Annotated in this window: 45 protein-coding genes and 5 pseudogenes; 28 read left to right on the top strand and 22 right to left on the bottom strand. The window is 69.3% G+C overall.

Features of this window, described 5'->3' with window-relative positions; translation table 11 throughout:
- Positions 1 to 594 precede the first annotated feature (594 nt).
- The gene (locus ACFY9I_RS40260) at positions 595 to 1071 is read right to left on the bottom strand and encodes a MarR family transcriptional regulator (RefSeq protein WP_391011892.1); all 477 of its coding nucleotides are present in this window, start codon (positions 1069 to 1071) and stop codon (positions 595 to 597) included.
- A 156-nt stretch (positions 1072 to 1227) separates the two neighbouring features.
- Between ACFY9I_RS40260 and ACFY9I_RS40265 the strand changes: the two genes are divergently transcribed.
- Both ACFY9I_RS40265 and ACFY9I_RS40270 read left to right on the top strand, forming a co-directional pair.
- Entirely contained in the window at positions 1228 to 2334 is a 1107-nt protein-coding gene (locus ACFY9I_RS40265) for an extracellular solute-binding protein (RefSeq protein ID WP_391011894.1), read from the top strand.
- Between the two features lie 335 nt (positions 2335 to 2669).
- The gene (locus tag ACFY9I_RS40270; RefSeq protein WP_391011896.1) at positions 2670 to 2921 is read left to right on the top strand and encodes a hypothetical protein; all 252 of its coding nucleotides are present in this window, start codon (positions 2670 to 2672) and stop codon (positions 2919 to 2921) included.
- Between the two features lie 78 nt (positions 2922 to 2999).
- Here the strand turns inward: ACFY9I_RS40270 and ACFY9I_RS40275 are convergent, their stop codons facing one another.
- Positions 3000 to 4130 (bottom strand): amidohydrolase family protein, encoded by a 1131-nt coding sequence (locus ACFY9I_RS40275; RefSeq protein WP_391011899.1) that lies wholly within the window; start codon positions 4128 to 4130, stop codon positions 3000 to 3002.
- A 202-nt stretch (positions 4131 to 4332) separates the two neighbouring features.
- Between ACFY9I_RS40275 and ACFY9I_RS40280 the strand changes: the two genes are divergently transcribed.
- The gene (locus ACFY9I_RS40280; protein WP_391011902.1) at positions 4333 to 4809 is read left to right on the top strand and encodes a MarR family transcriptional regulator; all 477 of its coding nucleotides are present in this window, start codon (positions 4333 to 4335) and stop codon (positions 4807 to 4809) included.
- A 349-nt stretch (positions 4810 to 5158) separates the two neighbouring features.
- Here the strand turns inward: ACFY9I_RS40280 and ACFY9I_RS40285 are convergent, their stop codons facing one another.
- Positions 5159 to 5290 (bottom strand): hypothetical protein, encoded by a 132-nt coding sequence (locus ACFY9I_RS40285; protein ID WP_391011905.1) that lies wholly within the window; start codon positions 5288 to 5290, stop codon positions 5159 to 5161.
- A gap of 130 nt (positions 5291 to 5420) precedes the next feature.
- The gene (locus ACFY9I_RS40290; RefSeq protein ID WP_391011908.1) at positions 5421 to 6221 is read right to left on the bottom strand and encodes an SDR family NAD(P)-dependent oxidoreductase; all 801 of its coding nucleotides are present in this window, start codon (positions 6219 to 6221) and stop codon (positions 5421 to 5423) included.
- A gap of 72 nt (positions 6222 to 6293) precedes the next feature.
- On the opposite strand from ACFY9I_RS40290, the gene ACFY9I_RS40295 reads away from it, so the two are divergent.
- On the top strand, positions 6294 to 6806 hold the full coding sequence (locus ACFY9I_RS40295; protein WP_391011911.1) for a MarR family transcriptional regulator: 513 nt from the start codon (positions 6294 to 6296) through the stop codon (positions 6804 to 6806).
- 31 nt (positions 6807 to 6837) lie between these two features.
- Positions 6838 to 7167, top strand: coding sequence for a hypothetical protein (locus tag ACFY9I_RS40300; RefSeq protein WP_391011914.1), 330 nt, complete (start codon positions 6838 to 6840; stop codon positions 7165 to 7167).
- Positions 7168 to 7234: 67 nt separating this feature from the next.
- On the opposite strand, the gene ACFY9I_RS40305 is transcribed toward ACFY9I_RS40300, so the two are convergent.
- Entirely contained in the window at positions 7235 to 8575 is a 1341-nt protein-coding gene (locus tag ACFY9I_RS40305; RefSeq protein ID WP_391011917.1) for a carboxylesterase family protein, read from the bottom strand.
- A 104-nt stretch (positions 8576 to 8679) separates the two neighbouring features.
- Between ACFY9I_RS40305 and ACFY9I_RS40310 the strand changes: the two genes are divergently transcribed.
- Positions 8680 to 9300 carry a TetR/AcrR family transcriptional regulator C-terminal ligand-binding domain-containing protein gene (locus ACFY9I_RS40310; RefSeq protein WP_391011920.1) on the top strand — a complete coding sequence of 207 codons (621 nt, stop codon included), beginning with the start codon at positions 8680 to 8682 and terminating at the stop codon, positions 9298 to 9300.
- Positions 9301 to 9726: 426 nt separating this feature from the next.
- Here the strand turns inward: ACFY9I_RS40310 and ACFY9I_RS40315 are convergent, their stop codons facing one another.
- Complete coding sequence (locus tag ACFY9I_RS40315; RefSeq protein ID WP_391011922.1) at positions 9727 to 10374, bottom strand: response regulator; 648 nt, start codon at positions 10372 to 10374, stop codon at positions 9727 to 9729.
- Positions 10365 to 11618 carry a sensor domain-containing protein gene (locus tag ACFY9I_RS40320; RefSeq protein ID WP_391011925.1) on the bottom strand — a complete coding sequence of 418 codons (1254 nt, stop codon included), beginning with the start codon at positions 11616 to 11618 and terminating at the stop codon, positions 10365 to 10367. The genes ACFY9I_RS40315 and ACFY9I_RS40320 overlap by 10 nt, the downstream gene beginning before the upstream one ends.
- A 460-nt stretch (positions 11619 to 12078) precedes the next feature.
- Here ACFY9I_RS40320 and ACFY9I_RS40325 point away from each other — a divergent pair, with 460 nt between their 5' ends.
- The 3 genes from ACFY9I_RS40325 to ACFY9I_RS40335 all read left to right on the top strand — a co-directional run bounded on the left by ACFY9I_RS40325 (position 12079) and on the right by ACFY9I_RS40335 (position 14315).
- Positions 12079 to 13023: an ATP-binding cassette domain-containing protein gene (locus ACFY9I_RS40325; protein WP_391011928.1), complete on the top strand. Its 945-nt coding sequence runs from the start codon at positions 12079 to 12081 to the stop codon at positions 13021 to 13023.
- Positions 13016 to 13801 carry a hypothetical protein gene (locus ACFY9I_RS40330; protein WP_391011930.1) on the top strand — a complete coding sequence of 262 codons (786 nt, stop codon included), beginning with the start codon at positions 13016 to 13018 and terminating at the stop codon, positions 13799 to 13801. The genes ACFY9I_RS40325 and ACFY9I_RS40330 overlap by 8 nt, the downstream gene beginning before the upstream one ends.
- 154 nt (positions 13802 to 13955) lie before the next feature.
- Entirely contained in the window at positions 13956 to 14315 is a 360-nt protein-coding gene (locus ACFY9I_RS40335) for a hypothetical protein (protein WP_391011933.1), read from the top strand.
- 274 nt (positions 14316 to 14589) lie between these two features.
- Here the strand turns inward: ACFY9I_RS40335 and ACFY9I_RS40340 are convergent, their stop codons facing one another.
- Positions 14590 to 15090 carry a PaaI family thioesterase gene (locus tag ACFY9I_RS40340; protein WP_345571382.1) on the bottom strand — a complete coding sequence of 167 codons (501 nt, stop codon included), beginning with the start codon at positions 15088 to 15090 and terminating at the stop codon, positions 14590 to 14592.
- 91 nt (positions 15091 to 15181) lie between these two features.
- On the opposite strand from ACFY9I_RS40340, the gene ACFY9I_RS40345 reads away from it, so the two are divergent.
- Together ACFY9I_RS40345 and ACFY9I_RS40350 are read left to right on the top strand one after the other, a co-directional pair.
- Positions 15182 to 15649 (top strand): helix-turn-helix domain-containing protein, encoded by a 468-nt coding sequence (locus ACFY9I_RS40345; RefSeq protein ID WP_274249009.1) that lies wholly within the window; start codon positions 15182 to 15184, stop codon positions 15647 to 15649.
- A gap of 193 nt (positions 15650 to 15842) precedes the next feature.
- Complete coding sequence (locus tag ACFY9I_RS40350; RefSeq protein WP_391011937.1) at positions 15843 to 16415, top strand: TetR family transcriptional regulator; 573 nt, start codon at positions 15843 to 15845, stop codon at positions 16413 to 16415.
- Positions 16416 to 16531: 116 nt separating this feature from the next.
- Here the strand turns inward: ACFY9I_RS40350 and ACFY9I_RS40355 are convergent, their stop codons facing one another.
- Positions 16532 to 17416 carry an alpha/beta fold hydrolase gene (locus ACFY9I_RS40355; RefSeq protein WP_391011940.1) on the bottom strand — a complete coding sequence of 295 codons (885 nt, stop codon included), beginning with the start codon at positions 17414 to 17416 and terminating at the stop codon, positions 16532 to 16534.
- A gap of 698 nt (positions 17417 to 18114) precedes the next feature.
- Between ACFY9I_RS40355 and ACFY9I_RS40360 the strand changes: the two genes are divergently transcribed.
- Both ACFY9I_RS40360 and ACFY9I_RS40365 read left to right on the top strand, forming a co-directional pair.
- On the top strand, positions 18115 to 18717 hold the full coding sequence (locus ACFY9I_RS40360; RefSeq protein ID WP_391011943.1) for a TetR family transcriptional regulator: 603 nt from the start codon (positions 18115 to 18117) through the stop codon (positions 18715 to 18717).
- A 162-nt stretch (positions 18718 to 18879) separates the two neighbouring features.
- Entirely contained in the window at positions 18880 to 19884 is a 1005-nt protein-coding gene (locus ACFY9I_RS40365; RefSeq protein ID WP_391011946.1) for a zinc-binding dehydrogenase, read from the top strand.
- Positions 19885 to 20487: 603 nt separating this feature from the next.
- Here ACFY9I_RS40365 and ACFY9I_RS40370 read toward each other — a convergent pair.
- A complete protein-coding gene (locus tag ACFY9I_RS40370) occupies positions 20488 to 21132 on the bottom strand; it encodes a TetR family transcriptional regulator (protein ID WP_391011948.1) in 645 nt (214 codons plus the stop codon).
- Positions 21133 to 21443: 311 nt separating this feature from the next.
- Between ACFY9I_RS40370 and ACFY9I_RS40375 the strand changes: the two are divergent.
- The 3 genes and pseudogenes from ACFY9I_RS40375 to ACFY9I_RS40385 all read left to right on the top strand — a co-directional run bounded on the left by ACFY9I_RS40375 (position 21444) and on the right by ACFY9I_RS40385 (position 24238).
- A pseudogene (locus ACFY9I_RS40375) lies at positions 21444 to 22255 on the top strand (SDR family NAD(P)-dependent oxidoreductase).
- Between the two features lie 61 nt (positions 22256 to 22316).
- A complete protein-coding gene (locus tag ACFY9I_RS40380; RefSeq protein WP_391011951.1) occupies positions 22317 to 23582 on the top strand; it encodes an amidase family protein in 1266 nt (421 codons plus the stop codon).
- Positions 23579 to 24238: a helix-turn-helix domain-containing protein gene (locus ACFY9I_RS40385; RefSeq protein WP_391011954.1), complete on the top strand. Its 660-nt coding sequence runs from the start codon at positions 23579 to 23581 to the stop codon at positions 24236 to 24238. The genes ACFY9I_RS40380 and ACFY9I_RS40385 overlap by 4 nt, the downstream gene beginning before the upstream one ends.
- A gap of 49 nt (positions 24239 to 24287) precedes the next feature.
- Here the strand turns inward: ACFY9I_RS40385 and ACFY9I_RS40390 are convergent, their stop codons facing one another.
- Positions 24288 to 25037: a hypothetical protein gene (locus ACFY9I_RS40390; protein WP_391011957.1), complete on the bottom strand. Its 750-nt coding sequence runs from the start codon at positions 25035 to 25037 to the stop codon at positions 24288 to 24290.
- 102 nt (positions 25038 to 25139) lie between these two features.
- Positions 25140 to 26744 carry an IS1634 family transposase gene (locus tag ACFY9I_RS40395; RefSeq protein WP_391011959.1) on the bottom strand — a complete coding sequence of 535 codons (1605 nt, stop codon included), beginning with the start codon at positions 26742 to 26744 and terminating at the stop codon, positions 25140 to 25142.
- Between the two features lie 107 nt (positions 26745 to 26851).
- Here ACFY9I_RS40395 and ACFY9I_RS40400 point away from each other — a divergent pair.
- Positions 26852 to 27442: pseudogene (locus ACFY9I_RS40400) on the top strand (IS30 family transposase); the annotation flags it as partial.
- 134 nt (positions 27443 to 27576) lie between these two features.
- Here ACFY9I_RS40400 and ACFY9I_RS40405 read toward each other — a convergent pair.
- Positions 27577 to 28845 carry an alpha/beta hydrolase family protein gene (locus ACFY9I_RS40405; protein WP_391011961.1) on the bottom strand — a complete coding sequence of 423 codons (1269 nt, stop codon included), beginning with the start codon at positions 28843 to 28845 and terminating at the stop codon, positions 27577 to 27579.
- A 276-nt stretch (positions 28846 to 29121) separates the two neighbouring features.
- Here ACFY9I_RS40405 and ACFY9I_RS40410 point away from each other — a divergent pair, with 276 nt between their 5' ends.
- The 3 genes from ACFY9I_RS40410 to ACFY9I_RS40420 are packed head-to-tail and all read left to right on the top strand — an operon-like array spanning position 29122 to position 33925.
- On the top strand, positions 29122 to 29442 hold the full coding sequence (locus ACFY9I_RS40410) for a hypothetical protein (RefSeq protein ID WP_391011964.1): 321 nt from the start codon (positions 29122 to 29124) through the stop codon (positions 29440 to 29442).
- The gene (locus ACFY9I_RS40415; RefSeq protein ID WP_391011967.1) at positions 29435 to 32464 is read left to right on the top strand and encodes an aminotransferase; all 3030 of its coding nucleotides are present in this window, start codon (positions 29435 to 29437) and stop codon (positions 32462 to 32464) included. The genes ACFY9I_RS40410 and ACFY9I_RS40415 overlap by 8 nt, the downstream gene beginning before the upstream one ends.
- Before the next feature lie 15 nt (positions 32465 to 32479).
- Positions 32480 to 33925 (top strand): cytosine permease, encoded by a 1446-nt coding sequence (locus tag ACFY9I_RS40420; RefSeq protein ID WP_391011969.1) that lies wholly within the window; start codon positions 32480 to 32482, stop codon positions 33923 to 33925.
- A gap of 514 nt (positions 33926 to 34439) precedes the next feature.
- On the opposite strand, the gene ACFY9I_RS40425 is transcribed toward ACFY9I_RS40420, so the two are convergent.
- Positions 34440 to 35600, bottom strand: coding sequence for a DUF418 domain-containing protein (locus ACFY9I_RS40425; protein WP_391011972.1), 1161 nt, complete (start codon positions 35598 to 35600; stop codon positions 34440 to 34442).
- A 322-nt stretch (positions 35601 to 35922) separates the two neighbouring features.
- On the opposite strand from ACFY9I_RS40425, the gene ACFY9I_RS40430 reads away from it, so the two are divergent.
- The 5 genes and pseudogenes from ACFY9I_RS40430 (at position 35923) to ACFY9I_RS40450 (ending at position 39802) form a co-directional block, all read left to right on the top strand.
- A complete protein-coding gene (locus ACFY9I_RS40430) occupies positions 35923 to 36138 on the top strand; it encodes a hypothetical protein (RefSeq protein WP_391011975.1) in 216 nt (71 codons plus the stop codon).
- 76 nt (positions 36139 to 36214) lie between these two features.
- On the top strand, positions 36215 to 38002 hold the full coding sequence (locus ACFY9I_RS40435; RefSeq protein WP_391011977.1) for an ABC transporter transmembrane domain-containing protein: 1788 nt from the start codon (positions 36215 to 36217) through the stop codon (positions 38000 to 38002).
- A 102-nt stretch (positions 38003 to 38104) separates the two neighbouring features.
- Positions 38105 to 38632: a hypothetical protein gene (locus tag ACFY9I_RS40440; RefSeq protein WP_391011980.1), complete on the top strand. Its 528-nt coding sequence runs from the start codon at positions 38105 to 38107 to the stop codon at positions 38630 to 38632.
- Between the two features lie 402 nt (positions 38633 to 39034).
- Positions 39035 to 39128 (top strand): annotated as a pseudogene (locus tag ACFY9I_RS40445) (IS5/IS1182 family transposase); the annotation flags it as partial.
- Positions 39129 to 39295: 167 nt separating this feature from the next.
- Positions 39296 to 39802 (top strand): DUF6624 domain-containing protein, encoded by a 507-nt coding sequence (locus ACFY9I_RS40450; RefSeq protein WP_391011983.1) that lies wholly within the window; start codon positions 39296 to 39298, stop codon positions 39800 to 39802.
- Positions 39803 to 39956: 154 nt separating this feature from the next.
- Here the strand turns inward: ACFY9I_RS40450 and ACFY9I_RS40455 are convergent, their stop codons facing one another.
- Complete coding sequence (locus tag ACFY9I_RS40455) at positions 39957 to 41066, bottom strand: histidine kinase (RefSeq protein WP_391011986.1); 1110 nt, start codon at positions 41064 to 41066, stop codon at positions 39957 to 39959.
- On the bottom strand, positions 41063 to 41758 hold the full coding sequence (locus tag ACFY9I_RS40460) for a response regulator (protein ID WP_391011989.1): 696 nt from the start codon (positions 41756 to 41758) through the stop codon (positions 41063 to 41065). Before ACFY9I_RS40460 ends, ACFY9I_RS40455 begins: the two co-directional genes overlap by 4 nt.
- Positions 41759 to 41922: 164 nt before the next feature.
- Here ACFY9I_RS40460 and ACFY9I_RS40465 point away from each other — a divergent pair, with 164 nt between their 5' ends.
- Positions 41923 to 43134, top strand: coding sequence for a DUF418 domain-containing protein (locus ACFY9I_RS40465; protein WP_391011992.1), 1212 nt, complete (start codon positions 41923 to 41925; stop codon positions 43132 to 43134).
- A 374-nt stretch (positions 43135 to 43508) separates the two neighbouring features.
- On the top strand, positions 43509 to 43652 hold the full coding sequence (locus ACFY9I_RS40470; protein WP_391011994.1) for a hypothetical protein: 144 nt from the start codon (positions 43509 to 43511) through the stop codon (positions 43650 to 43652).
- 14 nt (positions 43653 to 43666) lie between these two features.
- Here ACFY9I_RS40470 and ACFY9I_RS40475 read toward each other — a convergent pair whose 3' ends face one another.
- Together ACFY9I_RS40475 and ACFY9I_RS40480 are read right to left on the bottom strand one after the other, a co-directional pair.
- Entirely contained in the window at positions 43667 to 44722 is a 1056-nt protein-coding gene (locus ACFY9I_RS40475) for a protein kinase family protein (protein WP_391011997.1), read from the bottom strand.
- A 209-nt stretch (positions 44723 to 44931) separates the two neighbouring features.
- Complete coding sequence (locus tag ACFY9I_RS40480; RefSeq protein ID WP_391011998.1) at positions 44932 to 45309, bottom strand: hypothetical protein; 378 nt, start codon at positions 45307 to 45309, stop codon at positions 44932 to 44934.
- A 181-nt stretch (positions 45310 to 45490) separates the two neighbouring features.
- Between ACFY9I_RS40480 and ACFY9I_RS40485 the strand changes: the two genes are divergently transcribed.
- The gene (locus ACFY9I_RS40485) at positions 45491 to 45970 is read left to right on the top strand and encodes a TIM-barrel domain-containing protein (protein ID WP_391012000.1); all 480 of its coding nucleotides are present in this window, start codon (positions 45491 to 45493) and stop codon (positions 45968 to 45970) included.
- Positions 45971 to 46202: 232 nt separating this feature from the next.
- On the opposite strand, the gene ACFY9I_RS40490 is transcribed toward ACFY9I_RS40485, so the two are convergent.
- The 4 genes and pseudogenes from ACFY9I_RS40490 to ACFY9I_RS40505 form a co-directional block, all read right to left on the bottom strand.
- The gene (locus tag ACFY9I_RS40490) at positions 46203 to 47480 is read right to left on the bottom strand and encodes a DUF418 domain-containing protein (protein ID WP_391012003.1); all 1278 of its coding nucleotides are present in this window, start codon (positions 47478 to 47480) and stop codon (positions 46203 to 46205) included.
- Between the two features lie 187 nt (positions 47481 to 47667).
- Positions 47668 to 47833 (bottom strand): annotated as a pseudogene (locus ACFY9I_RS40495) (helix-turn-helix domain-containing protein); the annotation flags it as partial.
- 3 nt (positions 47834 to 47836) lie between these two features.
- Positions 47837 to 48171, bottom strand: a pseudogene (locus ACFY9I_RS40500) (transposase); the annotation flags it as partial.
- A 183-nt stretch (positions 48172 to 48354) separates the two neighbouring features.
- The gene (locus tag ACFY9I_RS40505) at positions 48355 to 49437 is read right to left on the bottom strand and encodes a phosphotransferase (RefSeq protein ID WP_391012004.1); all 1083 of its coding nucleotides are present in this window, start codon (positions 49435 to 49437) and stop codon (positions 48355 to 48357) included.
- Positions 49438 to 49631: the final 194 nt, after the last annotated feature.

Here is a 49631-nt window from a genome sequence, read left to right on the forward strand (position 1 = left end):
TCGACCCGCCCGAGGCCCGCACCGAACTCGCCTCCGTGTCCACCGAACTCGCCGCGCTCTACGGCGCGCGGGCCTGACAGCACCGACCGACCTGCACAAAACGGCACGTCGGCGTCGAGACCACCACCGCATGCGTCGGACTGCGCCAACCGGTCCCGCCGCCCCTGCGCCGGTGCGGCCGTCCTGTCCACGGCAATCAACGCCGACCCGGCCCCTCCACGTCTGCGGCCGAACCGGCCGCAGGCCTGGGAACAGGCCAGTAGACGACGGTAATCCGGCGGCGGACAACCTCGTTCTCCTCCAGCTCGTCGACCAGAGGGGCGGCGTGGTCCTCGGCGCTGATGAGGCTGCGGCCGGTCGCGTCGCTCGGATCGGGCAGAGACGTGCCAGTCGAGTGCGCCCTGCGCCCGCCCAGGAGATCGCCCCCTGGAGCCTGCGTGGCTCCACGACACTGACCTGAGCGCACCCACCACACCGTCGAACCCCGAGTCGGTTTCAGGCCGTCGGCGCCACCTACGACGACCAGACATCGCATGCCACCCGTGCGCGCCCCCTCGACGAGGGAGCGCTAGACCGCCGCGAACGGGGCAGTCGTTACGACCGTGCGGGCCCCTGCACCGGGCCGCGTGCGGAGTGGGCCAACAGCTTGGTCACCAGCTCGCGCAGGACCAGCCGCTCGACCGGGGTGAGCGGCTCCACGAGGTCGGCGGTGACCTGCGGGCCATGCGCGGCGAGGGCGCGTTCCAGCAGGTCACGCCCTTTCGGGGTGGCTTCCAGGAGCGCGGCCCGGCGGTCATCGGGATGGGGGTGGCGAGCGATCAGCCCGGCCCCCTCCATGCGGGCGATCAGCCGGGTCAGCCCGCCCGAGGTGAACGACAGGTCATCGGCCAGGCGGGCGCTGGTGGTCCGGTTCTCCGGGTGGCGGGCCAGACGCAGGAGCACCTCGAACTCGGAACCGCCCAGCCCAGTGGCCTCGCGGATGGTGCGCTCGGCCTGTCCGCCGATCGCGTCCGTCAGTCGCAGGATGTCGCCGTACAGGACGACGGCCTCATCGTTCAGCAACTCATCCATAAAGCTGACGATACAGCAATCTAGGACACCTCCTGGGCACCAAGTCACCGCGCTACCAAGCGACATGACTAACTTGAAAATTGAAATAAAGCTGCGCAGGAAGGTATCTTCCTTCCCGTCCATCGCACTGCAGCACCGCACTGAAGGGGAACGTCCATGTCGGTCGGACGACGTCAGGTACTCGCCGCAGGTTCACTCACGGCCGCCGGGGTCGCATTGGGCGCCGGAACGGGATACGCCGCGAAGCCCGGCGAGGAGGCCAGGAGCCTGAAACAGCTGTACCGCGAGGCGAAGGCGGAGGGCGGCACCCTCACCGTCTACGCCGGCGGCGACACCGCCACCCAGCAGGACGGCAACAAGGCCGCCTTCGAGAAGGCGTTCCCCGGCATCACGCTGAACATCGTCGTGGACTACAGCAAGTTCCACGACGCCCGCGTCGACAACCAGCTCGCCACCGGCTCCCTCGTCCCGGATGTCGTACAACTGCAGACCCTGCAGGACTTCCCCCGCTGGAAGAGGGAAGGCGCCCTGCTCCCCTACAAGCCGGCCGGCTTCTCCCGCGTCCACCCGGCGTTCAAGGACCCCGACGGCGCATGGACCGGCATCTTCGTGGACGCCTTCTCCACCATCTACAACGTCGACAAAGCCGGCGGCACGACACCCGCCTCTGCCCGGGACCTCCTCGACCCGCGCTGGAAGGGGAAGATCGTCTCGACGTACCCGAACGACGACGACGCGGTGCTGTACCTGTACAAGCTCATCGTCGACAAGTACGGCTGGGAGTGGCTGCGGCGGTTCGCCGCCCAGGACGTGGCCTGGGTGCGAGGTACGCAGGAACCCGCGGACCGGGTCGAGGCGGGCAGCGCGGCTGTCGCGCTGGGCACGGACGGCATGCTGACCCCGGCGGCGGGCGTGAAGACCCGCTTCGTCGTTCCGAAGCACGACCCGTTCATGGCCTGGGCCCAGCGCGCCGCCATCTTCAGGCATGCGAAGCACCCCGCCGCCGCGAAGCTGTACTTGAACTGGTGGCTGTCGAAACAAACGCAGTCCGACTTCTACATGTGGTCGGTGCGCACCGACGTCCAGCCCCACGCGGGCTACCGCCCCATCTGGGAGTACCGCAACGCCCACCTTGACGGCTTCGAGGACTTCATGGCCGATCGGGCTCTCGTCGAGCAGTTCAGGCAACAGCTCACGCTCTACGTCGGCGAGGTGACCGGGGCGCCCTCCCCGGGATGGCTCGGCCTGCACCCCGGGCGCTGACCGGGAGGGCGGCCCCACGCCACGAATCTCCGGCCGGTGTCTGCTTCCACGGGGTTCGGCAGCTCATCAGCACCAAGAAGGGCTCCCGGCGGCTCACTTGACTCTTGCCGGGGATCGCAGAGGGCGTTTCTGCCCCGGTGCCGCATCCCGTAGTCGGTGTTTGATCCCGAGGTATCGGGTCGCGCCAGCAGATGGTGGCTTCGCCGGTGAGGCGGCGGGCCATCAGGTCGGTCATGGCCAGGTGGATCATGGCGTCGGAGCGGGCCGGCAGGGTCCGCAGTCGCGGGCGAAGCGGTGGTGCAGCGTGAGCCAGCCGTGGCTCCGCGGCGGGTCGGGTGGACTGCCGGCATAAGGAGCTGGTCACACGGTTCTTGGCGGACACCTGCGAGATCTGCGGGATGTCTGTAAGCACCGGTGATGTCACGGTGCATCACATCCGCACCCTTACTGCTCTCGCTCCTGCCGTACGGCCGCCGTCTGGCTGGGCGCACGTCGTGCTCGATCGGCGCCGCGAGACGGTCGTGGCCTGCGACGCCTGCCACGATCGCATCCACGAGGCACAAGCGGCCAGATCAATCACACCGTGAGTGCTCGCGTGGTTGGGCCGACGGTGCACACGTGTGCACCGTCGGCCCAACCACACTCCTCACCTGCTGCTGTCTTGATCAGAGGTTCAGCAGGTGTGCCGCGTTGCGGTGCGCGATGCGTTTGAGGTCGGCGCGGGAGAACGGCGCCGAGCGGAGGAACTCGACTGCCTCGGCCGTTGATTCGTAGGGGTAGTCGACGGCGAACAGCAGCCGGTCGGCGCCGATGGCCTGGACGGCTCCAAGGAGGGCCGCGTGGGAGAAGACGCCGCTGGTGGTCGCGTAGAGGTTGTGCCGCAGATAGTGGGAGGGCAGGTGTCGCGGCCTGCTCTTGGGGTCGGCCTGGTGGTAGCGGCTGTCGAGCCGGGCCAGCTGGAAGGGCAGCAGTTCTCCCATGTGCCCCAGCGTCACCGAGGCCCCGGGGAACTCGTCGAACACTCCTCCGTAGATCAGGCGCAGTGCGTGGGCGCCGACCTGCGCTGTCCATCCCCAGGACGGCCCGCTCAGCACGGGGTGCCCCTGGAACACCCGCCATTGATCGGCGGGGAAGAGCGCGGGATGGAGGTAGAGCGTCACACCGAGCCGTTCAAGCTCTGCCCACACCGGCCGGAACTGGGGCTCGTCGAGGTAGTGGCCCAGAACGTGGTCGTTGTGCAGGACGCCCTTGAGGCCCAGTTGCTCCACCGCCCGGCGCAGCTCGACCACGGCGGCCTTCGGGTCCTGCAACGGCAGGGTGGCGAATCCGGCGAACCGCGTCGGGTGGGCGGCGACCACGTCGGCCAGGCGGTCGTTGACCCGGCGGGCCGTGACCACGGCCTCGGAGGGGTCCTCGATGGCCTCCACGCCGGGTGAGGTGAGCGACAGGATTTGCATGTCCACGCCATGCTTGTCCATGTCCGCCAGCCGCAACTCCGTGAAGTCGGCGAGCCGGCGCCCCCACTCCTGCCCCCAGCCGGGGGGCATCGAGGCTTCGCCCGGCCACGGGATCAGCTCCGGAACGGAGAACGCCTCTTCGACCGCGATCACCTTCATACCGCGCCCCGGGCGGCCTGCGGGGGTCCCGGCCGACGTGGAGGGGGCGGCCTGCGCGGGGGCGGGCGAGACCGCGAGGGCTGCCGCACCGGCGGTGGTGCCGGCCGCGGCGGCCAGCAGGCGCCGCCGCGAGGTGCGCGCGGTGCGGGGGGATCCAGACGATCCTGGCGTCATCGTCATGCCTTTCCATCGGTTTACGGGAAGCAGGCGCATGGGTCGATAGGTGGGGTTCGATTCGAACTCAACCACTAGGTGACCTAATCGTAGGCTACCTAATGAAGAGGGATCTCGGAACCTCCGGCGATGTTGGGCACCAGACCTGACCGGCTTACGATCGACAGACCGCGCCGAACCCGACCACCCATCGTGAAAGCAGAACCACATGCCCTCCTCCCCGCCTGAATCCGAGCCGCTCATCCGGCTGCTGTGGCGCGCACACAACTGGTTCAGGGCCGCCCTGACCACTGCGTTCGAGGCCCAGGAAGACAGGTCCGCCATCAGCGCGGCACACGTGACCCTGCTCAGTCAGCTCCCGACAGAAGGGGCGAGTATCGCCGAGCTGGCCCGGCGCCTGGGCGTCAGCGCCCCGACAGCACACCAGTGGGTCCACGAACTTGTCGCCATGGACGTGGTGACCGTGGAGAGCGATCCGCACTCCGCCCGGTCGAAGCTCGTACTCCTCACGGAGGCCGGCGCCCGGCGCCGCGCGGAGACGATCCAGATACTGGCCGGGCTCGAAGCCGCACTCGCCGAGCGCGTCGGTGCGGACACCGTCATCGCACTTCGGGCCGCACTGGAGAAGCCATGGGGAGCTCCGGAATCGGCGGTGGTGGAACTCCCCGGCCCTTCCGCCTCTTGACACTGTTGGTTCCCGGGCACAGTGGCCGGCCCCTCCCCGGGCAGCAGGCTGCAAGGCCACCACACGCGGACGGCATGACCGGTCCGGCGGGAACCCGCAGGACAGTCAGACGCTGGAACGTCTACGGAATCCCTGCCGCCCCGGCCGCCGTCCGCGCCGCCGGCTGACCAACCTCGACGCCGACAAGGGATATTACGACCACCCGTGTCGTTCGCCCCGCAAGCGCGGTGCCACCCGCAAGGGCATGGAGCCCGCGAGCCGCCTGGGGCCGCCACCGCTGAACGATGGAACGCACCGCCTCCTGACCGACCGGATGCCGCCGCCTGCGCCCTCGCCCGGTTCCGCCGGCTCACCGACTGAGCTTGTGGTCGACCTGCTCGCCGTCGGCGCACAGGTCGGCGGTGATCCTGTGGACACCGTAGGTGCCGTCCGAGTGCCAGGTGCTGCGGGCCCGCCCGTCGGGCGGGCCCGAGACCTTCACAACAGGCGGATGAGCGTGCCGCGCGGGTAGCCGGAGGCACTCCGCTGACGGGCCTTGGCGGCGTTTCGGCGAGCAGGGGGATCACGCACGTCACACTGACGCTGCCGGACTCCTCCCGCGGGCCCGGTCCTCAGCGTGTGGGCTGGGGGTGCGGGTGGCTGTAGCGAGCGGCGGGAGTGGGGCGGTTGCCGCCCGCGAGCAGGGCGGCCTCGGCGGCCAGGAAGGCGTCGAGCGCGGCGGTCTGGTCCTCCAGGCCCGGTACGCAGATCGTCTCACCCAGGCGCAGGCCGGCGAGGCTGGCTCCGGCCACGCCCTCCGCGGTCATGGCGGAGGGGATGTTTCCGTATCCGCCGGCGAACTCCGTCGCCACGACGCCCGGGCAGACCACCTGGGTGCGGATGGGGGTGTCGGCGAGTTCGTGGGCGAGGGTGCGGGTGAAGGCGACCGTGGCGGCCTTGGCGGCGTTGTAGATGGTGCGGGGCGGCATGTGCGGGTTGCTCTGCCCGGCGCTGAAGGCCAGCAGTGAGGCGACCGTGACGATGGTTCCCTCCCCGGCGGTCAGCATGCCGGGCAGGGCGGCGCGTGCGAGCTGGATGGACGCCACGCCGTTGAGGGTGAGCAGGCGGTCGATCTCCTCCGGGGCGACCTCGGCGAGCGGCGCGTAGCCGCCGTCTCCCGCGTTGCTGATCAGCAGCCGGACATCGCCGGCTGCCAGGCGCTTGCTCACCGAGGTGAGGCCGTCGTGGTTCCCGAGGTCCGCGGGCAGGACCTCCACGGCGGCGCCGGCCGCGCGGAGTTCGTCCGCGAGCTCGGAAAGGCGGTCGGCCCTTCGGGCCACCAGGACGAAGTCGCAGTCGGCCGCGAGGAGGCGGGCGTAGGCGGCGCCTATACCGGAGGAGGCGCCTGTGATGAGAGCAAGAGTACGAGGCATGAGTACAGCCTTATTCAAACACCTGCGTCCTGTCAAACGTTTGATTGTCGGTCAGTGTCGTATTCTCCCCGCATGACGCTGCATGATGAGGGCCCGGTCGGCGCCGACGCCCTGGACCGGGTGACCTGGGCACTGCGGCGGGCGGAGCTGGCCGTGACAGCCCTGAAGGAGCAGCGGTTGCGCTCGCTGGGCATGGCGGCGGCACACTATTCCCTCCTCATCGCCGTCCACGTCGATCCCGGCCTGGCCGGAGCGGAACTGGCCCGCCGCCTGAACGTCACCCCGCAGGCGGTGGCCTCACTGGTGACCCGGCTGGAGGGCCGGGGCCAACTGGAACGCCGGCCACACCCGCGCCACCGTCACGTGCAGGAGCTCCACCTCACCGACGCCGGCCGTGACGCCCTACGCAAGGCCGACGCCGTGATCGCGGAGATCGAACAGCAGATCACCGAGAAGCTCGACACCAAGGGCTCCACCCAACTGAAGGCGCTTCTCCATCAGGTGACCGACGCGATACAACAGGTGCAACCGGCAGACGCCCTCAACAGACCCGTCACCTTGCGCAAAGACGGCACACCGGGGTGACCGCGCGATCAGCCGGCACGTCACGATCACCTTGGACGAGGAAGCCCCGCGTCATCGTCGAACCAGCGTGAACCTGTCGAACGAGTCGTGGGAGCACCGCATGCTCAGCCTGGAGCTGACGGGTGCGATCCGCGCGGCCGGCCTGTATGCCGAACTCGAGGTGTCGACGGAAGACGGCTCCTGGCGCGGCGGCGTCATGGCTTCCTCGCCGGACGACAACCAGCGCATGGCGTGGGAGGGGCTCGCCCACTCTCGGCTTCGCTCGAGCGTGACCTGCCTGGGTGGCTTTGGCGATCGGATGGAAGCAGGCCACAGAGGCAGCATCGCCGGCGGCGCGCGGCGAGCTGTTCGGCTTCGGTGACCACTTCCTTTGACAGAGAGCCCCCTGGTTGAGCGGTCCTGCGTTCCGGCCGCACTGTCTGGTGCCCTCAGGGGTGCCAGTGGTACACGGCGGGGGCGGCCGCCGTGAACGGCGGCCAGGGGGTGTCGGTGCTCGGGGTGCCGGTGCGGATGAAGCTGAGCCAGGCGGTGCGCAGGGCTCGGCCCAGGGTGTCGATGTCGTGCGGGTCGGCGCCGGCGAGCATCGGAGCGGTGGTCCAGTCGGCATCGGTGCCGAACAGGAAGGGCAGTTCGATGCAGTGTGTGGCGCCGAAGGGGGAGGCGGGGGCGGCGTAGTCGAAGCGGTAGGTCCACACGCGGGCACCCGCCTCGCTCAGCCGGGCAGCCAGGCGGCGGGCGGGACGGTCGAACAAGGCCGCACCCGCGGCACGTTCCACGGCGTCCGCGGTCGCCGAACCCAGTGCCGGGACCCGGCGCAGGCGGCGCAGCGCCGGGCTCGGGGTGCAGAAGGCGCTCATCTCCCGCCCGGTGGTGCCGATGATGACGTCCAGACCGGGAGCTCTGCCTGCCAGACATGCGGCCCAGCGTGTTGCGTCCGGGAGCGGGCCGACTCCGGCGACCGGCCTGAACAAGGGGACCGCACGGAGCCCGAGTCTGCCTGCCGCTTCTCGCGCGAGCGCGGTCTGGGCGTCCAGGACATCGGCGACGGGGACGGTACGCGGGTCTGCGCCGAGCCGGGTGAGCAACCGTTCGGCAGCCTTCCGGGCGCTGCGGGCGCTCCCGAGGCCCAGAGCGGCGGGGGAACTTTGAACGACGGCCCGGCGGAACAGTCCCTCGGCGTCGGGCATACCCAGCAGACACTGCACGGTGTGGGCGCCGGCGGACTGACCGGCCACGGTCACCGCGTCCGGGTCACCGCCGAACGCGGAGATGTTCTCGCGCACCCACCGCAGCGCGGCGAGCTGGTCGGCCAGGCCCAGATTGCCTTCGGAGATCCCCGGTGCGCGCAGATAGCCGAGCAAGCCAAGCCGGTAACCGACGGAGACAACGACCACGTCGCCCTCGCGGGCGAGCCGGTGGCCGCCGTAGAACTTCCAGGAACAGGCGCCCGAAACCCAAGCACCGCCGTGGAACCACACCAGCACCGGCCGGGACCGGTCGTCGACGCCGGGGGTGGTGATGGTCAGGTTCAAGCAATCCTCGCCCTGTTCGTGCGGCTCGGGGACGCCCATCACGGGCTCCAGCCGGGACGGCCGCTGCGGGGCGATCGGGCCGTCGGCCGTGGCGTCCCTCTCTCCGCTCCAGGCGGGCACCGGGCGGGGCAGGCCGAACCGCTCGCAGGTGGCGTAGCGCACTCCTCGGAAGACGGTCGTACCGTCTTCGACCCGGCCACGCAGCACGCCGCTGGTGGTCTTCGCCGTGGTGAGCATCAGCAGCCTCCGCAGGTCGCATCCACCGCAAGTCGACTTGCGATAGAACCCAGTGAAGCTCGCCGTGGTGGTTTATCGCAAGTGCGCTTGCGATAATGGGAGGCATGACACCACCGCCGCGCCCGGCCCCCGCGCACCGCCGCGGCGCGGCCGTACACCGAGCCGTCCTCAAGGCCACCACCGAACTCCTGGCCACCGAGGGCCTGGCGGGCACCCGTATCGCGGAGATCGCCGCCCGTGCCGGTGTGCACGAGACCTCGGTCTACCGGCGGTGGGGCACCCGGACCAACCTGATCCTCGAAGCCCTCTCGGACCGCCTGGACACGGAACTGCCCCTGCCTGACACCGGCTCCACGCACGAGGACCTGACCACCTTCTTCACCGCGCTCGCCGGGTTCCTCACCACGCCCACGGGCCAGTCGCTCGCCCGTCTCGCCCTCGCCGCAGCGGACGACGAGCCCCAGTCCGTCCAACTCCGCAACCAGTTCTGGACCGCCCGCCTGGACCGCGCCCGCATCCTCGTCCAACGCGGCATCGACCGCGGCGACCTCCCACCGGACAGCAACCCCGAGTTCCTCCTCGAAGCCCTGACCGGCCCCCTCCACCTGCGCATCGTGCAACGCGACCAGCCCGCAGGACACGCCTACGTGAGTCGGCTCGTGGCCCTGGTACTGACCGGCGCCCGCTCAGCACCACCCAACAGCCACACCAGGTCAAACCGCTGAGGGAAGAAGCAGAACCATGCGCGGGGCGCCGTATCCGGCGTCGAAGGCGATGAGGATGTCCGCATCACCCTCGCGCCACCGCCCGCCGGCGATCAAATCTCTGACAACGCGGCGCGCACCTGGACGGCGGTACCCGTCATGGTCGGGCTGACGCCGGTCCCCGACGACGACAGCCAAGCCGATGGCACGGTTCGAGGAGTGCGTCGTCCGTATAGACGAGGACACCGCTCGCCTGCGCTACTGACCGGACGAAGCTCAGCCAACACGTGGTGTAACCCGGGACAACGTGAGCCTCCCGACGTGAGCGGGAGACGGCCCAACCGACGAAACGACCCGGCGAGTGGTCACCCGCACCATCACCGCCACCAGCGAGGCCTTCGCTCACTTGTCCGAGCACGACAAAGGCGGCATCCCCGCCATGGGCGCTCAGGGACGCAGGTAGGCCAGCACCGCGCGTACCCGGCGGTGGTGGTCGGTGTCCTCGACGTACAGGCCCAACTTGGCAAAGATGCTGCGGACGTGATTTTCCACCGCGCCACCGCTCACCACGAGTTTGCGCGCGATGGCCTGGTTGGAGTGCCCCTGGGCCATGAGCCCGAGCACCTCCCGCTCCCGCGCGGTCAGCGCCGCCAGGGGGTCGTTGCCACGGCGCCGAACCATCAGCTGGGCCACCACCTGCGGATCGAACACCGTCCCCCCGGCGGCGACCCGCCGCAGCCCGTCAATGAACTCGTCGACGTCCACCACCCGGTCCTTCAGCAGGTAACCCACGGCTCCCCTGGCATCGGCCAGCAGATCCTCGGCATAGGAGGCCTCCACATACTGCGACAGGATCAGCACCGGCGCACCGGGAACCCGCTTGCGTGCCGCAACCGCGGCCTTCAGGCCCTCGTCGGTGAACGAGGGGGGCATCCGCACATCGACCACCGAGACGTCCGGGCGGTGCTCGACCATGGCAGAGACGAGGCTGTCGCCGTCGCCCACCTCGGCGACCACTTCGAACTCGAACTCCTCCAGCAGCCGGACCAGTCCGGAACGGATCAGTACGGCGTCGTCGGCGACCACTACCCGCATGGGACCTCCATCACTACCACCGTCGGGCCTCCCTCGGGGGAGTGCACCACGAAATCGCCCTCGACCGACCTGGCGCGGTCGGCCAGCCCCTTGAGGCCGTGCCCCTTGGCCAGGTGGGCGCCGCCGATGCCATTGTCGGACAGGGTCAGGATCAGCCGGTTCGCGGTCCGGGACAGGGTGAGGCGCGCGGAGTCGGCGCGGCTGTGCTTGGCGACGTTGGTCAAGGCTTCGGCGGCCACGAAGTACACGGTGTTCTCCACCGCGGCGGAGAAGCGGTACGGGACCGAAGCGTCCAGCTCCACCGGCACCGGGCTGCGGGCCGCCAGGGCCTCCAGGGCCTGGGCCAACCCGCGGTCGGTGAGCACCGGGGGCGCGATCCCGCGCGACAGCGTGCGTAGCTCCTCCAGGGTCTCCCGAGTCTCGGAAATGGCGCCCGTGATGGTGGCCTGTGCCGCGTTCGGGTCCTTGGCGAGCTGGCGCTGCGCCCGCGACAGCTCCATGGCCAGGTGCACGAGCCGCTGCTGGGGCCCGTCGTGGATATCGCGCTCCAGGCGCCGCATCGCGCCCGCCTCGGCCGAGGCGGCGGCGGCCCGCCCCTCGGACAGGTCAGCGATACGCTCGTGCAACTCGCCGACCGCCGTCAGCAGGACGCGCCCCAGGTTCGCCCTTGCCAGGGCGGCGCCGCGCACGACGAACGGCAGCGCGAGGGCGAACAGCACGCCGATCGTCACGTAGAACGCTGACGCGAACAGGTAGTTCTCCACCCCGACCAGCTTGGGAAGCTTCTGCAGGTTCTCGAGGCCCACCGCCTCGTGGATGATCCATCCGTACAGCGGCCAGGTGAGCGTGGACAGCGTCACCCACCACCACGCCGCGGTGATCGCGAACATGATCACGGATACGGGAAGGATCACGATCCCGTACAGGAGGTCCAGCCAGTACTGGCCGCCGAAAAGCGGGGTGATGCTTCGCCGGAAGACACCGGATCCCGCGGCAGGCTTGTTGTACATCGGCCGAGCCACGGAATGGCCCAGGACTTCCGGCAGGGCGCGGCGCTCGACCTCGGCGAATCCGCGTGCGATCCGCAGGGCGAGCGCCAGGACCGGCAGTCCGATGCCGATGACCGACGTGACCACGCCGAGTCCCAGGACGGGGATGATCAGGGTCACGCTGATCAAGGCCAAGGGGAAGGTGGACAGCGAGTAGAGGGTGAAGGCGCCGACTCGGCGCGCTTTCGGGGGCATGCCCGCATATTAGGCGGTGGGTTGTCGGCGGATGATCCGGCATGCATGCCGGTTCGGGGTGGGGCCGGCGCTACCTCTGGCGACGGCGCGGTACCGGTGACGTGGCCGGGGCCGACCCGTCACCGCGGCTCCGGCATCGGTGGGGATCGCATGAGGTGAAGGCGATCCAGCGCTCTTCGTTGTGCCGTTGAAGCCCACCTACCGGTGCGAGCCTGACAGTCCTCGGCCGACGGTGGTGCCTGCACCATCCCGCACTGGTGTGCGCGCGGGATGTCTGCTCCCCTGGCTCGGCTCCTAGGTTGTTGCTGCCGGTCACGAGCGCGCCGGGCGGCGTGGCGCACCAGGGGCTGGATCGGGGCTCTGGCAAGTGCCTTCCCGAAGGTCCCGGGCCGACCACCGGCCGAGCCGGACACATGACGACGAAGACCTTCACTCGTTCAATTCGTCAGATAGGAACACCATGATCTCCGCGAAGGGCCTGCACAAGAGATACGAGAACACGGTCGCGGTGGACGATCTGTCCTTCGAGGTCCGGCCAGGGGTGGTCACGGGCTTCCTCGGTCCCAATGGCTCGGGGAAGTCCACCACCATGCGGCTGATGCTCGGCCTCGACCACGGCGGGGGCGAGACCCTGTTCGACGGTGAGCGGTTCACCTCGATCCGTCGGCCGATGAACCACGTCGGCACCCTGCTGGAAGCCAAGCAGTTCCACCCCACCCGCTCGGCCCGCAACCACCTGAAGATGCTCGCCTCCGCCAACGGCATCGCCAACGCCAGGATCGACCGGGTCCTGGACCTGGTCGGGCTCGGCTCGGCCAAGCGCAAGAAACCCAAGGGCTACTCGCTGGGCATGTCACAGCGCCTCGGCCTGGCGCAGGCGCTGCTGGGCGACCCGCACACGCTGATGCTGGACGAGCCGACCAACGGCCTCGACCCGCACGGCATCCACTGGATGCGCGATCTGCTCAAGAGCCTGGCCGCCGAGGGCCGCACCATCTTCGTCTCCAGCCACCTGCTCTCGGAGATGCAGCTGATGGCCGACGAGCTGGTCGTCATCGGCCGCGGTCACATGATCTTCAACGGCGACGTCGACCAGTTCGTCCGCGAGTTCACCACGTCCACGGTGATCGTGCGCAGCCCCTTTGCCGACGCCTTCGTCCCCGCCCTCGAAGCCAAGGGCGCGAGCGTCACCAAGGGCGACGACGGCGAACTGGCCGTCTCGGAAATGGAGATCGGCATGGTCGGGCACCTTGCCTTCACCGAGGGCATCGAGCTCACGGAGCTCTCCAGCCGCTCGGCCTCGCTCGAAGAGGCCTTCATGTCCGCCACCGGCGCCGCAGAGCAGTTCGTCGCCGAAAAGCCCATCCAGACCGCTCAGACCCCAGAAGGTGCCCAGAATGCTTGATGCGCTCAGATTCGAATGGACGCGGCTGCGTACGCTCCGCTCGACCTACTGGATGGTCGGCTCCGGCCTGGTGGCCTCCGCCGTGATCCCGCTGGTCCTCGGCCTCGGCGCCAGCGACGAGCCGCTCCATGCCGACGCCGTGAACCTCAGTGTCAACGGCGGGGCGAGTTTCGTGATCCCGTTCCTGGCGGTGTTCATGGCCGTCGTCGGTATCTTCGCGACCGGCCACGAGTACCGGCACGGCACGATCCAGCCGACCCTGACCGCGCTTCCGCAGCGCTCGCGCCTGCTCCTGGCGAAGATCCTGACCGTCACGGCGCTGACCGCCGTGGCCACGCTGGTGTCGATAGCGATCAACGCGACCCTGGTACTCGTGTTCTGGGGCGAGGTCCCGGGTCTGTTCGACGACCCCGTACGCTCGGCGCTGCTGGGATACCTGGCCTACAACCTCATCTACGCACTGACCGGGCTCGGCCTGGGATTGCTGTTCCGCGGCGTGCCCTCGGCACTGGTGGTCATCTTCCTGATGCCGCTGATCATCGAGACCCTGATCGTCGGGCTCACCATGGTCCCGGCCCTGCAATGGCTGGCGCCGGCCGTGAAGTTCCTGCCGTTCACCGCCGGCGAGGAGCTGATGTTGACCAGCCCGGCGAACTTCGGTCCCGCAGCTCCGGACATCGACTTCTTCGACCGCTGGGCCTCAGGTGGCGTGTTCGCGGCCTTCGCAGCCCTGATCATCGGTGCCGCCTGGATCCAGTTCAAGAAGCGCGACGCGTAGTCCCACGACGACGAAGGGCCTGGAGCATCGCTCCGGGCCTGACGTCTGTGGTGTACCAGCGGCGCGAGGCCAGACCGAGATGATGTCCGCCGTCGCGCCGGGTTCCGGTGACCCGGCACGACCCCGACAGCAGGCGCGCCAGGGTCACCGAACGATGGGCGAAGGCGACCCTGCCACCAGGAAATCGCTCGCGCAGAACCTCGTCGAGGGAGTCCTCGTCTGCGGACCCCGCCAGATCCAACCCGTCTTCCGCGTCCCTACCAGCAAACACAACCCTCCCCCCCTCGCCCCCCTCGACCTCGCTTACCTGCACATCGGCCACGGCGGCGACGAGGAACTCCTCTCCACCCTCCGCAAGTTGTGGCCGACCACGCTGATCCTCAACCGGGCCGGTGCCGACATCGCCACCCGCGCCAAGGACGTCGAAGACGGTCTGGCCGACGTCGTCACCGTCGGCACCATGGCCCTCGCCAACCCCGACCTCGTCGAGCGCGTACGCTCCGGCTCCCCCTGAACACCCCCGACCCCGCCACCTTCTACGGCGGCGGCGCGGCCGGCTACACCGACTACCCCACCCACACCGCCTGACGAAGAGCACGACGCCCGAAGGAATCATCTCCCTCGGGCGCCTGGGCACGACTGCGGCGCACGGCAACCGGCGACCCGAGGAGTCATCGGGCCGCCACCAACGTGCGCCGCAGTCGTTTCACCTCGCACTCCGGCGTTCCGCGCCGAGATCAAGGGAGTCCGGCATCACGGCCCAGACCGATGCCGGTCGCCGCCGAGGCTCACCCCTGCGAGGGAGGCACCGGGAAGAGCATGCAGCTGCTGGTGGCATGGGCAAGCAGACGGTCCGTGCCGTCGACCAACTGCGCCTGGGCCAGGGCGGTTTGACGGCCCTTGCTGACCACCGTGCCGATGGCGCGTACCGTGCCCGTGTCCACGGTGATCCGTCGCAGGAACTTCACCGTGAGGTCGAGCGAGGTGTACGCAACGCCCTGCGGAAGGGTCGACTGGACTGCGCAACCAGCCGCCGAGTCGAGCAGGGTGGCGAAGATGCCGCCGTGCACGCTGCCGATCGGGTTGTAGTGCTCCTCACCCGGCGTCAGGGAGAAGACCGCCCTGCCGGGCTCCACCTCGCTCAGAGTGAAGTCGATGGAGTAATTGATGGGTGGCCCCGGCAGTCGCCCCGCCTGCAACTCACGCAGGAAGTCGATGCCGGCCATGCGTCCGGCGGCTTCCGCCAGGATCGCGGGATCTTCCCATTGATACGTACGCGTTCGTCCCACGACCGGGCACCTTCCATCTGACTTCTGAAAACGAAGCTAGTTCCCGCCCACCTGACTGTCAATGGCGAAGCCAGACCCTTACGATGGCTGGATGGAGTGGCTTGAGGCGAGCACGGAGAACTGCCCCGTCCAGCGCACGCTCGACGTGGTCGGAGAGAAATGGACGTTGCTGATCCTGCGTGACGCCGTCAACGGAGTCCGCCGCTTCGACGACTTCCACCGCCACATCGGCCTGTCGGAAGCCGTCCTCAGCGACCGCCTCCGGAAGCTGATCGCGGCCGGCATCCTGAAGACCGTCCCCTACCAGGAGCCAGGCAGCCGCTCCCGCAACGAGTACCGCCTGACCCGCAAGGGCTGGGATCTGTGGCCTGTCCTGATGGCGCTGAGCCAGTGGGGCGAGGCGTACGCCCTCGGCCCCGAGGGGCCTGTACTGGACATCCGTCACACCGACTGCGACGCCCCGGTCCGCGTCATCGTCGAGTGTTCCGCGGAGCACTCCACCCTTACCGCCGCGGAAGTCACCGCCCGACTCGGACCCGGTGCCCGCATCCGGTCGTGAGCACGCCGGCCGTGAGCACGCCGGTCATGGGCACGCCGGTCATGGGCACGCCGGTCATGGGCACGCCGGTCATGGGCACGCCGGTCATGGGCACGCCGGTCATGGGCACGCCGGTCATGATATTACGCACGTCAGGCCATGGATTACCCTTGGGTGCGAAGCATGGGCCTTACGGAGTGAACGGAGGAAGCTCATGGTGCGCTACGCCAAGGAGCACAAGCAGGTGACGCGGCGACGCATCATCGAGAAGGCCGGCCACCGGTTCAAGCAGGACGGCATCGACGGCTCGGGCATCTCCACGCTGATGGCGGACGCGGGGCTCACCAACGGAGCCTTCTACGCTCACTTCGCGTCCAAGGACGACCTCGTCGCCCATGTCGTGGCCGAGGAACTGCACACGCAGATCGCAAGGTACGGCACCCTTCGCCCCGGCCGCCCGGGACTCGAGGACCTCATTCGCGAGTACCTGTCCCCCGAGCACCGGGACAACCCCGGCCTCGGGTGCCCCTCCGCCGCCCTGCTCGACGAGATCGGCCGCTGCGAGGACGGGACCAGGCAGGCCTACAGCGACGGCGCGCGGGCCATCCTGGAGGAGATCTCCGCCCGCCTGACACCTGAGGATCCGCGGTCCGCTCGGGCCAAGGCCATCGGGCTCTTCAGCATGCTGGTGGGGACGTTGCAGCTGTCCCGCGCCCTGTCCGACCAGAAGCGCGCCGATGAGGTCCTTGAGCTGGGGGTCGAGAACGCTCTCGCGTTCATGGGGTGAGGCGGAAAGCGAGGTCGCGTCAGTGAACGGATACCTCGAGCCGCTCACCCAAAGGGCGCCACGGCCCTGAGCACCATCCTCGGCCCGGACTACGACCGCACCGCACCGCACGCCTCTTACCGCTCGAGGAACTCGAGAGCCGACTCCACGAACCGCTCGTGGAACTGGAAGATGCCGCCATGGCCGGCGTCGGGGTAGAGGACCAACTCGCCGTTCGGCACTCGCCACGCCAGGTCGACCGAGTTCTGGCTCGGAACCATCCTGTCGCTCTCGCCGTTGGCGACGAGCACCGGCTGGTGGATGACCGAGAGGTCGTGGGACTGCTCCAGCCCCCACCGGTGAATGGCCTTGAGCTGAGCACCGTATGACGTGAGAGAGATCGCCTTGCCCCTGCCCTGGGTGCGCTCCTTCAGGCGGGCCAGGAACTCCTTCCCGGCCCGACGCCCATTGGTGGTACGGGTGAAGAAGAGGAACTGCTTCGGGTCCTGAAGGGTGAGCAGCCCCCGAACGGTGTCGAGATGGGACAGCCGGGTCACGTCCTTGATGCCCTCGCCACCCGCCGGACCGGTACCCGTGAGGATCAGCTTGCGGACGAGGTCCGGTTCGGTCTGCGCGATCACCTGGGCGACCATGCCGCCCATCGAGAAGCCATGGAGATCGACGTACTCGAGCCCGAGCGCCCGGATGAACGTGACGGCGTCCTTCGCCATCGCCTGGATGGTGCGCGGCGTCGAACCGCTGGAAGCACCGACACCCCTGTTGTCGAAGGTGACGACATGACGCTTGGCGGCGATGCCGTCGACGACCCGGGGGTCACAGTTGTCGAGAACCGCGGCGAGGTGGGTGAGGAAGACCACCGGGACACCGGACCGGGGACCGACCTCGCGGTAGGCGTAGGTCGCCCCGCCGGCGGTGATGGTGTGGGTCGCTGCGTTCTTGTACGACGTCACGACGTCGCCTCGTACTTCCTGGGAGTCATTCACGGTCGCGCCCTTCGGCATGGGGGTGTTTCCCTGGCGTCTCCCGGCTGCGGCTGCAGTCTGCGAGGGTCGACGGTCAAAGGCCGCGGACATCGGAACCCTGAGCGGTCGAGCCTCTCAGCATCACGTCGACTATTGAAGTAGGATCGTAATTCTATCAGCTCCGCAAGCCTGCGAGTTCCCGAGATGACGTCTTCGTCCGAGTCGACTCTTCAGGTCGCGGAGGAGGTGCTCGCACCGAGGCCTGGCGCGACAGGTCGGGCACGGTGCGCCCGGACATCGGGCGGTCGTGAAGGTTCGGCGCACCGGGACACGCCGACACCTGCCAACACCTGCCGACACCACCGCGGACGACCCAAGACGAGTCAGCCGTCGATGACGGCACCAAACGTGAGCGAAGGGTGCGTGGGCGACCCGCCTCGAGGCGTCGAGATCCCAGAGGAATCCGGCGCCCTCGGGACAGCTGTCGGCGGTCTCTGAACCTGGACCCCTTTGGTGCCCCTGGTCCGCGCGGGCGCCAGGTGAGAACGGCGTCCTGGTCGAGCGAGCGGAGGACGCAGCCGCCCGAGCGAGGGGACACAGCACCACCCGGCACGGCACCTCGCCGCCGAACGGGCAGCCCCTGGAGCCTCGAATCTATTGAAGTACGATCGAAATACAATACGGCGAGGGCGCCCGCCAAGACCAAGCAGCCCCTCCGACGAGCAAAGGAGCGCGCGGTGCGCTACGGGAAAGAGCACAAGCAGGCGACCCGGCAGCGGATCGTCGAGGCGGCCGGACGCCGGTTCAAGCGGGACGGCATCGACGGCTCGGGCATCTCAACCCTCATGACGGACGCGGGGCTGACCAACGGCGCCTTCTACACCCATTTCACGTCGAAAGACGACCTCGTGGCCACCGCGGTCGCCGACCAACTGCAGGCGCAGAACGCGAACATCGCCACGCGGGCGGCGCCCGGTCGCGCAGGACTTGAGCAGATCGTGCGCTGGTACCTGTCCGCCCAGCATCGCGACAGCTCCGACGACGGCTGCCCCTCCGCCGCCCTGCTCGACGAAATCCGGCGCTGCGCAGACCCGACCAAGCAGGCTTACACCGACGGCGTACTGATGGTCATCGACGGCATCGCCGCCCGCCTGTCACCCGACGATCCCCTCGCGGTCCGCACCAAGGCGCTCGGCGCCTACGCCATGATGGCCGGGACACTCCAGCTCTCCCGAGCCCTCACCGACCGGCAGCTTGCCGACGAACTACTCGAACAGGGCATCCACAACGCCTTCGCCCTGCTGGGCGTGGAACACGGGCACTCCAGACCCGCGATGTGACACATCCTCACCCCCTTGCGGTCCACCGAACCGGCGCATAGCATTACGATCATAATTCTAAGGTTGCGGCGTCCGACCGGCACCCAGGGAAACCCTGGATGCCCATGAATCCCGCGATGCACATCACCCCCGTCCACTTGCGGACGAGATACGGAGACGACGATGAGGGCCTTCACGGTAGAGCGCTACGGCGACGAGGCCGGCTTGCGCGCCGGCGAAGTGCCCGACCCGGAGGTGGGCGCGCACGACGTGCTGATCCGGATCCAGGCCGCGAGCGTCAACCCGCTCGACCGCATGATCCGGGACGGAGAGCTGAAGGCGATCCTGCCGTACCGGCTCCCCGTCGTCCTGGGCAACGACCTCGCCGGAATCGTGGTCGAAGTAGGCGCGGCCGTCACGCGCTTCGCGGTGGGCGACGAGGTCTTCGCGCGGCCCGACAAGGACCGGATCGGCACCTTCGCCGAACTCATCGCGGTGCACCAGGACGACGTGGCGATCAAGCCGGCCACGCTGACCATGGAGGAAGCGGCATCCCTTCCCCTGGTCGCCCTGACCTCATGGCAGGCGCTCGTCGAACGGGCGAACATCCAGCCGGGCCAGAGAGTCCTGGTCCACGCGGGCTCCGGCGGCCTGGGCACCATCGCCATCCAGCTGGCGAAGCACTTGGGTGCCCACGTGGCGACGACCACGAGCACGGCCAACGTCGACCTGGTGAAGCGGCTCGGTGCGGACGTTGTCGTCGACTACAAGAAGCAGGCGTTCGAGACGGTGCTGCACGACTATGACGTCGTCCTGGACTCACTCGGCGGCGAGACGCTTCTGAAGTCCCTGGGCGTGCTCAAGCCCGGCGGACAGGTCATCAGTGTCTCGGGCCCTCCTGATGCCGCTTTCGGCAGGGAACTGGGAGCGAATCCGGTCATCCGGCTGGTGATGTCCGCGCTGAGTTCCCGAATCCGGCGACGCGCCCGGCGGCGGAACGTGACGTACTCGTTCCTGTTCATGAAGGCCAGCGGGGACCAGCTGCGCGAGCTCACTCCGCTCATCGAGGCCGGCAGGATCCGGCCCGTCGTCGACACCGTGTTCTCGTTCGAGTCGGCCCCAGAAGCGCTGGAGTACCTGGAAACAGGGCGCGCGAAGGCAGGCAAGGTCGTCCTCAAGATGACGTGAGGGAACACTCCTGCCGACCGGTCGAGGCGCTCCGCGGGCGCCGGCACGACACCACCCGCGGCACGAGAGGTGAACCGCCCCGGTTCACCTGGGCGGCGAAGGCGATCTGGAGCCGCTCAGCCTCGGGTCTGCGTTCGTCGCCCAGGGCGAGGCCCATCAGGTGCGCGCTTGTGGCGAAGGCTCGCCGCACCCCGCGCCCGCACCCGCACGCGTCTAGCCAGGCGTCGCAACGCGCCCGGGTGGGTGTGGGTGGTGAAGTTGAGCTCGGCCAGGGTCGCGACTTCGGGGACGGGAACCAAGCGGTTGCGGGCGGAATCGGCCGACCTCGCCCTCGACGCCACCCTTCTCGTGGGCGCCCGCGATGCCCGGCTGGCAGTAGAAGACCTCCAGGTCGGCCCAGGAGCGGAACACGGTCCATCGCTCGGTCTCCACGCGGGCCCGGGTGAAGCCGAGGACCTGAGCAACCGCGGAGCTGAGGTTGATGCCGCCCGCACCACTACCAGCCGGTGAGGTCGGGAGCGCCACGGTCTGCCTCTGACCGCGTTAGTCGGCGGTCAGCGGCAGGCGGGATTGGCGATGCCGCCGAACTGCACGGAAGGGGACCTACTGCCGCGCGGCGTTGCCACGGAGCCCGAGTCTGGTGATCGTGCGGCGGAGTGCGGTGCGGATCGCCTGCGTCGTCGACGGGTCGAGCGGTGTGGAGAGATGGTCGATCTCCAGACCCGCGATGACCGAGAGAATGATCTCCGAGTCCGTCTCGGGATCGTCCGAGCCGAGCCGGCTCGCGACATGGCTGACCTGGAGCTGCAGCGCCTGGCGCCACGCCCGCGAGACGCGAGCGAGATCCGGCCTGCGGGTTGACTCGATCAGGAACTCGTACTCCGCGACCAGGCTCGTGCGCGCCTCGGTCAGACCGTGGTGGATGAACGCCGTGAGGTGCTCGGCGATGTCGTCGGCATGGTCGCCGTTCTCGACACCCGCGAAGGCGGCGAGGACCCGGTCCGCCTCCCGGCGCGTGTGCAACTCGAACGCCTCAAGGATCAGATCGTCCTTGGTCTTGAAGTAGTAGCCGAGAGCTCCGAGCGGCAGCGCCGCTTCCGCCGCGATGGCACGCATGGAGAGCCCGGCGAGTCCCTTGTCCCCGATGACCCGCAGGGCTGCTTCGAGGATGGCCGCCTTGCGGACCCCGCCGCGCTCGGTCAGGACAGGGGTGTCTCGTTGCTGGGCGGATTCGCCGGGCCGGCTCATGTCTGTCGTCGTCCTTCTCACCTGTGGTGACCGCCGGGCGTCGCACGACGGCAATGGCCGCACGGTAGCAATCGCGGGGCAACCCGGCTGTGTTGTGCGCCGCGGCATCATGTCCCTTCACCGCTAGAACTGGAACGAACGTACCACTCAGATGAAGGAAGGTTGGCCATCCTGCTCGGGCCCATGATGGTTTTCCTCCCCTGGATTGCAGGTGAACTGGCCATTGCCGCGCCGCCTTGCCTCCCCCGCTGTGACGAACGTTCAACTCATTCACGCCGTGAGGCGTCCAGGGATTCTAGGGTGAGCACCACATGAACCCGACCAACGCCGACGGCCGGCCCGTCGCGGTCATCACCGGGGTCGGCAGTGCATCCGGTATCGGTTTCGCCTGCGCCGAACGGTTGGCCGACGACTACTCGCTGCTGATCACCTCGACCACCGGGCGGATTCAGGAGCGGGTGGCCGAGCTGGCGGGGAGCTGCCCCGTCCGTGGGGTCGCAGGCGATCTCACCGATGCCCGGTTCGCCGAGTCGGTGGTGGCTGAGGCGCTGGATGCCTTCGGCCGGATCGACGTTCTCGTCAACAACGCCGGCATGGTCTCGGTGGCCGAACCCGAGGATCCGTCCAGCCTCGCGACTGCATCCGACGAGCAGTGGCGTTCGGCCCTCTCGCGAAACCTCGACACGACCTTCCACATGACCCGCGCCGCGCTCCGGCCGATGCTCGACCGAGGGTACGGCCGGGTGGTGAACATGTCGTCGCTCTCGGGTCCGGTGATGGCCTACAGGGGCGACGTCGCCTATCACACGGCCAAGGCCGGCCTGATCGGCCTCACCCGCTCGACGGCCATGGACACGGCCTCGCGGGGCATCACGGTCAACGCCGTCGCGCCCGGCTGGATCGCGACCGGGGGCTCGACGAGCACGTCGACGCCCTCGGGGCGGCAACGCCGGTCGGTCGTGCCGGGCGTCCCGAGGAGGTGGCCGCACTGGTGGCGTTCCTGGCCTCGCCGGAGTCGTCCTACGTCACGGGACAACTGTTCGTGGTGGACGGCGGCAACTCCATCCAGGAGGAGCGCGGGCCGAGCCCGGCAGGCGGCCCCCTGACACTGTTCGCGCAGTAGCCCGCTGTTCGCCTTTTTTACCTGATTCGCCTGTGCTGCCCATCGTCAAGAGGAGCGAAGGATGGACCTGAACTATCTGTCGGCCGACGAGATGCTGGGGGCGTTTCGGCGGCGCGAGCTGGCCCCGGTGGAAGTCCTGGACTCGCTGATCGAACGGGTCGCCAAGACCAGCGAGGTCAACGCGGTCGCCGAGGAGATGTTCGACGAGGCCCACGATGTCGCGCGGGCCGCCGAGGCCAGGTACGCGGGGAAGGGCCCGGCGCCCCGGGCCCTCGAAGGCGTCCCGGTCGCGGTGAAGGAGGAGATGCCGATCGCCGGCAGGTCTCATCGCTTCGGCTCCCTGCTGACCGAGGGCAACGTCGCGACGCAGACCCAGCCGATGGTCCAGCGCCTGATCGACGCCGGTGCGGTCCTGCACCTGCGGACCACGACGCCGGAGTTCTCGATCGCCGTGACCACCCACTCCGCGCTGTGGGGCGTCACACGCAATCCATGGAACCTCGACTACAGCCCCGGCGGTTCGTCGGGCGGCTCGGGTGCGGCACTGGCGGCCGGACTCGCTCCACTGGCCACCGGCTCCGACATCGCGGGCTCCATCCGGGTTCCGTCGGCTCTGTGTGGCGTCGTCGGGTTCCGACCCCCCTACGGACGGGTGCCGTCACTGCCGCCGCTCAGTCTCGACACCTACTGTCAGGACGGGCCGATGGCCCGCACGGTCACTGACTGCGCTCTCTTCCAGAACGTCATAGCCGGGCCGGACCCCGTCGACCACGCCTCGGTACCTGCTGCTCCACCGCTCCCGACGACCTTCGGATCGTGTGCGGGACTGAAGGTCGCGCTCGCGGTCACCATCGGCGACTTCCCCGTCGTACCCCAGGGGCGGCGGCCAACATCGAGCGGTTCGCGAGCGCCCTGCGGGACGCCGGAGCCAGGTGACGCCGGTCGAGATCCCGATCACCCGTCAGTCGATCATGGCCACCGCCATGGCGCACTACGGCCTCCTCCTCGGGCCGTCCGTATGGGAGTGGGCGCCGGCCGACGACCCGCGCTGGTCCCGGAACGTCCTCGATGTCGTCGAGGCGTGCGGGGCAGCCCTGGAGAACATCGGCGCCCTGCGGATCGCGGAAGAGGAAGGCCGTATGCACGCCGTGCTCGCCGAGATCCACCGCGACCACGACGCCATCATCTGGGTTCTAGCGGTCGTTGCAACACCTCAGCTCAGAGGTGGCGATGGACGTCGAATTTCGTGGAAGCCGGAGACCCCAGGGCAACAGGCCGTTGGTCCAAGAACGGGAGACATACTTCCTGCTTGTGGATCAAGGAATGAGCTTTGTCGAGGCAGCCAGGGCCGTCGGCATCAGCACCCGAACCGGCGAACGATGGCGTAACGGACGAGGCGCCTCGGGTCGGATCAAGGCATATCCACCGCTCAACGCGGCACCCGTCGATGTATCGAGTGATCCCTCGCGCTATCTCCGCGAGGCCGACCGCGTCTACATAGCCGACCGGCTACTGGAGAAGGCCACCATCCGGGCGATCGCCGCCGAGCTGGGCCGCAGCCCATCGACGATCAGCCGCGAAGTCCGCCGCAACGGCAGCACCTTGGCCGACCGCCGCTGGCACTACCGGCCCTATACCGCCCAGCGCCGCGCTGACGCCCGCCGGCCTCGCCCCAAGACCGGGAAGATCGGCCAGAACCCGGAACTGCACGACTTCATCCAGTCGCACCTGACCCTGCGCTGGAGCCCTGAGCAGATCTGTCACGCTCTGCGCAGACGCTTCACTCATCGGCCGGACATGCACGTGAGCCACGAGACCATCTACCAGGCCCTTTACACCCAAGGCCGCACAGAACTCCGCCGCGAACTGACCCAAACTCTGCGCACCGGACGTGCCAGGCGACGCCCTCGCCGCCTAGCCCCGGACTTCGCGGGTCACCGTTTCAGGTCTCGCTGGGCGCTTCAGTTGCCCAGCGAGCTTTGATTTTGGCCGACCGGGCACCAATGTGCGGGCGGTCAGTCACGGCACTCGGTCACAGGTCCGGCAAGAGGAGCCAGACTTCGGAGAAGGCAAGGCCGTGCTTGTGGGTCACCGCCCCGCACGGGCAGCCCAGCGAGATCAGGCGCCAGTCGCAGGTCACCGTCCACGGGCCGGCCTTACCCCCGCATACCGGGCAGCCGATGGTCTCGGCCGTCCACACCCCGAAAGCGGGTCTGCCGTAACGACGGAAGCGGCCCGCGTACCGGACCTGCCAGGGCTCGACCGGGGGCGTGAGCGGGACGCTCCCGGGTGGGCTCGCCGAGGCCAGCACGGCGAACAGTGCGATCAGATCGGGAAGCAGGGCCTCGCCCGCCTCTGTTGGTGGCACGGCCGGGCCGTCAGCCGTGCCCACCGGGGTCCCGTATCTCGGGGCCGCCGCTGCGGGCGGTGGGTTCGGGGTGGTGTGCCAAGGCAAGAAGGCGCGGGCGACGGCGGCCAGGAGGGCGGCTGCGGGCGGGCTGACTGCGCCTGCGTCGAGGTGGTGGAGGGTGGTCCGCAGGATGCGTTGGAGGCGCCGGTCCCGGTCCGTGGCCAGCGTCTGCGTGGTCGCTGCCCGCCGGGTTGGGAGCGGGGCCGTGAGGCGGGCCAGGACGCGCGCTGCTGCTTCGGAGTCCGCCGCGGCAGGGCACCATTCCCCGGCGGCCAGGAGCTGCCGTGCCCGCCCGGCCTCACGGGTCAGGGCGCGCGTCTGCAACGGCCGCGAGCCGGAGCCTGCCCCGTGAGTCTGGTGCCCGCTCGTCATGGCCCCCTCTCCCCTTCCCTCGTTCGTCGCTGCGACGTATCCCCGTCCTCTACGAGCGTTGGTGGACATCCCATCACACGGGCGGATTGGGCCCGGAGACGCTTAGCCACAGCTCTGTGGCCAGCGGGTTTGTCCGATGTCGGTGTCGAGCAGGTCGAGGAGGTGGAGTTGGACGCCGCGGGTGATCTGGACGGTGGGCGGGTCGGTGACGTTGCCGATCCGCAGGGTGAGTTCGCCGAGGTGGTAGAAGATCATGCGGCCGGTGGGGCGGACACGGCGGTTGTCGGGGTAAAGGCCGGTCATGGTCTGTTCGGGGCCGAGCGCCCGTCTGACCTGCCGCTCGATCAGGCAGAAGACGAGCAGGGCCAGGCAGATGACCTGGATCAGGGCGGCAACGCGCCGGTTGTGCTGCACGAAGACCGGCGCGACCGCGAGCGGGCCCTTGAAGTCGTGGTATCTGCGCTCGACCGCGCCCTGGCCCTTGTAGTGGATCAGGGCCTGCCCGGCGTCCGCCTGGTCGGCGGGGACGGACGTCAGCAGTGCGTACCAGCCGTCGACAGCAGCTTCGGCCTTCAGCACGTCGGTGTCGAAGTGCCAGGCCAGGGCCGGGGTGCCGTCCTCGCTGTCGGTGACGGTCCAGCGCAGACAGGAGGTGATACGGCGCTTGGCGGCGATGACACCGATCCGGGCGACGATCTTCTCCCGGGTCTTGTAGTGACGTCCGCCGGCCGCAGCGGTGAGCTTGTCGAGCTCTTCGGCCGCCTTGGTCAGGCGTTTGGCCCGGGCGGCCTGCTGACCTGCGGCGTTCGCGGTGGAGTGGACCAGGATCCGCCGCAAGGCGACCGGCGGGTCGCTCTTGCGGGGTCCGGTCAGGGCGTGGGTGTCCTCCCGGACCCGGTAGGTCTCCCGCTTCTCGGGCGGCTTGTCCGCGTCCCGGTCGGGCACCCAGTCCACGACGACGGCCTGCCGCAGGTCGAGCGCCGCGTAGACCTCGTCCTTGACCTGCGCGGCCGGGACCGGGGCGATGAACTCCACTCCCGCCTGAAGCAGGGCAGCGACGTTGGAGTAGGACACCAGCTTGGAGTCGGCGACCATCAGGAAGTCACGCTTGCCGGCCATGGCCCGCAGGTCTTTCATCGCGCCGACGACCTGGCTGACCTCGGCCGCACCACCGCCGAAGACCCGGGCATGGAGCGGGATGCCGCCGTCGGCCGACACCGCGAGTCCGGCCTGGACCTGCTTCAGATCGAAGCGCCGGTCCTTGGGGTGCCCGTAGCCGATGATGGGGAAGTCCTCGTCCTGACCCTCGACCGGGAAGGCCCCGTGCACGGACATGCTGGTCATGTCCCAGTGCATCCGGGCCACATCGATCCCGAACTCGCCGATCGCCCGCGCCCCGACCGTGCCCGCGATGTGCTCCAGATGCGGAGCTATCGCATCCAGTGCCCGGGCCAGACGGTCATCGTTGAGCAGACCGGGCTCGATCCCGAAGACCTCCTCCACCGCCCAGCACCTGGCCCAGTCCTCCACCCGCACCAGCGGCGCGGGCGACGTCAGCCGGTTGGCCACCAGCGCCTCGATCACCTGCCCGTGCGTCACCAGCGCACTCGCGCCACCAGGACACACCTCGTCGACGATTCCGGCGACATCCAGCCGGCGCAGAAACTCGGCAGCGACAGGCAGAGCGCCCAGACGCTTCTCCACCACGGACGTCACCGCCACTTCAAGGCGCTGACGCTGAGACCGTGGCCGCGGGGAGCGGGAAGTCATCGACACACCCCGCCCAACGCCACACCACCGGCCCAGGACACCCCCGGACCGGTCACACCATACGAATCAACGACCCGCGAAGTACGGGCCTAGCCGACCGCAGGCGCTTCCGTGCAGTCAAGAACATGGTCATGATCAGCCAACGGCCGCCCGAGGCAGCCGACCGGGCTGTCCCCGGGCACTGGGAAGGCGACCTGATTCTCGGCCGCAGGAAGCACTCCGCGATCGCCACTCTGGTCGACCGCAGCACCCGTTACCTGATGCTGGTCCACCTGCCCGACGGCTACAACTCCTCAGCCGTGCGCGATGCCCTCATCGCCACCTTCGAGACCTTGCCGCCCCTGCTGAAGCGGTCCCTGACCTGGGATCAGGGCACCGAGATGGCCGCTCACCACGACTTCAGCATTACTACCAACATCCCGGTCTACTTCTGCGATCCCGGCAGTCCCTGGCAGCGAGGCTCGAACGAGAACACCAACGGCCTGCTACGGCAGTACTTCCCCAAGGGCACCGACCTGTCCACGCACACCCCTGAGGACCTTCAAGCCGTCGCCGCCGAGCTCAACAGCCGTCCGCGCAAGACGCTCGGCTGGCAAACCCCAGCCGAGCGTCTGTCTAAACTGCTCGCGGCTTGATCAACTCACCACGGTGTTGCAACGCCCCCTACAGCGGACCCCTCACCCGAGGGACGGGCCGGGGAGAAGCTGTTCTGCACCCGGGCGAGTGATAGTGAAGGCTCCGACGGCGGAACACCCGGTAGGCGGCCCGCCTACCGCAGGGAGTGGAACCACCGCACCACGGCGGCGGTTCCCGCCTGCTGGGAACCCAGGTGGCGTGAGCCGCCGTAGTCAGGGGTGCCGAGGTCGATCGGCGGGGCATGGACGCCGCGGGCGCGCAGGGCGGCGTGGCAGCGGGCGGTGTTCGCGGTGACGGCCTGCTCGTCGCCGTCGGCGTAGTAGAGCCGGATCGGAGCGCGCGGCGTCCAGTCGGTGCACACGCCGTCGGCAATCCTCAGGGCCGCCGCCAGCCGTCCGGTGGGATGGGCCAGCATCGCCCGGCCTCGGGGGGTGAGCAGCGCGTCGATGGAGTTCGGGGTGCCCGCCTCGACCTCCTGACCGGTGTGTGTGCCGTCCAGCAGACCTTCGATCGTCTGGTCGTACGGCGCGCGGAACACCTGGGCCGGCGTGTCGTACAAGTGGTGCAGGCGGTTGAAGGCGACCAGGGTCAGCGCCGTGTAGATCACGCTTGCCTTCGGCTCCGTCTGCCCGGCCAGCAGCGCGGGCAGTTCCGCGTCGCGGAACGCGTACGCGCCGCTGATGGGCGCCACGGCCCGCAGCCGGAACCATCCGTCGGCGCCTTCCTGCAGCGACCGGGCCAGTCCCAGTGCCGCCGAGGCGCCCTGTGAGAAGCCGGTGACCAGTACGTCGCGCCGCAGCTCCCGGCCCTTCGCCGTCGCGACGGCGCGGGAGGCGCGCAGCATGTCCAGGGCGGCCGTCGTCTCCGAGGGCACGTCCATCCAGGGGTGTGGGCCGGGGCCCAAGCCCAACCCGAGGTAGTCGGGGAGCACCGTGGCGAATCCTGCGGAGGCGTAGGTCAGGGCGGGTGCCTGGTCCCAGACGCTGGTCGAGACGGAGGCGACGTCGCCCTTGAACAGTTCGGTGCCGTGCGTGAAGGACACGGTCCGCAACCGCCGTTCACCGCTCCGAGGCAGGGCCAGCAGTCCGCTGGCCGTCGTGGGCCGACCATGAGCGTCAACTGTGCGGTACACGATCCGGAAGGTGTCCAGACCGTACCGTACGGCGCCGGTGTCCCAGGCACCCGCCTTGTCCCCCGCAAGCTCGGCCGCGACCTCGCGGGCGGTGAGCGTGCGCAGGTGCTCGACCGACACGACCGGGCCCCGCGATAAGTCCGCCGCAACGGGCGCGACAGCGGCGGCCCGGGGTTTCTCTGCTGTGTTTGCGACCACGGCCGTTGTGCCGCTCGCCGTCAGCGCCACCGACACCGCCGAGACCATCAGTATCCTGCTCATTCGCTTCATGCCGTGACCGTACGTATCCGCCGACAGAGCCGACCATCCGGCCAACCCTCCGACGTGTGTGGGGTTCTCCCCAGAGTGCGTTCGGTGCTCGCCGTCGCTGTCCGAGGACGGCGTTCCCCGCCAACTTGGTCCGGCACACCTGCAGCGACCTCGACGCCGTCACCTCCGAACTCAACAGCCGTCCACGCAAGACGCTCGGCTGGTAACCCCAGCCGAGGTCTGTCTAAACTGCTCGCGGTTTGATCAACTCACCGCGTTGTTGCAACGACCCCTGGAATGCGCCTCATCTGCCCGACCATGGCCACCACCGGCTACCCGGCGGACGCCACGTCCGCGGAATCCGTCGAGCTCGCCGAGGGCGTGCACTTCGCCAACCTCGTGAGCCAGTGCCTGACCCAGCTCTTCAACATCGCGAGTCGGCATCCGGTCCTCAACGTTCCCTCAGGTCGCGCGGGCAACGGGGTGCCGACCGGCGTGCAGATCGTCGCCCGACCGTTCGACGATCTGACCGCGTTCCGCCTCGGGGCGGCCGCCAAAGCACGTCTCGGCCTCTGGAGCGACCCGGACTGGCGGCCGGGACTGGCGCACCATGGCTGAAGCGCGACGGTCCTTCACCGACGAAGGCGTGATGGACGTGGCCGCCTCAGCCGCGCCTTACACCGGCCTGATGCTGTCGGTGCAGGACGCGAGGCGCCTCCTGCGTGAGGAATGGGGAATCACCGGTCGGCTCACCGACCTGGGGAGCACCCAGGACCAGGTCATGCTGGTCGAGGACGACAGTGACGGGCGCCGATACGTCCTGAAGGCGACCCTGGCCGAGGGCGGTGCTGATGCAGTCCACGCCGAACACCTGACGGTCCGTCACTTCCGGTCCCGGGATCCGGGCCTCGTGGCGCCGGAAGCCATCCCGACGCTGCAGGACCACGACCTGGTCGACCATACCGGGCTACGCGTGCGGCTGTTGAACTGGGTTCCGGGCGCACCGCTGGGCTCCGTCGCGCACCTCTCGCCGACGGCGCTGCGCGGCCTTGGCCGACTGGCCGCGAGATCGGTCACGGCACTCGCCGGGTTCGACCACCCCGGGCTGCACCGCCACTCCTCGTGGGATCCGCGCCACGCGGTCCGGACCGTGTCCGGGCTCACCGATCACTTCACGGGCCCGGAGAACGCGCTCATCGAGCGGGCACTCGCTCCGGTCGCCGAACTCATCGCCGGCGGTACCGCTGGGCGGCTGCCGGAACAGGCCGTGCACACCGACATCCACGAGCACAACGTGGTCGGTGACTTCGATGCCGACGGAGAGTTCGTACCGACCGGGATCATCGACTTCGGTGACCTGGTGTGGACGTGGCGGGCCAGCGAGGTCGCGACCCCGATGCTGGCCGCCGTCGCACGTGCCCCCGAGGACCCCTTGGGGGCGGCGCTGCCCGTCCTCGCCGGATACCTCGACCGGCTGCCGTTGGCCGAGGCCGAGGCGGACGCGGTCTGGACGCTGGTCCGCGCGCGTGCCGTGCTCTGTGCGGCGCTCCAGACCATCGCGTCGCACCAGGCTCCGGATGACAAGGGGGCGGCCGAGGTCGCCGCCGAGGACTGGCGGGCGTTGCGGGCCGTGGTGGAGATCGACCCGGCGCTCGCCACAGCGGTGGTGCGCCAGGCCTGCGGTTTCGGCGCACCGGAGACCGACCTGGCCGATCTCGTCGCCCGGCAGTCGCCGAGCCCGATCCTCCGCGACCAGGAGTTCGGTCGGCTCAGGCCGGTCGATCTGAGCGTCGAGTCGGAGCTGTTCTCGGCGGGCAACTGGATGGATGGCGAGTCCTTCCCCCAGCTGGGCTCCGACGCGGAGGGGGCCGTCGGGCGCTTCGACGAGATCCGCCTCGGTGAGCCCGACCTCACCGACCAGGCGCCCGCCACACTGCACCTGGGCGCTGACCTGTTCGTCCCAGCCGGCACCGCGGTCTACGCCCCGCTCGACGCCACGGTGGCCCGGGCCGAGGCTCACGCCGTCGTGTTGCAGAGCCGCGTCGACACCACCACGTTCTTCGTCCGGATCGCCGGAGTGGCCGCGCACTTCCCCGTCGGGCACACCGTGCGCCGTGGTGCCGAGGTCGCGGTGGTCGCACCGTCGGCCGGCCCGCGGCCTTCCCACGTCCACGTGCAGCTAGGGCTCTCACCCGACCTGCCGGGCTACGGCCGGGTCCGGGACCGTGCGGCCCTCCTGACGCTCTGTGCGGACCCGTCACCGCTCGTCGGGACGCCCACCAGGGCGGAGCGCGGGGAAACGGTAGAACGCGCGTATGAGCGCCGGGCCAGGTACGTGGCCGGCGCCCAGTCGACGTACTACGAGACTCCCGTGCAGATGGTCCGGGGCTGGCGGCGCTGGCTCTACGACAGCGCGGGCCGACGGTACCTCGACATGATCAACAACGTCGCGACCGTCGGGCACTCCCACCCCGCGCTCACCTCGGCGGCGGCTCGGCAGATGGCGTTGCTCAACACCAACAATCGCTTCCTGTACGACGTCATGGGCGAGTACGCGGAACGGCTCGCCGACACCCTGCCCGAGGAACTGCACGCCTTCTTCTTCGTGAACTCGGGCAGCGAGGCCGTCGATCTCGCCGTCCAACTGGCCCGCGTCCACACCGCACGTCGCTCGGTGGTCGTCATCGAAGGCTCCTACCACGGCTGGACCTCGGACGTGTTCGCCTTGGACACGCTTCCCCATGACCGCCCGCGTTGGCGCGAGGAACTCGACGAACACGTCCACGTCGCCGAGACACCCGACCCGTACCGGGGACGGCACGGTGTGCGCGCGGAGCCGTACGTGGAGTCCGTGCGGCGAGCCTGCGCCGAGGCGGAACCGGGCGGTGGCGTGGCCGCGTTCGTGGCCGAGCCCCTGCTCGGCAGCCAGGGCGGAATCGTTCCGCCTCCGGGATATCTGGCCGAGGCCTACGCCGCCGTGCGCGAGGCGGGCGGGGTGTGCGTCGCCGACGAGATCCAGGTCGGGATGGGGCGGACCGGTCCGGCCTTCTGGGCGTTCGAAGGCCAAGGCGCGACCCCCGACATCGTCGCCGCGGCGAAGGCGACCGGCAACGGACATCCCCTCGGTGTCGTGGCGTGCCGGGCCGAGATCGCGGCGGAGTTCGGCCGACTAGCCGGGTTCTTCTCCTCCACCGGCGGTGGCCCGGTCTCGTGCCGGATCGGTACGGCGGTCCTCGACGTCCTCCGTGACGAACGCCTGCCGGAGAACGCGCGCACGGTCGGTGCGTACCTCGGCGGAGAGCTCAACACCCTGGCGGCGCGCTTCCCCGAGATCGGCGCCGTCTACGGGGAGGGCCTCTACCGCGGGGTCGACATCGTCGTACCGGGCGGCGACAAGGAGCCGGCGCCGGCCGCCGCGACCCAGATGTGCGAACGCATGCTCGAACTCGGTGTCGTCATCCAACCCACCGGAGTCGAGCTCAACGTCCTGAAGATCAAGCCGCCCCTCTGCTTCGACAAAGCGGCCGCCGACTACTTCCTCGCCCAGTTCACCCGGGTGCTCGAGGAGCGGGCGCAGTCCCGCACGGCCTCGGCCCGATCGGTTCACCGGCACCCCACGACCGGGCAAGGCTGCCAGTGAAAGGAATGAGAGCCCATGACCGGAACACCCGCCACTGAAGCCGGGATCGAACTGCACCACGTCGATCCGGTGCCCGAATCCCACCGGCGAGGGCGCCCCCGCGACCTCTTCCACGTGTGGTTCGCCTCCAACCTCAACGTCGGCAACGCCATCTTCGGCGCGATCATCTACTCGGTCTGCCGCAACATCCCGCTTGCGCTGCTCGCCGCCGTCATCGGCAACCTGGTCGGGACCGTCCTCATGGCCCTGCACTCGATCCAGGGTGCCAGGTTGGGGATTCCCCAACTGATTCAAAGCCGCGGCCAGTTCGGCTACCTCGGCGCCCTCGTGCCCGTCGTGGTGGGGTCCGTCATGTATGTCGGGTTCACGGTCTCGGTCTCGCTCGCGGGCGGTATCGCGCTCAAGGTGGCCACGGACGGCAGGATCCCGCTGCCCCTGGCCACGTCATTGGTCGCCGCGCTGAGCGTGCTCCCCTCACTGATGGGAAACCGGGCCATCCACGTCGTCGCCCGCTACGCGACGTGGCCGCTCACCATCAGCCTGATCGTCGTCAGCGGCTACACGCTCGTCCGAGGGGATGGCGTGGCGGTGACGTCCGGTCCGGTGTCGCTCGCGTCGTTCCTCGCCGGCACCGGAGTCGCGGTGACGTTTGCGCTCACCTACGCGACGGCCGTCTCGGACTACTCGCGCTACCTGCCGAGCGACGCGTCAGGCCGGGCGGTCTTCTGGTGGACGGCTGCCGGGGTGTTCCTGTCGTCCACCTTCTGCTGCGTCATCGGTGTGCTGCTCGCGGCCAAGTTCGCGGCCGCGGACGTCTTCCAGAGCGCCAGTGCCGCGCACGGCGGGGGCGCACTCGCAGCCATCGTCCTGGTGGTGACCGCCCTGGGCCTGGCCGTGACGAACATGCTGAACCTCTACGGCGGAATGCTGAACCTGATCACCGGCCTCTCGACCTTCGTCAAGATCCCGAACTCGTTCAGGACCCGTGCGGCGATGATGCTGCCGACCCTCGTCATCGGTCTGGGCCTGGCCGTCACGGCGTCACAGGACTTCACCGGCAACCTGACGGCGTTCCTGTCGTTCCTGCTCCTGTTGCTCATTCCCTGGGGAGCGGTGAACCTCGTGGACTTCTACCTCGTCCAGCACGGAGAGTACGACGTCCCCGGCATGTACACCCGCAGCGGAAAGTACTGGAGCGATCCGGCCACGTGGACCCACAACGGGGTCAACCTCAAGGTCCTCATCGCTTTCCTGATCGGCGTGGTGTCCGGCATCCCGGCCATGAGCAACGCCTGGTACGTCGGGCCCGTCGCGCGACAATTCTCCAACGCCGACCTGTCCTGGATTCCCGGCATGGTCGTCACCTCGGTCGTCTACCTGGCGCTCGTCCGCGTCGGCCGCGATACCCAAGGAGAGTCGTTCACCGCAGTCGCGCGCCCGCACCGGACATCTCCCTTGTGACCTGAGCCTCCAGCACTGCGCGCCCATGCCTGACCTGCGGTTCTGGCCCGCCGGAGCCGGGCACCGGTGAAAAACCGGGCATCGCCGACCACCTCCGCCGACCACCTCCGCCGACCGAGCCAGACCTCATTGTCCGTTCGCCGCGTCGGGTGCCTGGCGTCGACGGTCGACGGTTCGGGCACATCTGCCCGGATTGTGGCGGCGGACTTGAAGCCGGATGCTCAGCCGGGCGACGCGAGGGACGGTGCGGTGCGGGCGCGGCTGGCCGAGGCGGCGGGGGCGGGGGCGGGGTGAGCATGCCGGTGCCTCCGATGTCTGAGCAGCAGTGCGCCCCGTCGGCGGGGCCGACGGGGCGCACGTCATGCGGTGGATGTAGACACTCCCTCAGGGCCCTCAGTGCCGTCCTGTCGAGGGCCGACAGGGGCTCGGAGTCGGAGTCCGGGAAGGGGATGAGGAACTGCTCGGCATCTCGGTGCCGGGGTGGAGCGAGGGGGCGTCCCACCCCGGCCGGGGCTCATCGGATGTGCTTCACCGGCTTGGTGACGGCGTTGAGGAGGTATTCCAGGGGGCCTCGGCGGAAGAAGCGGGACCAGATCGCGGCGAACACGGTCGCCCCGAGGACGAACATGAGCAGCGGCACCCATGATTGCTGGGCGCCGGTCCCGGCGGGCACGGACAGCGCCGACTGGGCGAGGAAGTGGCCGACGTAGGCGGTCAGGGACATGGTGCCCACGGCGATGACCGGCTTCGCCAGGCGGCGCAGTCGCGGCAGGCGGTCCATCGCCACCGTCGCGCCCACGATCACGAGGATCGCGACGCCCACGCTGCCGATGATGTCGAACGTGGTCCCGCTGTGCGGCCCGGCCTTCAGCAGGAACGACGCGGGCATCTCGGGGAACGACCCCCCGTCCGGGGGCATCGAACCGCTGGCGGGGGGCATACCCCCGGAGCTGCCGGACGACGACCCGTCTTCCGCCATGCTCCTCAACGCGCCCGATCCGGCGAGCAGCAGGGACATGCCGTAGGCGGCCGCGGTGAGGGAGGCGCCGAGCGCGGCGAGGCGCTTCTGAACGGTGCCGGAGGACAGGTCGAGGCGGCCCAGTGCCATGCCCGCGATCACGAACGACATCCACGTGAGCGCCGGGTAGAAGCCGGTGAGCAGCAGGTCGAGCACTCCCACCTCGCTGAGGCGGCGGAGCGGGTCGTAGGCGTTGATGCTCTCCTGGACCGACGAAGTCAGCAGCGAGTTCAGGGCGAACGCCAGCTGCGGTGTGACGAGGGCGAACGCGGCCGCGATGATCGCGAGTGTCCTGGCGCGCAGTCGCACCAGCGGCAGGGCGAGGAGGAAGTAGACCCCGTAGAAGCCGAGGATGATCACTCCCCCGTACTCCATCGCCAGCACGGTGCCCAGCACCAGCAGGACCACGGCGCGGATCGCGATGCGGGCCTTCGCCTGCCGGCCCGCCAGGCCCGTCTTCGGCTCGCGGCGGCCGGCGATCAGCATCAGCGAGAACCCGGCGAGAGTGGCGAACAGGACCGACGAGTGGCCATCCGCTATGTAGCGGATCCAGCTCGCCACGCCGGTCGTGGCGGACAGCGGGGGGCCGATGTGCACGATGTACATGCCGAACACCGCCAGCGCGCGGGCCAGGTCCACCCCGACGAGGCGTCCCATCGAGGGACCGGGCGAGGCCGGCGCGGCGGACTCGGGGGAGGTTCGGGGCGGCGGAGATGAGTTCTCCGGGAGAGCTGACGTCTCCTGCGGCGGCTGCGTCTGTGTCATACGGCAAACCTCGCGCGGAGCTCAGGGGGTGGGCCATCCGGCAGGCTTCGGTAACGCCCCCGCCGACCGGCGGGTACCGCCCTGCCAACCGGCGGAACCCCGTCCCCGACCCGGTCCGGTGCGACCGGGCGGTGGTCTTGTCCAGCCACTCGGCGGGGGTGGACCCGACGGTTGCCGGATGGGTGCGGGGCGGCCGGGCTTACAGGCTGGAGGCATGACACACCGTGCGTGGCCCAAGGAGCCCGACACCTCCCACGCCTCACCAGCCGACGAACCGGGGCATGACGTGGTCCCTCGCAGGGGCGACTTCCTGGAGTTCCTCGGCCTGGTGCTGGCTGCGGGCGCCCTCGTCCTGGTCGTCGTACGCCCCGAGATTCCCGAAGCGTTGGTGCGCGCCCTCGCCACGAGCACCGCCGGACTCGTCCGCTGAGCCGGCACACCATCACGCCCGGTCCGCCCGGCACCGTCTATGCGGTGCCGGGCGGACAACAGAAGGAAGGAATGTTGTGAACACCGCATCCGCCCCGGCGAAGGATGAGACGTCCCTGTCTGCCCGGGAGACGGTCAGGGCGCTGTACGGGTATGTCCGGCCGCACCGTTGGGCCGTTGCCCTTGGTCTGTTGTGTGCCCTGGTCGGGGCCGCCGGGGCGCTGTTGCAGCCGCTGGCCACGAAGGCGCTGGTGGACCGGATGGCCTCCGGTGGGACGATCACCGGGATTCTGATCGGGCTCACCGTGCTGGTGGTCGTGGGCACGGCGGTCGAGGCGTTCGGCGCGTATGTGCTGGAGCGGACGGCGGAGTCGGTGGTCCTGGCCGCTCGACGCACCGTGGTGGGGCGGCTGTTGCGGCTGCGACTCGCGGAGTTCGAGCGGATCCCGCCGGGTGATCTGATGTCCCGCGTCACCTCGGACACGACGCTGCTGCGGGCGGTCAGCACGCAGGCGGTCGTCTCCGCAGCCACGGGTGCGGTCGCGTTCGTCGCGGCGATCGTGATGATGGCGTTCCTCGACGCCGTGCTGCTGGGCGTGACGCTCGGCGTGGTCGTGCTGGTCGGCGGGGCCGTCGCGCTGGTCATGCCGAAGATCGCCCGAGCCACCGAGCGATCGCAGCAGGCGGTCGGGGAGATCTCCGTCGCGTTGGAGCGGGCTTTCGGGGCGTTCCGTACGGTGAAGGCGTCCGGTGCCGAGGGCCGGGAGACCGCCCGTGTGGAGGCGGCGGCGCGGCGGGCCTGGCGGCACGGCGTGAAGAGCGCGAAGTGGGAGGCCGCGGCGGGCTCGGCCGACGAACTCGCCGTACAGCTGGCCTTCCTCGCGGTGCTCGCCGTCGGCGGGGCGCGCGTGGCGTCCGGGGAGATCCCGGTCTCCACCCTGATCGCCTTCCTGCTGTACCTCTTCTATCTGATGGAGCCGGTGTCCCGGCTGGTCGACGCCGCGTCCTCCTACCAGGAGGGGTCGGCCGCCATCTCCCGGATCGCGGCCGTGGAACGTCTGGCGACGGAGCCGGTCATCGGGCGGCAGGACACCCCGCCCCGGCAGGAGGCGGCGGTGCCGGGCCCGGCGTCGGTCCGCTTCGAGGACGTGTCCTTCCGCTACCGGCCCGGTCTGCCGTACGTCCACCACCAGGTCAGCTTCGAGGTGCCGGGCACCGGGACGACGGCCTTCGTCGGTCCCTCGGGCGCGGGCAAGTCGACGGTGTTCGCGCTCATCGAGCGGTTCCACGAGGTCACCGGCGGCCGGGTCCTGGTCGACGGCAAGGACGTCCAGGACTGGTCCCTGTCCGAGCTGCGGTCTGCCATCGGGTACGTGGAACAGGACGCGCCCGTCTTGGCCGGCACCCTGCGGGAGAACCTCGTCTTCGCGGCGCCCGGCGCGACGGACGACGACATCCGCGACGTCCTGGCCCGCACGAAACTCGACACCCTCGTCGAGCGCCTGCCCCACGGCCTGGACACCCCGGTCGGACACCGCGGCTCCAAGCTGTCCGGCGGCGAGCGGCAGCGCGTCGCCATCGCCCGCGCCCTGCTGCGCAGGCCCCGCCTGCTGCTCCTGGACGAGGCGACCTCGCAGCTCGACGCCGTCAACGAGCTGGCGTTGCGGGACGTCCTCACGGAGGTGGCCCGCGAAACCACCGTGCTGGTGGTGGCCCACCGCCTGTCGACGGTGACGGGAGCGGAGCGGATCGTCGTGATGGAGGCCGGACGGGTCCGGGCCGTCGGCACCCACGAGGAACTGGTGGATGAGGACCCGCTGTACGCACAACTGGCGGCCACCCAGCTCCTGACGCCCGCCCGATGACCCCACCACACGCGAGGTGGTCCGGTCGGCCACTGCCCCACGCCCGGCCGGACAACCACCCACACCCGCACCCACACAGACCAAGACCGCGAAAGGCCCCCCATGTACACCGAGTCCGCCATCCGTCACAGACGAGCGGTGTGGAGCTGGCTGGCTCAGCCGACCGCGCTGTTCGGCGGGGTGTACGGGCTGCTGGTGTCGAGTTCGGCCGTCGCCGCGCTCACCCAGTTCGGCGAGACGACTCGAGCGGCACGCATGGACGATGCCCTGTGGGTCCTGTTCACCGCCCTCGCCTCGGCCCTGGCCCATGGTTACGCCCACCAGATTGCCCACCGCGACGCGCAGGGACGTGCCGGCGTGCGAGGTGTGGTGCGTGCCGTGCTCGCCGAATGGCCGCTGGTGGTGGCGGCGCTGCCCACCGCACTGCTGCTGTGGGGGGCGGGCCTTGGCTGGTGGCGCTCGGCAGGCATCGAGTACGTCGCCTTCGGCATCAACACCGTCCTGCTGCTGGGTTGGGGCGTGCTGGCTTCCCGGGCCGCGGGCAGCACATGGGGACGAGCTCTCAGGATCGGCTGTGCCGACGCGATCCTGGGAGTGGCCGTCGCCCTGGTCAGCACGCTGCTGAAGTGACGCGGCGACTTGTCACGTGTAGCTCGTCGTCCGCCGTGGGCGAGGCGGAAACAGTGGGATGCGGCATGAGGGACTGGTGGTGTCGGCAAGGTATGGGCGGCTGATTGGGGGCCACTTGGTGAGGGGGTTGGGGCAGCATCCCCGGTTCCCTCCCCGCTGGTCGGAGGAGGGAACCGTCAGTTCCCCGGGACGCTGTAGCCGGAGATGTCTTGGCGGCTGCTCACGGGGCAGGCGCGAGGTAGCCCCCGCTTTCCCCGCTTGCTGCGCGCGGTCTCCCAGCACCTCAACATCAAGCTCTAGCTCATCGCAGACGAGGTCATCGGATGGGCCCTGGGCCGACCCCGCGACAGGGCGATCCTGGAGAGGCTGGAGGTGGAGGTGGAGAAGCACAAGCGCGCTGGCCGTCTGGGCGGCGGGCACCCTCGCACGCCCGGACCATCTCGGCGGTGACAAGGCGTATTCCTCCCACCGCAACCGCTGCTACCTACGCAGACGGTAGACCAAGCAGACCATCAGCGATCCGCCTCTGACTTCGGGGATAGATCCATTATCCCCGTGCGGGGACGTGACTGTCACCACTCTCCGGAATGATCTTACACCCGTTTTACACCTTTAGGCTTGCAGGCACGGACGCAACACACTGATTTGACCCGGGAGTTGAGAGTGGCGCACGACGTTGCCGCGCTGGCCGTGGAGCTAACGGACATGGCCGCGGCGGATCACCGCTCCGCCCTCCGCGCGAACAGTGACGACCCTGCCGAGCAGCTGGCCTGGCGGCGGCTTACCGCACAGCACGGTGACCGGCTCGGCAAGATCATGGACGAGTATGGCTGGCCGACGGAGGAACTGGTCGGCGAGGAGGCCGCGCGCGCAGCGTGGCTGATCGCCCAGCACGCTGACCGGCAGCTCGAAATTCAACGACGCGCCCTGAAGCTGATGCAGCAGGCGGTGTCGACAGGCTCGGCCAGCCCACGCGAGCTGGCCTTCCTGCGCGACCGCACGCTGGTCAATGAGGGCCGCAAGCAGATCTACGGCACTCAGATCGCCGGCGTGAAGGACGGGGCACCGGTTCCCTGGCCCTGTGAAGAGCCCGAGCGCATGGACGAACTCCGTGCAGAAGTCGGCATCGAGCCCTTCGACGAGTACGTCGCCAAGTTCACAATGGCCTGACGCCTCGCCCCCGCCCCCGCCCCCGTCCGGATCCGCATCCGCATCCGCATCCGCATCCGCATCCGCATCCGCATCCGTATCCGTATCCGGAGGATCCTTCCCAGGGTTCACGTGCCGTAGGTGATGATCCGCCGGACAGGCCCTACGTAACAGCTCAGTCCGCGCTGAGCGGGATCCGCAGCCGCACCCGGTAGCCGCCTTCCATGGTCGGGCCCGCATCCAGGGTGCCGTGCAGGATGTCGGCACGTTCCCGCAGCCCGACGAGGCCTTGCTGGGAGCCGGGGAGGGACAGGGAAGGACGTGTGGACGGGGTGTTGGTGACGGTCACTCCGATGCCCTCGCCGTCCTGCCACAATTCGACGCTGGCCGTGGCGCCAGGTGCGTGTTTGCGGACGTTGGTCAGCGCTTCCTGAACCGTACGGTAGAGGGCGCGTTGGGTGGGTGTGCTCACAGTGGGCGGCAGTTCCCCCGTCAGCTGTACGTGCGTGCCGCTCGATTCCACGAGTTTACGCAGGTCGGCAAGGGTGGGCTGAGGCGTCAGCTCGGTGGCGTCGCCGCCGGAGGCCCGCAGCAGGGTGACCATGGTGCGCAGTTCGTCGAGCGTGGTGACGCTCAGCGAACGGATCGTGCGAGCGGCATCCTTGGCGTCCACGTCCCGGGCGGCGACCTGCAACGCCCCGGCCCGTACGGCGATCAGGCTGACCTGATGGGAGACCACGTCGTGCATCTCCCGGGCCAGCTGGGCGCGTTCGCGAGCGAGGACGGCCTGGGCGTGCAGGGTCCGCTCGTGTTCCCTTGCCTCCTCGATCTCGGCCAACCGCCGCGCCAGGTCCCGCTGTGCCTGGAGAAGCTGGCCGAAGAGGGCCGGCGCCGCAGCCGTAGCCAGGCCGTACACGAACAAGACCAATGTCATGGTCCGGTCGACCTCGGCCAGGGGCCACGGAGTGCTGCTCGCGACGGCGGCCAGGGCGACGCACACGGCGAGGAGACGGCGGTTGCGGGAGCGTTCGGCCAGGGTGAACAGCGCCGCGAGCACAGCGACGGCGACATCCTGCATCAGCGCGACGGGCAGGGTGAGCAGGAACACGACGAGCGGGAACCGGCGGCGGAAGGCCAGCGCGGTGCACCCGACAGCCGCCAGCGCGAGCTCGAGGTGCGTGGGCTCCCAGTTGGTCAGCCGCACGTCCACGGCCGCCGCGGCCACCAGGGCGAGGTCGATGACCAGCGCGGGAACCCGCTGCCACAGGGCGCGTGCACGGCTCATCCCCCGACCTCCGACCGCGGGCGCTCGTCGAGCAGCCCGGCCCGCTGCGCCAGCAGCGCCGCCTGCACCCGGCTCGCCACCCGCAGCTTCGTGAGGATCGCGCTGACGTGGTCCTTCACCGTGCCCACACCCAGGTGGATGCGCGCCCCGATGTCGGCGTTCGACAGCCCCTCCGCCACCAGGACGAGGACGTCGCGCTCCCGCGCGGTGAGCAGCCGGACCCGCGCCGCCTCCTCGTCGACGGCCGCCTCGGTGCCGGGGTGGCTGTGCAGCAGGGCCCGCGACGCCTTGGCAGAGAGCACCACACCGCCCGCGGCCAGGGTGCGCACCAGGTGGGCGAGCTGTTCCGGCTCGGTGTCCTTGAGGAGGAAGCCGGCCGCGCCGGAGTGCAGGGCGGTGAGGATGTACTCGTCGGCGTCGAACGTGGTCAGCATCGCCACCACCGGCGGATCCGGCAGCGTCCGCAGCTCACGCAGGACGGTGAGCCCGTCGACGTCCGGCATCCGGATGTCCAGCAGCACCACGTCGGGCCGCTCCCGGCGGACCGTCTCGACCGCCTCGCCGCCACTCGCGGTCGCGACGACCTCGATGTCCTCGGACGCGCCCAGAATGAGTTCGAAGCCCGAGCGGACCAGTGCCTCGTCGTCGATCACCACTACCCGGATCACGCGCCCCGCCTCACCTTCGTTCATGCCGTCCGGCCCACGCCGACTCGAGCCTAAAGCCCCGATCGGTCCTGGCCGCCCGCTGAGCTGCAGCTCCAGCCACACGGCGGGGTAGCACCCACCACTCGGCAGGGCCGCGGCAGCCTTCTGCCGGATGGGCCGTGATCGGCCCGGCCTCCAGTCTGAGGGCCATGACCCATCACCCGGACTCCGCGCTGCTCCCGGCCGATACCCCGTCTTCTGGAGATGAGCGTGGTGAGCCCTCGACCGGTGCGCCCGGAGTGGGCCGGCTGATCGGGCTGGACCTGGCCCGCGGCCTGGCCGTCTTCGGCATGTACGCGGTCCACGTGGGCCCCGCCCCGGCTCAGGGCGGTGTCATCGGCTTCCTGATGGAGCTGGCGCAAGGCCGCTCCTCCGCCCTGTTCGCCGTCCTGGCCGGCTTCGCGGTCGCTCTCATCACCGGGCGCCGCACGCCGAAGACCGGCCTGGCCGGCCGCCAGGCCGTCGGCAAGGTGATCATCAGGGCAGTGATCCTGCTGGCCCTCGGCACCGCCCTGACCATGACCGGCACCCCGGTCGTGCCGATCCTCGCCTTCTACGGACTGTTCTTCCTGCTCGTGCTGCCGCTGTACCGGCTGGGCGCCAAGCCACTGGCGCTTGTCGCCGCAGGATGGGCCCTGGTGGGCCCGCAACTGCTGTACGCGCTGAAGCCGGTGGTCGGCGGCCGCGTGTTCCTCTCCTACGGCCAGGCCGACGGCCCCGTCTCATTGTTCTTCACCGGCGGTTATCCGGCCCTGACCTGGGTCCCGTTCGTCATCGCCGGTATGGCTGTCGCCCGCTGCGACCTGACTGCCACCGCCGTCCGGATACGCCTCGCCCTCACAGGCGTGGCCCTCGCCGTCACCGGCTACGGCGGCTCCTGGCTGGCGGTACGTCTCGTACCCGGTGCCGCCGAAGCCGTCCGGAAAGCCGAAGAGGGGCCGGGCATGTCGTCCGTGTCATCCGTATCGCCCGACAGCATCGGCATCTTCGGCGACACCCCCGCCGGGATGCTGGCCTCCGCCCCGCACAGCGAGGCGACCCTGTCCATCATGGCCGCCACGGGTGTGGCGATCCTGGTGATCACCGCATGCCTGGCCGTCATGGACGCCTTCCCCAGGCTGCGCCGCCTGGCCAAGCCCGTCATCGCGGTCGGCTCGATGTCACTGACCGCGTACGTCTACCACATCGTGGCCATCTGGCTCCTGGACACCGAGCAATCGGCCGTCCCGCCGCTGTACGTCCTGCTCGGCTTCATCGCGTCCATCACCCTCCTCGCCACCCTCTGGTCCCGCTTCTTCCAGCGTGGGCCACTCGAATGGCTGATGGGCAAGGCGACCGGGATCGCCCGACGCGTTCGATGAAACGCAGCCGGAGAAGCGTGCCCGGAGCCCCTCGCCCGGGTGGGGCGGTCGCGCTGCGGGCCTCCACGAACAGTCTGCGATTCTTAGGCGGCCCTCAAGGCGCTTTGACGGGCGCCGCATCGGCGCCCTGTCTTCAGGGGCTCCTGTTCTCTCTGGTCCGGATCGGCGGCAATGACCTTGGGAGTCCCTGGATGTCCCTGGAGCAGGCGGTCGGGCCGGTCAACCGGTTGGGCGTGAACCACCCCAAGCCCCGTAGCCTCAAGCGGCTTTGGTCGCCCAAGCCGTGGCTGCCCGGGGCGGCGGCGCCGTCTGCTACTTGCAGTGGCTCACGAGCGTGAGCCGGTGACCGTCGAGGTGCCCGGCACCCACCGGTCATGGCTCGGCAGGTCGGCGAGATGCTGGGAGTGGACGCCAACATCCGATCCAAGCTGGGACCGCTGCGCGGAAAGCTGGTCAGACTCGTCGACCGGGGTTGGCTGCGGAAGCTACCCGACCGCCGGTTCACCACCCGCCTGTGACGGGCTGCCGTTGATCACGTACTTCGCCCCATCCGGCAGATCGTTGCCAGCGGATGGGGAGCTGCTCGGCTCTCCTGCTGAAACTCGCGATAGAAGTTGCCCATCACCGCGGCGACCGATGCATAACGGACAAGGAGCGCCGCGACCGACGCGGGAACCTCCTCTGGGGGCGCCCCTTGGGCGCACGCGTTCACAAACGTTCTGCGTTCTTCCGGTGTGTGTCCGTAGAGAGCGACGGCCAGCCAGTTCACCAGGTGGGTGACGGCGTAGCACTGGTCGTAGGTGCGGTGCTGGTCGAAGAAGTCGGCCTCGTCCTGTGTGAGGTCGAAGCGGGAGGAGATCGCGAGGCCGTAGTCGGTGAAGAAGAGCTGTCGGCCGTCGGTGAGGATGTTCTCGAAGTGGGCGTCGAAGTGCAGCAGCCCACGGCCGTTCATGAACGAGATGCCGGCTCTCAGCTCGTTGTCCACCATGGCGCAGGCCCGCTCGGCCGCCTCGTCACCGGCCCTGATCTGGATGCCCAACCAGTCGTGCAGGTTCTGCGGGATGTACTCCAGGAACAGCACGAGGCTTGCCGTGGACTGTTGGAGAGCTTCGATCCGCCGGCGCACCGCTGATCCGCCGCCCCAGTAGGCGACAGCTCGTTCCACATCGGCCAGTTCCTCGGGCAGCGGCTGGCCAGAGTCTGGGATCACCCGCCAGTGATACATCTGGGGAAAGCCCTCGTGGTCTCCCGCGACCACCCAGTTCGTCGTCATGGTGTGCGCGGCCAACTCCCGCCAGGCCCCGAACCCCGGGCCGCCGATGGTGCCGATGCCGTAGTGGCAGAAGGTCGGGAGTCCAAACAGATTCGCGGTGGAGTGAACATGCTCTGGCCGTCGCTCCAGATCGGTCAGCCGTACCTGCTTGACGAAGACCGGCGTTCCCTCGATCTCCAGCAGGACCGTTTTCCCGCCGATGCCCGACCCCAGCGGTGCGCCAGCGTCCACGAACTCGCGCACACTGCGGTCACTGCGCAGCGCCAGCGATGTGGAAACGGCGCCGTGGGCGGCCAGACGAGCACCGCGGGACATATCAGGGCCCTTCACTCACGCCTCCAACCATGCCCCGTCTCTTGTCCAGCGGCTTCAGCAGACGCCGGGACGGGGGCCAAAGAGCACCCTCCCACGTCGGAGCCGGCAAGAGGTGGCGTAACTGGAGCTGTTCCAGGTGCCGTTGAGGCTGTGTGACGAGAGCTGAAGAGCGTGCCGAGACTTCCTGCAAACTTACTTACCAGTGCCGTTCAGCGCTGTCCACGCGCACCGTCAGCCACCTCGCCGGTCTGCTGCGACGTCACCTGAAAGTGATCCGGTCCAGGTGGCGGATCCTGCCGCCCGGGAAGATCGCGGTGATTGTCCTGGCCGTGCTCCGTCACGACCAGCGCCTGGCCGACATGGCCGGCGGCAACAACGTGTCCGAGTCCACCGTCCGCCGCTGGCGCGACGAGCTGATCGGTCTGCTCGCCGCGCAGGCGCCGCGGCTGGACCGCGCCCTGAAGAAGGTCGCCAGGCAGGGCGGCGATCAGCCGCGCCGTCGACGAAGGGCGTTCCGTCGCCGTGACAGGCTCGGGTACGTGCAAGGGCTGGGCAGGCGCCTTGTTGGCGCTTTCGATCTCGGTCACCGGGACAACCTCGCCGAGACGTGGGCGGTCGACCATCCGCCAGGCTTCAGGAGGTGTCCCGCCAGTCGGCCCACCGACCCCCTCCGGTCGGCGGGGGTCGGTCTCGGCCTACATGAACGACTGTGGTCGTCGAGCTAGCCACCGGGATGCCGCGGGCCAGCAGGCTCACGACCACAAGATCATGTATCGCCTGGGGCATCGAGCGCCGCCACCACCCGGTGGACCGCCGACGGCGGCGGGCGCTCGACTGCTGGATCACCGCCGGCGACACCCGGGGCAGCACAAGGAGCGCGGACTGCCGCTGTCCGGCATCATCTGCGACTTCTTCCGCTGGCCGGAGCCGGGCGACCGGCGTTTCGAGGAGAGCGAGTGGCCCGACCCCGCGGCTATGGTCGAGCAGTTGGCCGATCTTGAGGTGAACGTCGCCGTCTCGATGTGGCAGACCGTCGAACCCGGCAGCGACACCTATCACGAGCTTCGCGCGTCCGGACACCTCGTCCGGGACGCGGAGGGCGGTCTGCTCACCTTCGCGTGTCCAACCCGGGAGTCCGACGAGGCGCCAACGCTCCCGATGGCGTACTGCAACGCCCTCCGGGGCACGCGCCGCGCTGTGGCGGCGGCTGAACGCCAACTACGTTCGCTGAGCGTGGAGTGCTTCTGACTCGACTACCCCGTACTGCACACCCACACGTGGCCGGCCGCTGCGCGTGGCCGGCGAGGACCGGCTACTGTCGCTGGCCCGCTCCGCGTGGGCGGGCAGCCAGAGAGGTACGGGGCCCTGCCGCGGTCCGGTGACATCCCCCACCACCTTCGGCTCCCCCGCACGCCCGCGCAGTCCCCGCTGATATGGAAGGCCGGGGTGGGGCAGGAAGCCGAGCCACCCCGACCGGACATCAGCGGATGTACTTGGCGGGTTTGGTGGCGGCGTTGAGCAGATACTCCAGAGGGCCGCGGCGGAAGAAGCGGGACCAGATCGTGGCGAACACGATCGCTGTCAGGATGTACGTGAGCACGGGTACCCAGGACGTCGTGGTGCCGGCGCCGGAAGCGGGCCACGCGGACTGTGCGAGGAAGTGGCCTACGTAGGCGGTCAGGGACATGGTGCCCACGGCGATGACCGGCTTCGCCAGGCGGCGCAGTAGCGGCAGGCGGTCCATCGCCGCCATCGCGGCCACGATCACGAGGATCGCGATGCCCGCGCAGCCGATGGTGTCGAAGGTGGTGCCGGTGTGGGACACGGCGCCCAGCAGGTCCGAGGCCGACAGCTCGGGCCCGCCGGGTGCGCTGCCCATGGAGCCGGAGACCGCGGAGCCGCTGCCCATGGAGCCCGGACCGGAGCCGCTGGAGGGTCCCCCACCTCCACCGACGTTCCATACCGCGCTCGCGCCGGTCAGCAGTGTGGCCAGGCCGTAGGCGGCTGTGGCGAGGCCGGCACCGAGGACGGCCAGGCGCCGCCTGACCACGGGGGCGGACAGGTCGAGGCGGGCCAGAGCCATGCCGGTGGTCACGAACGCCATCCACGTGATGGTCGGGTAGAGGCCCGTCAGCAGCAGATCGAGTACTCCCACGGTGCTGAGGCGTTCCAGCGGGTCGTAGGCGTTGATGGTCTGCTGGACGGAGTCGCTCAGCCACATCTTCAGAACGAACGCCAGCTGCGGCATGACCAGCGCGATCCCAGCCGCGATGAGCGCCAGTGTCCTGGCGCGCAGTCGTACCAGGAGCAGTGCGAGGAGGAAGTAGACGCCGTAGTAGGCGAGGATGATGATGTCCCCGTACTCCATCGCCAGCACGGTGCCCAGGGCCAGCAGGATCACGGCGCGGATCGCGATGCGGACCTTCGCCTGCCGGCCCGCCAGGCCGGTCTTCGGCTCACGGCGGCCGGCGATCAGCATCAGCGAGAACCCGGCGAGGGTGGCGAACAGGGCCGAGCTGCGTCCCTCGGCCAGGAAGTACACCCAGCTGCCGACGCTGCCCTGGGGGGAGTTCATCGGGGCGATGTGCACGATGTACATGCCGAACACCGCCAGCGCACGGGCCAGATCCAGTCCGACCATGCGTCCCATCGAGGGGCGGCCCGAGACTTGCCCGGCGGACTCGGACGAGGCCTTCGGCGGTGGAGTCGCGTTCCTCTGCGGAGCCGACAGCTCCTGCGGCGGCTTTACCTGTGTCATACGACGAATCCTTCGGTGCCGCCAGGAGGTGGAACATCCGACAGGTTTCGGCAACGCCCCCGCCGACCGGCTGGGACTGCCCCGCCGACCGGCGGAACCGCGCCGCGCCGACAGGCCGGCGGGCCCGGCCGGCACACTTCCCGCACCGAATCAGTTTCACCGAAGTAGTGGCTAGGGGTGGGCACTGGCGGGCCGCCTGAAACGTACGCCGGTACGCCTGGGGTGAGATGCCGATCGCCGCGTGCAAGTGCTGGCGCAGGGAGGTGCTCCTGGGAAAGCCGAACCCGGTCGGCGATCTGGTCCACCGACAGGCCACTCGGCTCCAGCAAGTCCCGGGCTCGGGCTACACGCTGGGGGAAGGCGTCGTGCATGTCGTCGCATGCTTCCCAGCGGACCGCAGTCGGCGGTGACCGTGGAGCCAGGCGATGGCGGACTCGGCAACCCATCGGATACACCCCAGGCCCGAGCCGTGCGGCTCGCCGCGCCGGGCGATCTTCGGTGTGATGCCGCGTTCGCGCAGCCGGCGGCGGTAGATGTCGTGGTCGTAGCCGCGGTCGGCTACAACGTGCGGGGGCTTGCGCCGGGGCCTGCCTCGTTTGCCGCGTATCGGCGGCAGGCCGTCGACCAGGGGCAGGAGCTGGGTGATGTCGTTGCGGTGACCGCCGGTCAGGGACACGCGCAACGGGGTGCCGACCAGCGCAAGTCGGCAGCGATCGCGATTACCGCCCGATGTCAGCCAGCCACTGGCTCGTGGTCCGCGGGGTGTTGCCTAGCAGCTTCCGGACGGAGGACTCCGGCGTGATCGAACGGCCCGGCATGGCCACTCATCGTGCGGTAGCAGCCGAACGAAGATGCTCCTTTTCTTTATGGCTTTTCAAAAATGCCCGTGACGGGCTTCCCTGAGGTGCGCGACAACGTCGTCCAGGCTCACGGTCAAGGAACGCTCGATGTTGGTCCAGTCGTCCTTGGCGTGATCGAGGAGGTACTCACGCCGTTCGGGTGCGCGCCCGGCACGCCAGTTCGAGATCAGCGCACGCAGTGTGAGCCGTGCCAACGCGGCAACCGGGAGCAGCGGGAGTTCCGAGGCCCGGATCGGGCGCTTTCGTTGGTAGCCTGCGGCGAAGGCGCAGGCGTCCCGCCAGGGATGATCTGGTGTCCTGCCGAGCAGGTTCGCCATGGGAACGGCCGGGTCGAAGATCACCGCACTGCGCACCGTGTCACCGAAGTCGATGACACCGGTGACGAAGTGATCGCTCTTCTCTGGGTCCACCACGATGTTGTAAGGGCTGAAGTCTCCGTGGATCACTTGCGTTTCGAGATCACGCAGCCTCGGGACGACGTTTTCGTCGAAGAGCCGGAAGACCGACTGGGCCAACCGGCGGTGCTCGGGGCTCGGCGTGTGCTCGACCAGTTCGGTCATCTGGTGGAAGTGCCGGATGTCCCATGCCAGACCTCGTCGGTCCGCCGGGTGTGTGAACGGCCTGAGCGCCAGGTCGATCAGACCCAGCATTTCACCGGCCTGGCCGAGGCGTTCGGCGTCGGGGTTCGCATCGGCCAGGACCTGGCCTTCGACGAAGTCGAAGACCCGCAGGACCCGAGTCCTGCCGTCGTTCAGCCTGATCTTGACATGGTCGTCTCCGTCAGCGGTCAGCTTCACCCGCTGGACGGGCAAGTGCGCAGCGGCGGTTTCGAGGTAGCGCATCGCGGCGGTCTGGAGGGCGACAACCGCCTCCACCTCGTCAGGTGGTGAGACCTTCACGAGGTAGTTGCGCGGGTCGGTGCTGAGTCTGAATGTGTCGTCCTTCTCGGTCGCCAGTCGCCCCAAGCGTCCGGTGAGGCGGTAGTGCTCCTCGAGGAGAATGCTCACCAGCATCACGTCGATGGGCTCGTGGGAAGACGTCAGGCCGCTCTCCTCGAGGAGCCGCTGAGTATGGTTCACAGCCGGTGAGGTGGTCACGGTCAGTCCCTTCGGTCAGCCGACTACAGACGGTTTTTCGCGACCTCGGCGAAGGTCTCCAGGAATCGGGTCACATCGGCGGAGTCGAAGGCCAGTGGCGGGCGGATCTTCAGGGTGTTCGCCGACTTGCCCGTGCCGTTGATGAGAATCCGGCGATCGCGCATGTCGTTGATGACGTCTTCGGTCAGCAGGCG

Origin of the sequence: Streptomyces sp. NPDC012510 (assembly GCF_042955065.1) — a bacterium.
Lineage (GTDB): Bacteria > Actinomycetota > Actinomycetes > Streptomycetales > Streptomycetaceae > Streptomyces.

Bases quoted from the DNA above. Each gene is read 5' to 3' on its own strand.
- ACFY9I_RS40310 (WP_391011920.1), top strand. From the start codon at position 8,680: ATGACACCACCGCCGCGCCCGGCCCCCGCGCACCGCCGCGGCGCGGCC.
- ACFY9I_RS40470 (WP_391011994.1), top strand. From the start codon at position 43,509: ATGGCTCGGCAGGTCGGCGAGATGCTGGGAGTGGACGCCAACATCCGA.
- ACFY9I_RS40420 (WP_391011969.1), top strand. From the start codon at position 32,480: ATGACCGGAACACCCGCCACTGAAGCCGGGATCGAACTGCACCACGTC.
- ACFY9I_RS40455 (WP_391011986.1), bottom strand. From the start codon at position 41,066: ATGAGCCGTGCACGCGCCCTGTGGCAGCGGGTTCCCGCGCTGGTCATC.
- ACFY9I_RS40325 (WP_391011928.1), top strand. From the start codon at position 12,079: ATGATCTCCGCGAAGGGCCTGCACAAGAGATACGAGAACACGGTCGCG.
- ACFY9I_RS40425 (WP_391011972.1), bottom strand. From the start codon at position 35,600: ATGGGACGCCTCGTCGGGGTGGACCTGGCCCGCGCGCTGGCGGTGTTC.
- ACFY9I_RS40380 (WP_391011951.1), top strand. From the start codon at position 22,317: ATGGACCTGAACTATCTGTCGGCCGACGAGATGCTGGGGGCGTTTCGG.
- ACFY9I_RS40410 (WP_391011964.1), top strand. From the start codon at position 29,122: ATGCGCCTCATCTGCCCGACCATGGCCACCACCGGCTACCCGGCGGAC.
- ACFY9I_RS40260 (WP_391011892.1), bottom strand. From the start codon at position 1,071: ATGGATGAGTTGCTGAACGATGAGGCCGTCGTCCTGTACGGCGACATC.
- ACFY9I_RS40490 (WP_391012003.1), bottom strand. From the start codon at position 47,480: ATGACACAGGTAAAGCCGCCGCAGGAGCTGTCGGCTCCGCAGAGGAAC.
- ACFY9I_RS40275 (WP_391011899.1), bottom strand. From the start codon at position 4,130: ATGACGATGACGCCAGGATCGTCTGGATCCCCCCGCACCGCGCGCACC.
- ACFY9I_RS40290 (WP_391011908.1), bottom strand. From the start codon at position 6,221: ATGCCTCGTACTCTTGCTCTCATCACAGGCGCCTCCTCCGGTATAGGC.
- ACFY9I_RS40345 (WP_274249009.1), top strand. From the start codon at position 15,182: ATGGAGTGGCTTGAGGCGAGCACGGAGAACTGCCCCGTCCAGCGCACG.
- ACFY9I_RS40335 (WP_391011933.1), top strand. From the start codon at position 13,956: ATGGGCGAAGGCGACCCTGCCACCAGGAAATCGCTCGCGCAGAACCTC.
- ACFY9I_RS40315 (WP_391011922.1), bottom strand. From the start codon at position 10,374: ATGCGGGTAGTGGTCGCCGACGACGCCGTACTGATCCGTTCCGGACTG.
- ACFY9I_RS40415 (WP_391011967.1), top strand. From the start codon at position 29,435: ATGGCTGAAGCGCGACGGTCCTTCACCGACGAAGGCGTGATGGACGTG.
- ACFY9I_RS40280 (WP_391011902.1), top strand. From the start codon at position 4,333: ATGCCCTCCTCCCCGCCTGAATCCGAGCCGCTCATCCGGCTGCTGTGG.
- ACFY9I_RS40265 (WP_391011894.1), top strand. From the start codon at position 1,228: ATGTCGGTCGGACGACGTCAGGTACTCGCCGCAGGTTCACTCACGGCC.
- ACFY9I_RS40405 (WP_391011961.1), bottom strand. From the start codon at position 28,845: ATGAAGCGAATGAGCAGGATACTGATGGTCTCGGCGGTGTCGGTGGCG.
- ACFY9I_RS40460 (WP_391011989.1), bottom strand. From the start codon at position 41,758: ATGAACGAAGGTGAGGCGGGGCGCGTGATCCGGGTAGTGGTGATCGAC.
- ACFY9I_RS40330 (WP_391011930.1), top strand. From the start codon at position 13,016: ATGCTTGATGCGCTCAGATTCGAATGGACGCGGCTGCGTACGCTCCGC.
- ACFY9I_RS40385 (WP_391011954.1), top strand. From the start codon at position 23,579: ATGAGCTTTGTCGAGGCAGCCAGGGCCGTCGGCATCAGCACCCGAACC.
- ACFY9I_RS40440 (WP_391011980.1), top strand. From the start codon at position 38,105: ATGTACACCGAGTCCGCCATCCGTCACAGACGAGCGGTGTGGAGCTGG.
- ACFY9I_RS40475 (WP_391011997.1), bottom strand. From the start codon at position 44,722: ATGTCCCGCGGTGCTCGTCTGGCCGCCCACGGCGCCGTTTCCACATCG.
- ACFY9I_RS40430 (WP_391011975.1), top strand. From the start codon at position 35,923: ATGACACACCGTGCGTGGCCCAAGGAGCCCGACACCTCCCACGCCTCA.
- ACFY9I_RS40365 (WP_391011946.1), top strand. From the start codon at position 18,880: ATGAGGGCCTTCACGGTAGAGCGCTACGGCGACGAGGCCGGCTTGCGC.
- ACFY9I_RS40370 (WP_391011948.1), bottom strand. From the start codon at position 21,132: ATGAGCCGGCCCGGCGAATCCGCCCAGCAACGAGACACCCCTGTCCTG.
- ACFY9I_RS40355 (WP_391011940.1), bottom strand. From the start codon at position 17,416: ATGCCGAAGGGCGCGACCGTGAATGACTCCCAGGAAGTACGAGGCGAC.
- ACFY9I_RS40305 (WP_391011917.1), bottom strand. From the start codon at position 8,575: ATGCTCACCACGGCGAAGACCACCAGCGGCGTGCTGCGTGGCCGGGTC.
- ACFY9I_RS40350 (WP_391011937.1), top strand. From the start codon at position 15,843: ATGGTGCGCTACGCCAAGGAGCACAAGCAGGTGACGCGGCGACGCATC.
- ACFY9I_RS40485 (WP_391012000.1), top strand. From the start codon at position 45,491: ATGTATCGCCTGGGGCATCGAGCGCCGCCACCACCCGGTGGACCGCCG.
- ACFY9I_RS40465 (WP_391011992.1), top strand. From the start codon at position 41,923: ATGACCCATCACCCGGACTCCGCGCTGCTCCCGGCCGATACCCCGTCT.
- ACFY9I_RS40390 (WP_391011957.1), bottom strand. From the start codon at position 25,037: ATGACGAGCGGGCACCAGACTCACGGGGCAGGCTCCGGCTCGCGGCCG.
- ACFY9I_RS40295 (WP_391011911.1), top strand. From the start codon at position 6,294: ATGACGCTGCATGATGAGGGCCCGGTCGGCGCCGACGCCCTGGACCGG.
- ACFY9I_RS40320 (WP_391011925.1), bottom strand. From the start codon at position 11,618: ATGCCCCCGAAAGCGCGCCGAGTCGGCGCCTTCACCCTCTACTCGCTG.